General features: G+C 54.1%; 58 protein-coding genes and 1 pseudogene (2 of these 59 running past the window's edge). 9 read left to right on the top strand and 50 right to left on the bottom strand.

The genetic code is table 11. The features are described from left to right. From rpsA to ansB, 5 genes are all read right to left on the bottom strand, one after another. On the bottom strand, positions 1–127 hold the start of the coding sequence (gene rpsA, locus BEI65_RS01175; protein WP_099061742.1) for a 30S ribosomal protein S1. Its footprint begins 1,553 nt before the window's first position; only the first 127 of its 1,680 coding nucleotides appear in the window; the start codon lies at positions 125–127; its stop codon lies beyond the left edge, outside the window. A gap of 181 nt (positions 128–308) precedes the next feature. After that, the gene (cmk, locus tag BEI65_RS01180; RefSeq protein WP_085116071.1) at positions 309–998 is read right to left on the bottom strand and encodes a (d)CMP kinase; all 690 of its coding nucleotides are present in this window, start codon (positions 996–998) and stop codon (positions 309–311) included. Between the two features lie 276 nt (positions 999–1,274). Beyond that, positions 1,275–2,561, bottom strand: a complete 1,287-nt coding sequence (aroA, locus tag BEI65_RS01185; protein WP_099061743.1) for a 3-phosphoshikimate 1-carboxyvinyltransferase — start codon at positions 2,559–2,561, stop codon at positions 1,275–1,277. Between the two features lie 115 nt (positions 2,562–2,676). Beyond that, entirely contained in the window at positions 2,677–3,762 is a 1,086-nt protein-coding gene (serC, locus tag BEI65_RS01190) for a 3-phosphoserine/phosphohydroxythreonine transaminase (protein ID WP_099061744.1), read from the bottom strand. A 282-nt stretch (positions 3,763–4,044) separates the two neighbouring features. Then, a complete protein-coding gene (gene ansB, locus BEI65_RS01195; protein WP_099061745.1) occupies positions 4,045–5,091 on the bottom strand; it encodes an L-asparaginase 2 in 1,047 nt (348 codons plus the stop codon). Positions 5,092–5,239: 148 nt separating this feature from the next. Here ansB and ycaO point away from each other — a divergent pair, with 148 nt between their 5' ends. The 3 genes from ycaO (at position 5,240) to pflB (ending at position 10,672) form a co-directional block, all read left to right on the top strand. Next, positions 5,240–7,003, top strand: a complete 1,764-nt coding sequence (ycaO, locus tag BEI65_RS01200; RefSeq protein ID WP_099061746.1) for a 30S ribosomal protein S12 methylthiotransferase accessory factor YcaO — start codon at positions 5,240–5,242, stop codon at positions 7,001–7,003. 471 nt (positions 7,004–7,474) lie between these two features. Next, complete coding sequence (gene focA, locus BEI65_RS01205) at positions 7,475–8,335, top strand: formate transporter FocA (RefSeq protein ID WP_099061747.1); 861 nt, start codon at positions 7,475–7,477, stop codon at positions 8,333–8,335. A 54-nt stretch (positions 8,336–8,389) separates the two neighbouring features. Then, positions 8,390–10,672 (top strand): formate C-acetyltransferase, encoded by a 2,283-nt coding sequence (gene pflB, locus BEI65_RS01210; protein ID WP_099061748.1) that lies wholly within the window; start codon positions 8,390–8,392, stop codon positions 10,670–10,672. Positions 10,673–11,094: 422 nt separating this feature from the next. On the opposite strand, the gene BEI65_RS01215 is transcribed toward pflB, so the two are convergent. The 25 genes and pseudogenes from BEI65_RS01215 to BEI65_RS01330 all read right to left on the bottom strand — a co-directional run bounded on the left by BEI65_RS01215 (position 11,095) and on the right by BEI65_RS01330 (position 28,430). Further along, the gene (locus tag BEI65_RS01215) at positions 11,095–11,313 is read right to left on the bottom strand and encodes a DNA-binding transcriptional regulator (protein ID WP_099061749.1); all 219 of its coding nucleotides are present in this window, start codon (positions 11,311–11,313) and stop codon (positions 11,095–11,097) included. Between the two features lie 85 nt (positions 11,314–11,398). After that, positions 11,399–12,562, bottom strand: a complete 1,164-nt coding sequence (locus tag BEI65_RS01220) for a phage late control D family protein (RefSeq protein ID WP_099061750.1) — start codon at positions 12,560–12,562, stop codon at positions 11,399–11,401. After that, positions 12,559–13,044 carry a phage tail protein gene (locus tag BEI65_RS01225; protein WP_099061751.1) on the bottom strand — a complete coding sequence of 162 codons (486 nt, stop codon included), beginning with the start codon at positions 13,042–13,044 and terminating at the stop codon, positions 12,559–12,561. Before BEI65_RS01225 ends, BEI65_RS01220 begins: the two co-directional genes overlap by 4 nt. A 13-nt stretch (positions 13,045–13,057) precedes the next feature. Beyond that, the gene (locus BEI65_RS01230; RefSeq protein ID WP_099061752.1) at positions 13,058–15,505 is read right to left on the bottom strand and encodes a phage tail tape measure protein; all 2,448 of its coding nucleotides are present in this window, start codon (positions 15,503–15,505) and stop codon (positions 13,058–13,060) included. Further along, positions 15,498–15,617 (bottom strand): GpE family phage tail protein, encoded by a 120-nt coding sequence (locus tag BEI65_RS01235; protein ID WP_099061753.1) that lies wholly within the window; start codon positions 15,615–15,617, stop codon positions 15,498–15,500. The genes BEI65_RS01230 and BEI65_RS01235 overlap by 8 nt, the downstream gene beginning before the upstream one ends. A gap of 32 nt (positions 15,618–15,649) precedes the next feature. Next, entirely contained in the window at positions 15,650–15,952 is a 303-nt protein-coding gene (locus BEI65_RS01240) for a phage tail assembly protein (protein WP_099061754.1), read from the bottom strand. Between the two features lie 57 nt (positions 15,953–16,009). Continuing rightward, positions 16,010–16,528, bottom strand: coding sequence for a phage major tail tube protein (locus BEI65_RS01245; protein ID WP_099061755.1), 519 nt, complete (start codon positions 16,526–16,528; stop codon positions 16,010–16,012). Between the two features lie 16 nt (positions 16,529–16,544). Then, the gene (locus BEI65_RS01250; RefSeq protein WP_099061756.1) at positions 16,545–17,714 is read right to left on the bottom strand and encodes a phage tail sheath protein; all 1,170 of its coding nucleotides are present in this window, start codon (positions 17,712–17,714) and stop codon (positions 16,545–16,547) included. A 282-nt stretch (positions 17,715–17,996) separates the two neighbouring features. Then, complete coding sequence (locus tag BEI65_RS01255; RefSeq protein ID WP_099061757.1) at positions 17,997–18,617, bottom strand: tail fiber assembly protein; 621 nt, start codon at positions 18,615–18,617, stop codon at positions 17,997–17,999. Next, positions 18,617–20,065, bottom strand: coding sequence for a phage tail protein (locus BEI65_RS01260; protein ID WP_099061758.1), 1,449 nt, complete (start codon positions 20,063–20,065; stop codon positions 18,617–18,619). Before BEI65_RS01260 ends, BEI65_RS01255 begins: the two co-directional genes overlap by 1 nt. Continuing rightward, entirely contained in the window at positions 20,062–20,673 is a 612-nt protein-coding gene (locus tag BEI65_RS01265) for a phage tail protein I (RefSeq protein WP_099061759.1), read from the bottom strand. The genes BEI65_RS01260 and BEI65_RS01265 overlap by 4 nt, the downstream gene beginning before the upstream one ends. After that, positions 20,666–21,574 carry a baseplate assembly protein gene (locus tag BEI65_RS01270; protein ID WP_099061760.1) on the bottom strand — a complete coding sequence of 303 codons (909 nt, stop codon included), beginning with the start codon at positions 21,572–21,574 and terminating at the stop codon, positions 20,666–20,668. Before BEI65_RS01270 ends, BEI65_RS01265 begins: the two co-directional genes overlap by 8 nt. 4 nt (positions 21,575–21,578) lie before the next feature. Then, on the bottom strand, positions 21,579–21,929 hold the full coding sequence (locus BEI65_RS01275; protein WP_099061761.1) for a GPW/gp25 family protein: 351 nt from the start codon (positions 21,927–21,929) through the stop codon (positions 21,579–21,581). Then, positions 21,926–22,567 carry a phage baseplate assembly protein V gene (locus BEI65_RS01280; RefSeq protein ID WP_099061762.1) on the bottom strand — a complete coding sequence of 214 codons (642 nt, stop codon included), beginning with the start codon at positions 22,565–22,567 and terminating at the stop codon, positions 21,926–21,928. The genes BEI65_RS01275 and BEI65_RS01280 overlap by 4 nt, the downstream gene beginning before the upstream one ends. 68 nt (positions 22,568–22,635) lie before the next feature. Then, a complete protein-coding gene (locus BEI65_RS01285; protein ID WP_099061763.1) occupies positions 22,636–23,085 on the bottom strand; it encodes a phage virion morphogenesis protein in 450 nt (149 codons plus the stop codon). After that, positions 23,078–23,545 carry a phage tail protein gene (locus BEI65_RS01290; protein ID WP_099061764.1) on the bottom strand — a complete coding sequence of 156 codons (468 nt, stop codon included), beginning with the start codon at positions 23,543–23,545 and terminating at the stop codon, positions 23,078–23,080. The genes BEI65_RS01285 and BEI65_RS01290 overlap by 8 nt, the downstream gene beginning before the upstream one ends. After that, positions 23,520–23,798 (bottom strand): Rz1-like lysis system protein LysC, encoded by a 279-nt coding sequence (gene lysC, locus BEI65_RS27065; RefSeq protein WP_232518947.1) that lies wholly within the window; start codon positions 23,796–23,798, stop codon positions 23,520–23,522. Before lysC ends, BEI65_RS01290 begins: the two co-directional genes overlap by 26 nt. Then, a pseudogene (lysB, locus tag BEI65_RS01295) lies at positions 23,722–24,084 on the bottom strand (Rz-like lysis system protein LysB); the annotation flags it as partial. The gene lysC and the pseudogene lysB, both read right to left, overlap by 77 nt. Further along, positions 24,063–24,572 (bottom strand): lysozyme, encoded by a 510-nt coding sequence (locus tag BEI65_RS01300; protein ID WP_099061766.1) that lies wholly within the window; start codon positions 24,570–24,572, stop codon positions 24,063–24,065. The pseudogene lysB and the gene BEI65_RS01300, both read right to left, overlap by 22 nt. Next, the gene (locus BEI65_RS01305) at positions 24,556–24,765 is read right to left on the bottom strand and encodes an HP1 family phage holin (protein ID WP_099061767.1); all 210 of its coding nucleotides are present in this window, start codon (positions 24,763–24,765) and stop codon (positions 24,556–24,558) included. Before BEI65_RS01305 ends, BEI65_RS01300 begins: the two co-directional genes overlap by 17 nt. A 2-nt stretch (positions 24,766–24,767) precedes the next feature. Continuing rightward, the gene (locus tag BEI65_RS01310; protein WP_099061768.1) at positions 24,768–24,971 is read right to left on the bottom strand and encodes a tail protein X; all 204 of its coding nucleotides are present in this window, start codon (positions 24,969–24,971) and stop codon (positions 24,768–24,770) included. Beyond that, positions 24,971–25,477: a head completion/stabilization protein gene (locus BEI65_RS01315; RefSeq protein ID WP_099061769.1), complete on the bottom strand. Its 507-nt coding sequence runs from the start codon at positions 25,475–25,477 to the stop codon at positions 24,971–24,973. The genes BEI65_RS01310 and BEI65_RS01315 overlap by 1 nt, the downstream gene beginning before the upstream one ends. A gap of 93 nt (positions 25,478–25,570) precedes the next feature. Next, entirely contained in the window at positions 25,571–26,317 is a 747-nt protein-coding gene (gene gpM, locus BEI65_RS01320) for a phage terminase small subunit (RefSeq protein ID WP_099061770.1), read from the bottom strand. Between the two features lie 3 nt (positions 26,318–26,320). Beyond that, positions 26,321–27,514 carry a phage major capsid protein, P2 family gene (locus BEI65_RS01325; RefSeq protein ID WP_099061771.1) on the bottom strand — a complete coding sequence of 398 codons (1,194 nt, stop codon included), beginning with the start codon at positions 27,512–27,514 and terminating at the stop codon, positions 26,321–26,323. A gap of 70 nt (positions 27,515–27,584) precedes the next feature. Then, on the bottom strand, positions 27,585–28,430 hold the full coding sequence (locus tag BEI65_RS01330) for a GPO family capsid scaffolding protein (RefSeq protein WP_099061772.1): 846 nt from the start codon (positions 28,428–28,430) through the stop codon (positions 27,585–27,587). A 160-nt stretch (positions 28,431–28,590) separates the two neighbouring features. Here BEI65_RS01330 and BEI65_RS01335 point away from each other — a divergent pair, with 160 nt between their 5' ends. Together BEI65_RS01335 and BEI65_RS01340 are read left to right on the top strand one after the other, a co-directional pair. Further along, complete coding sequence (locus BEI65_RS01335; RefSeq protein WP_099061773.1) at positions 28,591–30,363, top strand: terminase ATPase subunit family protein; 1,773 nt, start codon at positions 28,591–28,593, stop codon at positions 30,361–30,363. Next, complete coding sequence (locus tag BEI65_RS01340) at positions 30,360–31,397, top strand: phage portal protein (RefSeq protein ID WP_099061774.1); 1,038 nt, start codon at positions 30,360–30,362, stop codon at positions 31,395–31,397. Before BEI65_RS01335 ends, BEI65_RS01340 begins: the two co-directional genes overlap by 4 nt. Positions 31,398–31,778: 381 nt before the next feature. Here the strand turns inward: BEI65_RS01340 and BEI65_RS01345 are convergent, their stop codons facing one another. The 10 genes from BEI65_RS01345 to BEI65_RS01395 form a co-directional block, all read right to left on the bottom strand. Next, positions 31,779–33,980 carry a S8 family peptidase gene (locus tag BEI65_RS01345; RefSeq protein WP_099061775.1) on the bottom strand — a complete coding sequence of 734 codons (2,202 nt, stop codon included), beginning with the start codon at positions 33,978–33,980 and terminating at the stop codon, positions 31,779–31,781. Beyond that, positions 33,980–35,065 (bottom strand): AAA family ATPase, encoded by a 1,086-nt coding sequence (locus tag BEI65_RS01350; protein WP_099061776.1) that lies wholly within the window; start codon positions 35,063–35,065, stop codon positions 33,980–33,982. The genes BEI65_RS01345 and BEI65_RS01350 overlap by 1 nt, the downstream gene beginning before the upstream one ends. A 185-nt stretch (positions 35,066–35,250) precedes the next feature. Beyond that, complete coding sequence (locus BEI65_RS01355; protein ID WP_099061777.1) at positions 35,251–37,554, bottom strand: replication endonuclease; 2,304 nt, start codon at positions 37,552–37,554, stop codon at positions 35,251–35,253. After that, positions 37,551–37,763 (bottom strand): hypothetical protein, encoded by a 213-nt coding sequence (locus BEI65_RS01360; RefSeq protein WP_099061778.1) that lies wholly within the window; start codon positions 37,761–37,763, stop codon positions 37,551–37,553. The genes BEI65_RS01355 and BEI65_RS01360 overlap by 4 nt, the downstream gene beginning before the upstream one ends. Then, on the bottom strand, positions 37,753–38,043 hold the full coding sequence (locus tag BEI65_RS01365; RefSeq protein ID WP_099061779.1) for a DUF5405 family protein: 291 nt from the start codon (positions 38,041–38,043) through the stop codon (positions 37,753–37,755). The genes BEI65_RS01360 and BEI65_RS01365 overlap by 11 nt, the downstream gene beginning before the upstream one ends. 2 nt (positions 38,044–38,045) lie before the next feature. Further along, positions 38,046–38,264 carry a TraR/DksA family transcriptional regulator gene (locus BEI65_RS01370; protein ID WP_099061780.1) on the bottom strand — a complete coding sequence of 73 codons (219 nt, stop codon included), beginning with the start codon at positions 38,262–38,264 and terminating at the stop codon, positions 38,046–38,048. Positions 38,265–38,266: 2 nt separating this feature from the next. Then, positions 38,267–38,566, bottom strand: a complete 300-nt coding sequence (locus BEI65_RS01375; RefSeq protein ID WP_099061781.1) for a DUF5405 family protein — start codon at positions 38,564–38,566, stop codon at positions 38,267–38,269. Further along, entirely contained in the window at positions 38,559–38,810 is a 252-nt protein-coding gene (locus tag BEI65_RS01380) for a DUF2732 family protein (RefSeq protein WP_369804727.1), read from the bottom strand. The genes BEI65_RS01375 and BEI65_RS01380 overlap by 8 nt, the downstream gene beginning before the upstream one ends. Positions 38,811–38,879: 69 nt before the next feature. Next, complete coding sequence (locus BEI65_RS01385) at positions 38,880–39,380, bottom strand: replication protein B (RefSeq protein WP_099061783.1); 501 nt, start codon at positions 39,378–39,380, stop codon at positions 38,880–38,882. A gap of 174 nt (positions 39,381–39,554) precedes the next feature. Continuing rightward, positions 39,555–39,917: a Cox family DNA-binding protein gene (locus BEI65_RS01395; RefSeq protein ID WP_099061785.1), complete on the bottom strand. Its 363-nt coding sequence runs from the start codon at positions 39,915–39,917 to the stop codon at positions 39,555–39,557. A 111-nt stretch (positions 39,918–40,028) separates the two neighbouring features. On the opposite strand from BEI65_RS01395, the gene BEI65_RS01400 reads away from it, so the two are divergent. The 3 genes from BEI65_RS01400 (at position 40,029) to pflA (ending at position 42,216) form a co-directional block, all read left to right on the top strand. Next, positions 40,029–40,328 carry a helix-turn-helix domain-containing protein gene (locus BEI65_RS01400; RefSeq protein WP_099061820.1) on the top strand — a complete coding sequence of 100 codons (300 nt, stop codon included), beginning with the start codon at positions 40,029–40,031 and terminating at the stop codon, positions 40,326–40,328. A gap of 63 nt (positions 40,329–40,391) precedes the next feature. Beyond that, complete coding sequence (locus tag BEI65_RS01405) at positions 40,392–41,378, top strand: tyrosine-type recombinase/integrase (protein ID WP_099061786.1); 987 nt, start codon at positions 40,392–40,394, stop codon at positions 41,376–41,378. 97 nt (positions 41,379–41,475) lie between these two features. Further along, a complete protein-coding gene (pflA, locus tag BEI65_RS01410) occupies positions 41,476–42,216 on the top strand; it encodes a pyruvate formate lyase 1-activating protein (protein WP_085116064.1) in 741 nt (246 codons plus the stop codon). 51 nt (positions 42,217–42,267) lie between these two features. Here pflA and BEI65_RS01415 read toward each other — a convergent pair whose 3' ends face one another. From BEI65_RS01415 to lrp, 10 genes are all read right to left on the bottom strand, one after another. Next, a complete protein-coding gene (locus tag BEI65_RS01415) occupies positions 42,268–43,413 on the bottom strand; it encodes an MFS transporter (protein WP_099061787.1) in 1,146 nt (381 codons plus the stop codon). Between the two features lie 372 nt (positions 43,414–43,785). Continuing rightward, complete coding sequence (gene dmsD / locus BEI65_RS01420; protein ID WP_085116062.1) at positions 43,786–44,403, bottom strand: Tat proofreading chaperone DmsD; 618 nt, start codon at positions 44,401–44,403, stop codon at positions 43,786–43,788. Between the two features lie 49 nt (positions 44,404–44,452). Then, complete coding sequence (locus BEI65_RS01425; RefSeq protein WP_099061788.1) at positions 44,453–45,313, bottom strand: DmsC/YnfH family molybdoenzyme membrane anchor subunit; 861 nt, start codon at positions 45,311–45,313, stop codon at positions 44,453–44,455. 1 nt (position 45,314) lies between these two features. Continuing rightward, positions 45,315–45,932, bottom strand: a complete 618-nt coding sequence (locus tag BEI65_RS01430) for a DMSO/selenate family reductase complex B subunit (RefSeq protein ID WP_085116061.1) — start codon at positions 45,930–45,932, stop codon at positions 45,315–45,317. 10 nt (positions 45,933–45,942) lie between these two features. Further along, complete coding sequence (ynfE, locus tag BEI65_RS01435) at positions 45,943–48,396, bottom strand: selenate/tellurate reductase subunit YnfE (RefSeq protein WP_099061789.1); 2,454 nt, start codon at positions 48,394–48,396, stop codon at positions 45,943–45,945. A 269-nt stretch (positions 48,397–48,665) separates the two neighbouring features. After that, positions 48,666–49,958 carry a serine--tRNA ligase gene (gene serS / locus BEI65_RS01440; RefSeq protein WP_099061790.1) on the bottom strand — a complete coding sequence of 431 codons (1,293 nt, stop codon included), beginning with the start codon at positions 49,956–49,958 and terminating at the stop codon, positions 48,666–48,668. A 110-nt stretch (positions 49,959–50,068) separates the two neighbouring features. Further along, positions 50,069–51,412, bottom strand: a complete 1,344-nt coding sequence (locus BEI65_RS01445; RefSeq protein WP_099061791.1) for a replication-associated recombination protein A — start codon at positions 51,410–51,412, stop codon at positions 50,069–50,071. A 7-nt stretch (positions 51,413–51,419) separates the two neighbouring features. Further along, positions 51,420–52,031: an outer membrane lipoprotein chaperone LolA gene (lolA, locus tag BEI65_RS01450; RefSeq protein ID WP_085116057.1), complete on the bottom strand. Its 612-nt coding sequence runs from the start codon at positions 52,029–52,031 to the stop codon at positions 51,420–51,422. A 198-nt stretch (positions 52,032–52,229) separates the two neighbouring features. Then, a complete protein-coding gene (locus tag BEI65_RS01455) occupies positions 52,230–55,787 on the bottom strand; it encodes a DNA translocase FtsK 4TM domain-containing protein (RefSeq protein WP_099061792.1) in 3,558 nt (1,185 codons plus the stop codon). 120 nt (positions 55,788–55,907) lie between these two features. Next, positions 55,908–56,402 carry a leucine-responsive transcriptional regulator Lrp gene (gene lrp / locus BEI65_RS01460; protein WP_004928318.1) on the bottom strand — a complete coding sequence of 165 codons (495 nt, stop codon included), beginning with the start codon at positions 56,400–56,402 and terminating at the stop codon, positions 55,908–55,910. A 669-nt stretch (positions 56,403–57,071) separates the two neighbouring features. Here lrp and trxB point away from each other — a divergent pair. After that, positions 57,072–57,244, top strand: the 5' portion of a protein-coding gene (gene trxB, locus BEI65_RS01465) for a thioredoxin-disulfide reductase (protein ID WP_099061793.1). It continues 799 nt past the right edge of the window; only the first 173 of its 972 coding nucleotides appear in the window; it begins with the start codon at positions 57,072–57,074; its stop codon lies beyond the right edge, outside the window.

Genomic DNA, 57,244 nt, shown 5'->3' on the forward strand with positions numbered 1-57,244 from the left:
TCAGACCGGCGTCAACCAGTACTACGTCTTTGTCGATAGCAACTACAACGCCACGAACGATGGAACCCGGACGGGTTTCGATTGTTTTCAGGGATTCTTCAAAGAGTTGAGCGAAAGATTCAGTCATGTTTAATCTTCAGGGTTCTATAGTTTAACGTCCATTTAGCATCCCGCCGAATGGGGTTGTTTCACATACCCCGCCATTGGCTCCATGCCGACAGGGTTTAGGTTACAGGGGTAAAATTTTACCCGATATAGTTCGATACTACCATGACAAATATGACAAAAAGCCAATAACGCCGCCGCGCTTACTGCTGCGGCAACGCTAAAACTTCATGTGCATAAGTCAGCGCACGCTGGATGACTTCGTCGATCGACATGCTGGTTGAATCCAGCACGAGGGCGTCGGAAGCCGGCACCAGGGGCGCGATAGGCCGATTACGGTCACGGTCATCCCGTTCCTTTATCTCGGCTAAAAGACGTTCAAAGTTAACATTAAAGCCCTTTTCCTGCAACTGTAGCATGCGGCGGTGTGCACGCTCCTCCGAACTGGCGTCCAGGAAAATCTTGACCGGTGCATCGGGAAACACCACCGTGCCCATATCGCGGCCATCGGCAATCAGCCCAGGAGCCTCACGAAACGCCCGCTGGCGGCGCAACAGGGCTTCACGCACGCGCGGAAAAGCAGCTGCCTGCGAAGCGGTATTGCCAACGGTTTCGGTGCGGATTTCATTGCTGACATCCTCACCTTCCAAAATAACCTGCAGTTTGCCATCCAGGGCAATAAAGCGAACATCGAGATGTGCGGCCAGTGGAACCAGCGCCTCCTCAGACGTGATATCGACCTGATGATGCAACGCTGCCAAAGCCAGCACGCGATAAATCGCACCGGAATCCAGCAAACGCCAACCAAGTGATTCGGCCAACGCTTTACACAGCGTGCCTTTGCCTGCGCCACTTGGTCCATCAACGGTTATCACCGGGGCTGTAGCCGTCATTTCTCTCTCCTTCAGGTAGAAAACCTCACAGGGACATAACCTGCCGCCAGCACAATGCGAAAGCATAATTAAAAACATCCCTGCCGCCCGCCCAATCGGGGCAGTCACGGTGGCGCATTATACGCTGCCAAACGGCGAACTGTTACCCTGGAACTGTCTGGTTGTTGAAAATAAGCGTATGACCGCGCAAAAGTATAGCGGACAGCACCGGGCTACAGGCGTTAAAAACAATAAAGGCCCAATTAAGGGCCTTAAAAGAAAGTATCTGACTGCGGATCACGCCAATTGACTGATGCGTGCCAGTTGTTCGAAGTAGTCCGGGAAGGTTTTCGCGGTACATTTCGGATCGAGAATGGTCACTGGAGTATCCGACAGCGCCACCAGCGAGAAACACATCGCCATACGGTGGTCATTGTAGGTACCGATATCGGCAAATTTCAGCTTGGCCGGCGGTACGACGTGAATATAGTCTTCCCCTTCATCCACTTCCGCGCCCACTTTACGCAACTCTGTCGCCATCGCAGCCAGACGGTCGGTTTCTTTCACCCGCCAGTTATAGATATTACGAATGGTCGTTGGGCCTTCGGCAAACAGGGCCGCAGTCGCAATGGTCATCGCCGCATCAGGAATGTGGTTCATATCCATGTCGATGCCACGCAATTCACCGCGGCTGCATTCAATATAGTCATCGCCCCAGGTAATGCGTGCACCCATTTTTTCCAATACATCGGCAAATTTGGTGTCGCCCTGAACGCTTTTCTTACCGATGCCGGTGACACGCACGGTGCCACCTTTAATTGCGGCGGCCGCCAGGAAGTAAGAAGCCGAAGAAGCATCACCCTCCACCAGGTAGTCGCCCGGAGAACGGTAGGTTTGGCGGCCACTGATGTGGAACACGCGATAGTTGTCGTGGCTGACCTCAACGCCAAAGGTACGCATCAGGTGCAGCGTGATATCAATGTACGGCTTGGAAACCAGCTCACCCTTGATATGGATATTGGTGTTCTGTTCGGCCAAAGGTGCCGCCATCAGCAATGCGGTCAGGAATTGACTGGAAACGCTGCCGTCGACGGTCACATCACCGCCGCGGAAACCCCCACGCAGGCGCAATGGCGGATAATCGGTCTGCTCCAGGTAATCAATCTGGGCGCCGCCCTGACGCAGGGCATCCACCAGATGACCAATTGGACGCTCTTTCATGCGTGGCTCACCGGTCAACACCACATCATTGCTGCCCAGGCACAACGCGGCCGCCAAGGGACGCATCGCGGTACCGGCATTGCCGAGGAACAGTTCAAGCGGTTGGCTGGCCACCAGCGGGCCGGCAACACCTTCAACTTTACAGGTGGTGCGATCGTCTGACAGTTGATAGTTCACGCCCAGCGCCTGCAGCGCATTCAACATATGGCGCACGTCGTCGCTGTCCAGCAGGTTGGTCAGCGTCGTCGTTCCCTCCGCCAGCGCAGCCAGCAGCAGAGCACGGTTGGACACGCTCTTGGAGCCGGGTAAGTTGACGGTGCCATTGACCAAGGCAACCGGTTGTAACGTCAGGGAATCCACCATGTGAACTAAAATCTCCAAAATCTGATAAACGAAACGGCCCCGGGAAAAATGCCGGAGCCGCTTTAACTCAAAAGGACAACAGCGAAGGCGGCCCGCTCAAGGCAGGCAACCTGGCTTAACCGTGACGACGTTCGAAGTCGACCATAAAGTCGGTTAATGTCTTCACACCGGCCAGCGGCATTGCATTGTAAATAGAAGCGCGCATGCCGCCAACCACTCGGTGGCCTTTCAGCGCTTGCAGGCCAATGGCTTCTGCTTCGCTGAGGAACACCTTATCAAGTGCAGGATCCGCCAACTGGAACGGCACGTTCATCCAGGAACGGTTGGCAAGCGCCACCCGGCTGCGGTAGAAATCAGAATTATCGATGGTCGCGTACAGCAACTCGGCCTTGGCTTGGTTACGTTTATGCATTTCCACCAGGCCACCCTGCTCTTTCAGCCATTTGAACACCAGGCCGGACAGGTACCAGGCAAAGGTCGGCGGCGTGTTGAACATGGAGTCGTTCTCGGCCAGCACGGTGTAATCGAGGATCGACGGCACTTCACGACGCGCCTTACCCAGCAGATCTTCACGTACAATCACCAGCGTCAGACCGGCCGGACCAATATTTTTCTGCGCCCCGGCGTAAATCACGCCGAAACGGCTAACGTCCAGCGGACCGGACAGAATGGTGGAGGAGTAATCGCCAATCACCACTTTATCGCCGAAGTCAGGCACCTCATCGATAGCCACGCCGTCGATGGTTTCATTCGGACAGTAATGCACGTAGGCCGCGTCATCGCTCAACAGCCACTCTTTCATCGGTTTGATGCCGAGCAGGCCGTCGACGTTAGTTTTCACGTCGATGGTGTTTGGCGTGCAGTATTTTTTCGCTTCGGTGATGGCGCTATGTGCCCAATAACCGCCGTCGATATAGTCTGCGGTGGTTTTGTCACCCAACAGGTTCAGCGGTAACGCGGCAAACTGCGCGCGGGCACCACCGTGACAGAACAGAACTTTATAGTTGGAGGGGATTTTCAGCAGATCGCGCAGGTCCTGTTCGGACTGCTGAGCGACTTCGATAAACTCTTTACTGCGATGGCTGATTTCCATCACCGAGGTGCCAAGACCGTGCCAGTTGCACAGCTCCTGTTCCGCACGACGCAAAACTTCAACCGGCAGCATGGCCGGACCAGAGCTAAAATTATAAACCTGAGTCATTTCCCCTCACCACATTCACTATTCGCCAATGATACTGGCCTACCGAAATACGCCCGAATTAATCCTTCGGTTTTATCACTCGCGCCCCCCTCCTGCAACGGTTATTCGCCCGATGCCGGGAAACGCCCAAACCCTGCGCTAACAGGCTCTGCCAAATCACCGGTATTTTTTGCAATAAAACGCTGTGACAACGGCCAATTCAGTGGGTTAACGCGGTTTTTTATGCTGTATACAGCCGACATGGCTAGGGGGCACGCAGGCCCCCGAATGAAGGAAAGACACTCAGTATTGATTAAACATCTGCTGAATTTGTTTGGCGTCTTTAGTCTGAGTCAGCGCCAGTTGCAGCAGGATCCGCGCTTTTTGCGGATTCAGCGTACCGGCGGCAACAAAGCCGAATTTGGTATCATCCACTTCGGCATCTTCGGTGGTCGCGCCAGTGGGCACTCTGGAGGAACGCACCACGGCGACCCCGTTATGGGCGGCTGTCGCCAGGGTATCGAATACCGTTTTATACAGATTACCGTTACCGACTCCGGCGCTGACGATGCCCTGATAACCTTCGGCAATCAGCGCTTTGGCCGGGACATCGGAGGCGTTGGCATAGTTATAGATAATGCCGACCTTGGGCAATGCGGTCAGACTGGTGACATCAAACGGGGTATCGGTGGTGTGTTTGCGTTGCGGCGAGCGCTGGTAATCAACCTTGCCGTTATGGATATAGCCGAGCGGGCCAAAATTGGGCGACTGGAAAGTCTGTACGGAAGTGGTATTGGTTTTAGTCACGTCGCGCCCATCCAGCACGATGTCGTTCATCGCCACCAGCACACCGCGTTTAGCCGATTGCGGATCTGCTGCCGTTACCACGGCGTTATACAAATTAAACGGACCGTCGGCGCTCATCGCGGTGGCCGGGCGCATCGCCCCGACAATCACTACCGGCTTGTCGCATTTAACCGTCAGATCAAGAAAGTACGCGGTTTCTTCCAACGTGTCGGTGCCATGGGTGATGACAAAACCATCGGTTTTAGCGCAGTCGGCATTGATTTTATTCGCCAGTTTCAGCCAAACCTCATCATTCATATCCTGTGAACCGATGTTCACTACCTGTTCGCCCTGCACGTTAGCGACGTTTTTCAGCTCCGGCACGGCATTCACCAGGGCATCAACGCCCAGCTTACCCGCCGTGTAGTTGGATTTTGTCGCCGATTCGCCCCCACCGGCGATGGTGCCACCGGTCGCCAACAGCGTAATGGTGGGCAAGGCCAGAGCAGAACCGCTTGCGCCCGCCAGCAGGAGCGCCACAGCGCTGAGTTTCACTGATTTCATTGGGTTTCTCCATGATAGATAACCCGCTGAATTATGGCCCTTATCCCCAAAAAAACTGTGACTTTGCCACCGATTTAGGAATACATGGAGCTTGGGCGTAAAACCCCGTATCATTGCGCGTTTTTAGTACGCTCAAAAAGTGAAGACAATGACGCAAACTTTTATCCCTGGCAAAGACGCCGCGCTGGAAGACTCTATCGCCCGTTTCCAACAGAAATTAAGCGATCTGGGTTTTAATATCGAAGAGGCCTCCTGGCTGAACCCGGTGCCACACGTATGGTCGGTTCACATCCGCGATCGCGATTGCCCGCTGTGCTTCACCAACGGTAAAGGCGCCAGCAAAAAAGCTGCGCTGGCCTCCGCTTTGGGCGAATACTTCGAACGTCTCTCTACCAACTATTTCTTTGCCGACTTCTATCTGGGCAAACAGATTGCCGAAGGCGATTTCGTGCACTACCCGAACGAGAAATGGTTCCCGATCCCAGCCGATGATTCGCTGCCGGCCGGCATTCTCGATGATCGTCTGCATGCATTCTATAATCCGGATCGGGAAGTTAACGCCAGCGATCTGATCGACCTGCAGTCCGGTAATGGCGATCGTGGCATTTGCGCCCTGCCATTCTCCCGTCAGTCCGACCAGCAGACGGTTTACATCCCGATGAACATCATCGGTAACCTTTATGTGTCCAATGGCATGTCCGCCGGTAACACCGCCAACGAAGCTCGCGTACAGGGCCTGTCTGAAGTGTTCGAGCGCTATGTGAAAAACCGCATCATCGCCGAATCCATCAGCTTGCCGGAGATCCCGGCCGAAGTATTGAACCGCTATCCGGGCGTGGTGGAAGCTATCGCCAAGCTGGAAGAAGAAGGTTTCCCGATCCTCTCTTACGATGCCTCACTGGGCGGCAACTACCCGGTGATCTGCGTTGTGCTGTTCAACCCGGCTAACGGCACCTGTTTCGCCTCGTTCGGCGCCCATCCTGATTTTGGCGTGGCACTTGAGCGTACCGTGACTGAACTGCTGCAGGGCCGTAGCCTGAAGGATCTGGATGTGTTCACCGCACCAACCTTCGACGACGAAGAAGTCGCAGAGCATACCAACCTGGAAACCCACTTTATCGATTCCAGCGGTTTGATCTCCTGGGATATGTTCAAGCAGGATGCGGATTACCCGTTTGTCGACTGGAGCTTCAGCGGCAGCACGCAGGAAGAGTTCGCCACGTTGATGAGCATCTTCGATAAAGAAGGCGCGGAAGTGTACATCGCCGACTACGAACATTTGGACGTGTATGCCTGCCGCATCATAGTGCCGGGCATGTCCGATATTTACCCTGCGGAAGACCTGCTGCTGGCCAACAACAGCATGGGTGCGCACCTGCGTGATCTTCTGTTGGCTCTGCCGGGCAGTGAGTGGGAGCCGCAAGAATATCTGGCGCTGATTGAACGCTTTGACGACGAAGGCCTGGACGATTTCACCCGCGTGCGCGAACTGCTGGGTATTGCTTCCGGTAAAGACAACGCCTGGAACACCCTGCGCGTTGGCGAGTTGAAATCAATGCTGGCATTGGCCGGTGGCGATATGGACCAGGCGCTGATCTGGGCCGAGTGGACGCAAGACTTCAACGCTTCGGTGTTGAGCCCGGCACGCAGCAACTATTACCGTTGCCTGCAAACGCTGCTGTTACTGACACAAGAACCTGACCGCGATCCGGCGCAGTACTACACTGCCTTCGTGAAGATGTACGGTCAGGAAGCGGTAGATGCTGCCTCTGCGGCCATCAGCGGCGAAGTGCGCTTTAACGGCCTGTTCGCAGTCGATAACGATCTGAAAGCCTTGCCGGCTCATCAGGCGCTGTTAGCGGCCTACGAAAAACTGCAGAACGCCAAACGCCGTTATTGGGCGCAAGCGTAATCTCAGTCCCTTTGCGCCGGCGGTCCGCTGCCGGCGCAATACTCAAATTGCCCCCTGTCGCCTCTCTCCAAATTATCAACATCTTATTTTGACGGTTAAATAAGCGGTTTTTCTGCTTATTTTTTTCGCTTAATTACGCACTTATCAGCAAACAAGACAAATAAAACGGCAATTGTTACCAGTCGGTAAAATAATAATTAACCGATAATTAAACGCTGACCGTCGGAAAGTGACAAAATGCATGAAAATTTAACCTTTCCGAGAAGGTTCGGATGGTTTATTCAAAATTATTTGCAAACATTAAAAAATAGTTTTACAATAAAATTCAATTAGTTAACTCAATAAACCTTGCAATTTATCTGGTTTTTGGCCGCTTTAGTTTCTCGCCTTATGATCCAAATCAATTTTTACCCTATACTGCTTTGCTAGTATCTCATTGCGTTGTTTTAACCCTTAAAAGCGAGAGTTAGTGTGAAAGCTGACAACCCCTTCGATCTGATATTACCTGCAGCAACGGCGAAAATCGCTGAGGATGCAGGTGTGTACAAAGCCACCAAGCATCCGCTGAAAACGTTTTATTTGGCGATCACTGCCGGTGTCTTTATTTCAATCGCATTCGTGTTTTATATCACGGCGACTACCGGCACTGCCGGTGTGCCTTTCGGCCTGGCAAAATTGGTCGGCGGCATCTGTTTCTCCCTGGGGTTAATGCTGGTCGTCGTTTCGGGCGCCGACCTGTTCACTTCTACCGTACTGATTGTCATCGCCAAGGCCAGCGGCCGTATCAGCTGGTGCCAGCTGGGTGCCAACTGGCTGAATGTCTATATCGGTAACCTGATTGGCGCACTGTTCTTTGTGGCACTCATCTGGTTCTCTGGCGAACACATGGTGGCCAACGGCCAATGGGGCCTGAACGTCCTGCAAACCGCTGACCACAAGCTGCATCACACTTTTGTTGAGGCCGTCTGCCTCGGCATTCTGGCTAACCTGATGGTCTGCCTGGCGGTGTGGATGAGCTACTCAGGCCGCAGCCTGATGGACAAAATGTTCGCCATGATCCTGCCGGTCGGCATGTTTGTCGCCAGCGGTTTCGAACACAGCATCGCCAACATGTTTATGATCCCTATGGGTATCGTGGTTAAAAACTTCGCCACGCCAGAATTCTGGCAAGCCATAGGGGCAACACCTGAGCAGTTTGCTCATCTGACCGTAAGCAACTTTATCATCGACAACCTGATCCCAGTCACCATTGGCAACATCATTGGTGGCGGTTTGCTGGTTGGGTTGACTTACTGGGTAATTTATCTGCGTGGTGGTGAACAACAGCACTAAGCTGTTAGTTACCGCGCGCCGAGTTAGAACTCCACAATTAAAGGTAGGTGTATAATGACCGAACTTAACGAGAAGTTAGCCAAAGCTTGGGCAGGTTTCAGTAAAGGTGACTGGCAGAACGAGGTCAACGTTCGTGACTTCATCCAGAAAAACTACACTCCTTACGAGGGTGATGAATCCTTCCTGGCCGGCGCAACTCAGGCCACTTCCACCCTGTGGGACAAGGTTATGGAAGGGATCAAACTGGAAAACCGCACCCATGCGCCAGTTGATTTCGACACCAACGTTGCAGCTACCATCACTTCCCACGACGCTGGCTACATTGCCAAAGAGCTGGAAACCATCGTTGGCTTGCAGACTGATGCACCATTGAAACGTGCGCTGATCCCATTCGGCGGCATCAAAATGGTAGAAGGTTCTTGTAAGGTCTATGGCCGTGAACTGGATCCACAGCTGAAAAAAGTGTTCACCGAATACCGCAAAACCCACAACCAGGGCGTATTCGATGTTTACACCAAAGACATTCTGAACTGCCGTAAATCCGGCGTGCTGACCGGTCTGCCAGATGCTTATGGCCGTGGCCGCATCATCGGTGACTACCGTCGCGTAGCCCTGTACGGCATCGATTTCCTGATGGCCGACAAACTGAATCAGTTCAAGTCACTGCAGACCAAGCTGGAAAACGGCGAAGATCTGGAAATGACCATCCAGCTGCGTGAAGAAATTGCTGAACAGCATCGCGCTCTGGGCCAGATTAAAGAAATGGCGGCCAAATACGGCTGCGATATCTCTAAGCCGGCTACCAACGCACAAGAAGCCGTACAGTGGACCTACTTCGGCTACCTGGCCGCAGTGAAATCCCAGAACGGTGCAGCCATGTCCTTCGGCCGCGTGTCTACCTTCCTTGACGTGTTCATCCAACGCGATATCGAAGCAGGCAAACTGAACGAAGAACAGGCGCAGGAACTGATTGACCACCTGGTGATGAAACTGCGTATGGTGCGCTTCCTGCGTACTCCTGAGTATGATGAGCTGTTCTCCGGCGACCCAATCTGGGCGACTGAGTCCCTGGCAGGTATGGGCGTTGACGGCCGTACTCTGGTCACCAAAAACAGCTTCCGTTTCCTGAACACCCTGTACACCATGGGGCCGTCTCCGGAACCGAACATGACCATCCTGTGGTCTGAAAAACTGCCGTTGAACTTCAAAAAATACGCAGCGAAAGTGTCTATCGACACCTCCTCCGTACAGTATGAAAACGACGACCTGATGCGTCCTGACTTCAACAACGATGACTACGCCATCGCCTGTTGCGTTAGCCCGATGATTGTCGGCAAACAAATGCAGTTCTTCGGTGCCCGTGCCAACCTGGCGAAAACCATGTTGTACGCCATCAACGGCGGCGTTGATGAAAAAATGAAAATCCAGGTTGGCCCGAAAGAAGCGCCAATGATGGATACCGTGCTGGACTATGACAAAGTCATGGAACGTATGGACCACTTTATGGATTGGCTGGCCAAGCAGTACGTGACCGCGCTGAACATCATTCACTACATGCACGACAAGTACAGCTATGAAGCTGCACTGATGGCACTGCATGACCGTGACGTTTACCGCACCATGGCTTGCGGCATCGCAGGTCTGTCCGTTGCGGCTGACTCCCTGTCTGCTATCAAGTACGCTAAAGTATCCACCATCCGTGATGAAGACGGCCTGGCCGTAGACTTCAAAATCGAAGGTGAATACCCGCAGTTCGGTAACAACGATGCTCGTGTTGATGACATCGCCTGTGACCTGGTAGAACGTTTCATGAAGAAAATTCAGAAACTGCGTACCTACCGTAATGCTGTAGCGACTCAGTCCGTACTGACCATCACTTCCAACGTGGTTTACGGCAAGAAAACCGGTAACACCCCAGATGGTCGCCGTGCTGGCGCTCCATTCGGTCCAGGTGCTAACCCAATGCACGGCCGTGACCAGAAAGGTGCCGTAGCCTCTCTGACTTCCGTAGCCAAACTGCCGTTTGCCTATGCGAAGGATGGGATCTCCTACACCTTCTCCATCGTGCCAAACGCACTGGGTAAAGACGACGACGTGCGTAAAGCCAACCTGGCGGGTCTGATGGACGGTTACTTCCACCACGAAGCTTCTATCGAAGGCGGTCAGCACCTGAACGTCAACGTGATGAACCGTGAAATGCTGCTGGACGCGATGCAAGATCCTGAGAAATATCCTCAGCTGACCATCCGCGTATCCGGTTATGCCGTTCGCTTCAACTCGCTGACCAAAGAACAACAGCAAGACGTAATTACCCGTACTTTCACTCAGTCGATGTAATTGCCCCATCCGGGCGGGGTTTCCCGCTCGGTGGTTAAGCTGAACCCCGGGGCCGGATCTTTCCGGCCTTTTTAATAAATGCTAGTTCCCTGACTCAGCACGAGTCTGTTTTGCCAGATAGCTATACTTGATGGATATCCGGCAAAACAGTTATCCGGCGTAATAACCGGCCAACAGGAATCGTTCCACCCCAGTCGTCGGGCCCTGCCCGCTTACTGCATCGCTGATCCCTGGCTGGCGGTTATGAGCCTACTTTTAGACTGCGTTTGACAGTCAATATTGGAGAAAACCCCGCAATGTCAGTGACAGGTGACATTTAATTGTGTTTATAACATTGAAATAAAAGGATTTATTTCATGTCACGTCCACACATTGACCACATCGAAAAAAAGCCCCGGATTTCCGGGGCTTCTTCGTTTTGGCTACATCAGCATGCTTTGTTGGCCGTAATGGGTCGGGTGAGGCATCACCGGCACCACATGGCCGGGTTTCATAATTGTGCGCTCGATGGTTTCCATTGTGACAAAGGTATGGCTGCAATTTATATTCTGACACTGGTGATAGCGCTCTTTGGTGTTCTCGCTGAGATAACGGCTTGAACGAGCATGTGCAGCAGTTCCGCAGATATTGCAATGAAACATAATTTATCACCTCGACCGGTCAACATTGATAAGGTGATTTTAGCCATTTATCCTTTAATATCAATTAATTATTAATCACTCAACCTTATTTACTCTCCTCTTCGTACTCCACATCTAAAAGCTTAATCTCAAGCTCTAGCGCCGTCGTATAGCCGCTATTACTGAGTGAGTGGGTCACCTTAGTGATTGTCCACGCCTGCTCATCTATGACGCGCTTAAACCCTTTAACTGCAACCGGTGTTTCTGGGTATAAATCTGCACGGCCCATCGCGAGACTGATTGAAAACTCCGCAACACCGCGCTGCAACTTATCCCACTTGGCCAGTGCGGCGCGCATCGCCTGCGCCTTGCTGGCGTAGACCGTAGTGATAGCAAACACATTATCGGCTTCGCCGGTCATGTACTCCCCTTCACGCTCCTCTTTCGGCTTTGTCGCTGATTTCTGGGCGGTAACCGGTTTAGCTTTGGGGTGTTGCAGCGCGCGCAGGTGCTGCGGCTTCGGTTTGCGCTTGAGCTTCACCTGCTGTTTTTGCGGCTTCGGGTCTTTGGTGTGCAGCCATTTGGCCGTAACGCCGGTATATGCCGCCCGGTCTGCAATGGCAAACTGATGCCCGTCACCGTCACGACGCTCAATCGTCATCTGCGGGATAGGCTTGCCACTCGCAGTCACGCCATTCCCGGCCCTGATAAATAACAGCCGCCCGGCTTTTATCGAGACCTCCGCGCCGTTACGGGTGGCGAGGCGCGTCAGGAACTTGGCGTCAGACTCCTGCGACTGGTCGATATGCGGGACTTTAATCTCGGCCAATCCTTTCGCGACGCTGGCTGTCAGCTTGTTCCTCTCGGCAATCTTGCTAATCACCGCGCTTAGCGTGGTGTCGTGATACGACTCTTCCCGGCGGGAGTTGAGCGAGCCGCGAAAATCAGCGGAGCGAGCGCGAATCGTCAGCGTGTCCGGCGCGCCCCGGTGCTCTATTTCGTCAACGGTAAAATTGCCCTTATTGAACAGTGGCGCACCCTGCCAGCCGAGGTGGAGCGTCAGCACTGCACCCCGGTTAGGCATCATGACCTGACCGTCGGCGTCATCCAGCTCGATATCCAACTGGTCGGCGTCAAATCCGCGATTGTCCGACAGCGTCAGGGATAGCAGGCGGTCACTAATATTGTGAGTGATATCTTTATCACCCATTTTGAGCATGAACGCCGGGGCGATGGTTGCCCCGGCATCCAATGTCATCCCGGTAATCATTGGAATAACCCTCCAGCCACGTTCCCCACTCTGGCTGTCAGTTCGCTCAACTGGCCGAGCATCCCCTCGGCCTGCGCCTGCAAATCACCGTACATCGCCGTAAAGGACTCATCCACGCGAGTGAGTGTGAGCGTGAACTCGATGCGCCGGGCGTTGCCGGTGGAGAAAAACTCCGTGCGGGTTTCACTGACACTGTTCACGACAAACATACCGTAAATGGTGCCAGTGCCTTCCAGTAGCGGCCACGCCTTGCCCTCGGCGGCCATGGCATCAAGCAGTTGCATCGAGATTTTACCGCCGGTAATTTCCGGCAGCAGGACGCCGGATAGCGTGATTTTCTCCTCATTGACGCCGAGAAATTGCAGAGCTGGCCGCTGGCCGACGCGGCTGTTTGACGGCCAGCGATAATCCACCGAGCGTGCCAGAGTTTGATAGGGCACGGTCTGCAACTGGAATACAAATAGCCCGAGAATTAACATCATCAGCACACCCTCCTTAATCCGTCGCCATATTTGAGCGCTGTGCCGCACGGCGTTTGCGCTCCCGTTCTTCCACCACTTCCAGCAACATCCGTTTGGTTTCGGCTGCGCTGGTGCCGCCGGGGTGCTGGCTGCCGACGTGGAAGTTGTTGACGCTGTTATCGACAAAGGCTTTCCCACCCCCGGGCGTAACCGGCACATAGCCGCCCGTCAACAGACCACCAGAGGGGGAATATCCGCGCCCGTTCGCACCGTTGGCGTAGTCATTAGCCTTCTGCGCTTTCTTGTCGAGGTCACTGGATTCGGAGTTGATAACCCCGAGCTTTTCCAGCACCCAATCAATGCCCTGTCGCAGTTTATTGAATGCTTTTAGTGGTAGGCCAAGCACATTAGCCAGCCCCCGACCAAAAGCCAGCCCCGCGTTTTTGCAGCTATCGAGGGTCTCTTTGGTGGACTCCACCGGCTTGATTAAATCCTTGAACCACTGCCAGACCGCCTTTAGCTTATCGCCGAGCCAGTCAAAAACCGGTTTCAAGGGTTTGAACAGTTCACCCACCGGCGCAAACGCCTCCATAACCCCCTGAATCACACCACTGAAAAAGGCGCTAATAGGTTGCCAATATTTGCGAATCAACAGCACCCCGGCCACAATAGCCAAGCCAATCGCGACTATCGGCCACGTCAGTGCGCCAAGTGCTGTCATGATTGCGGTGCCAGCCACGCTAAAGGCCGTCCCCATCACGCCAGCAATCGCAACGATACCGTTAATCCCCATGATGACCGGCCACGATGCCAAACCAATCGCCCCCAAAATGCCGACAATAGCGAGTCCACCAAGGGCAATTTTCCCCAACGTCCCGGCCAGCTCTTTGTTGTCTTTGATCCAAAGGTCAATTTTCAGCAGGAACTTTGTCGCCCGATTTGTCAGCTCACGGAATGGCGTTTCCAGTTGGTCATACAGGTCGATACCGATGGCCTCATAGGCGGATTGAAGCTCTTTCAAATCCCCGCCGAGATTGTCCTGCATGATTTTGACCAGTTCGGCGGTCTTGCCGTCAGACTCCCTGAGCAATTTGGTCAGGCGGTCAAGCTTGCCGGATGCAGCATCCCCCATCAGCACGGCAGCGGCCGACGATGCCTCCTCACCGAAGATGACCTTCATGTACTCCGCGCGCTGAGCAGTACCGAGCTTGTTTTTGTCGAAGCTGTTTTGCATTTCTTTCAGGATGCTGAACAGCGGCCGCATATTGCCTTTGCGGTCAGCGGTCTTGACGCCCAGCTCCCCCAGCGCATCCTTGGCTTTACCCATGGGTGCCTGTAACCGGGTAATCACCGCCCGGCTCCCCGTACCGGCCATAGAGCCAGTGATTTTGGCATCGGCCAGCGCACCGGCAATGGCGGCTGTCTCCTCGACGCTGATACCGGCATTTTTCGCCACCGGCGCAGCATAGGTCAGGGTATCGCTGAGGCCCTCAAAGTTAGCGGCGCTCTTGTTCATGGTCTGAGAAATCACGTCACCAATGTGCGCGACCTTGTCGTTTGTCAGCCCGAAAGCCGACTTTACCCCCATCAGCAGGGTGGCGTTTTCCTCCATGGTTTTACGGTTGGCCAGCGCCATATTGAGCGTAACCGGCGTTGCAGCGGTAATGGCGTCTTTGTCGCCGCCCGCTTTGGCAATGATGATTTGCGCCCCGGCCGCATCATCGGCGGATGCGGCGGTGTTATCACCAAGCTGTCGCGCCTGCGTGCGCAGCGCCACCATATCAGCCGAGTCTTTTGCCACACCGAGCACGGCCTGCAACTCAGAGTTTTTTTGCGCGAAATCATACCCCGGCGTCAGGAGTTTTTTTGCTGCAAAGCCGCCGACTGTCGCCGCACCCACCCCGGCCGCACCGGCACCGGCCACGCTGCCCGCCAATTGCTTCCCGGCCTGATGACGCTGGCTCACCGCACTGAGTTTGGCCTGCTGTTGGCTGACGCGCGATAACGCCTCACGCTGCCGGTTAAGCTGGTTAGTGGTTTCACTCAGGGACGATTTAAGGCGGCGCTCGTCGGCGGCCAGGGTGCGGGTATTAATCCCGGCCTGTGCCAGCTCTTGGCGCTGACGCTGCACCGACTGCCGCAACCCGTTGTATTTGAGTTGCAGCTCGGCAGCCGAGCGTTTGGCCGCATCCATCAGTTGCGCCTGTGCTCGGGTCGGCTTCTCGGTGTTTTTGAACTGCACCGCCAACGCGGCGGCTTCCTGCTTAGCCTTTGCCAGCGCCTGACCGGTGACGGCAAGCTGCGCGCTCGATTTGCGGAATCCTTCGACGCGCCCGGCCTGCGCGTTTAATTCTTTCAGGTTCTGCCGGGTGTCGCGGATTTCCGCAGACAGCGATTTACTCGCTGTCTGGATGCTTTTAAACGGGCGGGTCGCTTGGTCAACGGCTTTGAGTAGCACCTGCAACTTGACGTTGTTACTCATTCGTTTGTCCGCTTCGTTGGAGCGCTTTATCGCGCCAGTTGAGGAGTTCTTGCGGTGTCATCAGGTAAAGCTCTGACGGCGGCCAGTGGAAAATCGTCGCGATATCCGCCATCAAGTCATCAACCGACAAGCCTGCCGGGAAATCTAGAGTGCCGAACTCGGTGCCAAAAAACCGATAACCTTCCCGGCCAGTGCCACAAGGTCAGGCAGCTCCAGCGCAGTGACTTCGCTCTCGGTCAATGCCGGGTACGTCATGCGCGGCAGCACCTTAATCAGCGCATCAACGTCAGAGTTTGCCAGCGAGGCCAGCCCGACACCGCGCAATGTACCTGTGTTGGGTTTAATCAGCGTGACGGTGGTGATGGTGGTATCGCCGCGTTTTACCGGGGTATCCAACTGCACGACGTTTGGGTTATCGGTAGCGATGACGGTAGTTTCGTTTTTCATGATGTTCTCTCAATTCAGTATGGGGAATGGCGGCCAGCGTCGCTGACCGCCCGGTGATTACAGCCCGATATTGCGGCGGTGCTGTTCCAGCATGTCGACGCCGTTCACGCGCTCAATCATGTTGACGGTGTCAACTTCGATGCGCTCTTTGCCGTCGACAGTCAGTTTGAAATAGGTGCATTGGGTCGAGATTTTTGTCTCGGTGTCCTCGCCCTGTTTCTGGTCGCCAAAATCAAACTCTTTGTGACGGCCACGCATCACGATTTCCACGGCCACCATGTCGCCAGTGTCATCGCGCTGGTAGGAGCCACAGAATCGCAGCGGTACCGATGCCGCACTGGCAGCGGCGTACTGTTCCCAGAGCTGGTCATCCGGGAAGCCGCCGACAGTCCATTCCATGCTCAGCGCGTCATCGTCCAGCCCCATATCCACCGGGGCCGCACCGTTCATGCCGCCGCCGCGGTAGTTCTCCAGCTTGCGGGTCAATTTCGGCAGGGTCACAGAGCTGACCACGCCCATATAGCTCAGGCCGTCGTTAAACAGGTTGAGATACTTCAGTTTGCGCGGGAGTGCCATGGTTTAACGCGTCCTCTTAGCTGTTGACGCCTGCGGCCAGATTCACCAGATACTTATCGGTGATGCGCTGGCGCAGGGTCAGGTCTTCCAGTGGGGGAACCGGGGTATAGTCGTAATCGATATACAGCTTCCCGGCTTTCAGGGTCTCTTTGTCATTGGCCGACTCGTCGTACCAACAATCCGCGTCGATGATGTAGCCATTGGATTTCAGCTCACGGAATTTGGCCTTGATGCCTTCGACAATGTCGCGAATAAGCGTGGCGGTGACTGGCTTATCCACCGCCCACATGTGCGCTTCGGCCATGGTGTCAGCCAACACCTGCGCGGTGCGGGTGTAGTTCTCAAACAAAAACAGCGGGTCATCAGAACAGGAACGGTTACCCCAGAAGCGGAAACCGTCTTTACGCACCAGCGTCGTGACCCCGGCCTCATTGAGCAGGTCGGCATCGGTGCCGGGCGTTTGCAAGTCCCAGAACACGCTGGCGGAAATACCGGTCACGCCATTGACGCCGACGTTAGACAGGGTTTTATGCCAACCGGTTTCCGTGTCGATTTTGGCGCGCAGGCCCAGCGCACGAGCGGTGGCATAAGCCGTGGCGCTCACGTTGCCGGTAGTATCCCATGCGAGGAAATCCGGCCAGATGAGCATCAGCTCGCGCTGGCTAAAATTGTCACGGTAGGTAATGGCCTCGGAAATGGTTTTGCAGCCATACGCGCTGATATAACCAAAGGCGCGCAACTGCTGACAGATACCGGCCAGCGCCGTCGCCACCTCCAGCGTATCCAGTCCCGGCACGCCCAGAATGCGCGGTTTTACACCGGTGACGGCCTGCGCAGTAAGCAGGGCTTTCATGCCGGTATAGCGGCCATTTTCATCCGCGCCGCCGATGATGTTCGACGTGGTTTCCGCCGCGTCTTTGCCCTCGTCGACACGCACGACAACCGTCACCGGTTTGCACTGGTCGCCAATGGCGGCCAAGGCGTTCGCCAACGTGCCGGATTTCCCCGCCTTACCGGCAGCGGCAATCACGTCGGTAATCAATACCGGGGTGTTGAGGGGGAAAACCTTCGGGTCAGCATCTTTGCCGGTGCAGACCATACCGACGATAGCCGTCGAAACGGTGGAAATGACGCGCGTACCCTCGTTGATTTCGACGACACGCACGCCGTGGTGATAATCACCCATATTGTGACTCCGGTTGTTGATGGTGTGCCTAGCTTGCCGCCGGGCTTGCGCAGGCGCACGCAATGGCCGGTGGATAGCCGACCAGACAACGGAGCAAGGAGACAGGAGGAGGAGAAAAAGCATGACGATCGATTTAGCCGATCAATCTTGACGCATTGATCTATACAACCAATTGGACGGATTTTAATCAGGTGGGTTACTGTCACTGGACAAGACGCGGCAACATCAGGGAAAGACCGCGCAACAGAGAACAGCCCGTAACATGCGTTACGGGCTGTTTTTTTAAGCATCAGGCGATTGCGGCCACGCGACATCGGGTGCAGTTGTCGTATCAACACGATTCAACAGTACGCTGTAGGTTTCCCATGCGGTAAGCGCCGCTTTTTCTGCCTCCGTTGCCATATTCAGTCTGATGGCCGTCTCCAGTGGCGCGATTGCGCTTTCTGCTTTTTGCTGACGTAACATCAGTTCTTGCTGCGCGGCATCAACTGCTGCTTGCTGTTGCTCACGGGTATCCGTTACCCATTTCTTACCGTTCCACTTATCAAACTGCGTTGATGGCACTTGCAGCGTAACATCTTGCGGTAAATCACCGATGGCCGTCACGGTCTGCGGTTCGCCAGTAACCGTACTGTAAGCTGTCTGCCCACGGTAATCAGAGAGCGCTTCCCACGCGGTACCGTCAACGCTGCGCACCAGCGCCAATCCGGCTTTAGGCAATACCGGCTTATCCATGAAACTCAACGCAGGCAGGCCAACACCTTCCGGCAGATATTCCAATACGGCTTGCTGATACTCACGCTGTACCGGCTCAATGCTGTAAACCGTCAGCCAACCGGCCGTCACGGCCAGACCGGCATCATTCAAAGTTGCAGTGGGTAAATCTGTGCTGTATTTGCTCATTATGCGGCCCTCACGATGTAGTTAAATGCGATGTTACGCGGACGGATATACCAACGGTTACGAGGCCCATTATTGCCGGTGTCAGGTAAGCTGGTGACTGCACCAAGCGCCCCCGAATTAAACTCCCCCTCCCCGTTACCCAACATAATGCTGGTAGTTGTAGGGTTATTTTCAATATTCGGTTGTATCCATGTCGCGGCCTGCCCCGTAAGCACCCCGCGTCCGTTGTCTACCCCTCGGCTATCATCCCAGCCCCGGAGGAATTCTCCGCGCAGGTCGGGCAGGCGACCATTTGAGTAGGCTTGTGCCAGCAATGGGTACTGTGCTTTGTCAAATGCGGCCCCGTTGCATTTCAGCCAGCCCGTCGGCGCAGCGCTAAGCGGCCAGGGTTGCGGAATGCCTACAGGGAAATCTTTACGGCTAAGCGCCCCAACATCATCAGCGGTGGGCTTGCGCGATTCAGAATAAAACTCAATCCAATTGCTCCAGACGCTGCCCGTCCACGTGCGCCGCCAAACCCTGCCGCCTGTGCTACCAGACTGACCATAGCCGCTAGCCTCTTGAACCGTACGGTAACCTATGACACCCGTACCTGATTGCCACGTCCTCACCTGTAAGAAAATAGTCCCGGTATCGCCACTAATGGGCCCATTAACTGGAGCCGTCACAACACAATCACTCCACGTCAAAACCGTATTTAAATCCGTCCCCGTTGTCGCCTTAACCGCCGGGCAAATACCGTATTCAGCAAGCCCGATATTCTCCTGTGCGGCCAACTGTGCATTGCGTCCGGCGACTCGGATCTCGCTCAGGTTATTGGCCGTTGATAATCGGGTGTTCGCATTATCATTCGCCGCCTTCACCGCTTTAGAAGTTGCCGCCCGCGTCTCACTGTTGCTGTCAGTGGCGCTATTCAGTTGCACAAAGCCCTTGTCCGTTAATGTGGCATCGGGGTGATTGCGTGATTTCTCATGCTGACCGATTTGTTCATCAACATATTGCCGCGTTGCCAACACAACAGCCGGGTCAATTTTGAGTGTCACTGCCTCGGTGCTGGAGACAATCAGCACCATGCGAATGGTTTGCGTGCGGCCGCTGCCTTCCTGCAACTGCGGCTTGTAGGTCTCCGGGCAGTTAGCGACCGCAATCAGCGTGCCGTCAGCAGAAAACAGACCAATCTCTCTAATCCACCAACCGCCCTCATTTTCCGGGATGATTTGCTCGGCGATAATCTGGCTATCGTTGCCGGGGTCAATGGTCAGCATATTGATGGCTGCGCGGCGCTTTTCCCCCTTAAGGGCCGTTTGCGCCGCGTCAGGTGTCGGCAGGCTGCCACCGCCGTCACCGACGGCGATATGCGTCATATCAACTCGGGTGCCAAGTGCGGCCGCATTCGCCAGTTTCGCCGCGCCCTGATTGGTCAGAATGGCAAAGAATTTTGCTGTCATGCGTTTACTCTCAGGTTGTCAATAAGATGAATCGCCACGCCGGTGTAACCGGTGCTGCCGACAGAAATGGTTTCGGGTAAATAGGGATAAACGGTCAGTGCATCGCCGCTGTAACTGGCTGCCCCCATATAGCCAGCGCCAGCACTGGAGAGACTAATCGCAAGGCCGATAAGGTGGCGACTCGCTGGTTTCGCGTCGGCTATCATGCGTTCCAGCTCCCGATACATTTCATCGGTGATGCCCGTTTCCAGTACGCCGACAACCAACCGAAACGTGCCGGGGGTCTCGTTGAGCTGCCACCACTCGCGCACCTCAATCAGATAACCGAGCGGCTCAACGACGCGCCGCAGTGCGCTGATGGTACCTTTATGCCGGTGAACAAAATGCGCGCTTTCGACAACGCTGCGTTTTGTCGCCTCCGGCCAGCGCTCATCCCATCGGTCGACAGAAAATGCCCACGCCAGATACGGCAACAGATTGAGCGGGCAGGCTTGCGGGTTCCAGAGCTGGCGCAGCGGTACCGGCACCCGTGCAAATTCAGCGCAGGCCGTGGCTGCTGCCACTTCTAACGGTGACGAGCCGACCGGCAGCAGGCGACCATCACTCATCGGATCCCCCAACAGTCAGTTGGTAGCGTGAACAGCTTGATGCCTGTGTCTCGTCTAAAACAATATCGGCCGCTGGGCTCTTTAACTCTATCCGCTGCACCCCTTCCACATGCAGCGCGGCATAGATGGCCGACAGGCGGATATCCCGGCCGAGGCGATGCTGCGTGCCGATATAGGCCTTTAGCTTTTGCTCCGATGCCTGCCGGACAGGTTCAGCCTCCGGCCCCGGATACAGGTAGAGCGCGGCGTCAATCACATAAGGCACAATCTTTGCCGACTGCACTGTCACTCGGTCAGCAACCGGCCGCACATCCTCGGCATTGAGTGCCGCCTCAACAATCGCAATCAGCTCCGGGCTGGCCGTGCCGGCACCCTCGCGAGACAACACCGACACCGTGACGCTCGCCGGTGTTGGGCTGGTGACAGACACGTCGGCAACGCGGCCGTCAGCACTGCGACCATGGAATTGATACGCGCCGACCGACCCGGCCACGCTCAACCCTTCAAAGGCCTGCTGGATACGCACACGGAAATCGCTGTCACTTTCCATGACGGCGGCCACAGGGGGTAATGTGCTGTCGTCGGCCGGGGTAATCACCAGTCGGGCAACGTTATAATTGCCGCCGAGCTGGTCGAGGTCACTGCCTGCGGCATACCCCAGCATGACCGCCTGCGCCGCCTCATTTACGCGCTGGCGCAGCAACACCTCGCGATAGGCGTTTTCCTGCAGCAACTTGACGATAGGCTCGGACTCCAGCGCTAAGGTGCGAGCAATGGCTTCCTGCTGGTCTGCCGGATAAAGCGAAATCAGCGTCACCTTTCGCTCAGCAAGTAGGGTTTCATAGTCCAGCGGTTCAACCACGTTCGGCGCGGGTAGCTGGCTTAAATCGATAGTTGGCATGGTGTCAGCTCAGAGGAACGGTTAACGAAAATGTGCCGCCGGTGGTGTCTTGGCGCACGCCGGTAATATCAACGAACATCTGACCGCTGAAGGTTTTCTCAAAGGTGATCGACGTCAGCCTGACGCGCGGCTCCCATTTGAGAATGGCCATGTAGCAGGCGGCCATCACTTGCCCGTTGACCGCCGGGTTTTGTGGCTGGTCAATCAGGGCCGACAACAGCGAACCATACTCTCGACGCATCACCCGCGAGCCGACAGGTGTGATGAGGATATCGCGCACGCTCTGGCTGATATGTTGGCTGTCTGTCAGGCTCCGGCCGGTTTCCCGGCTCATTCCGGTATAGCGCACTGTCATGAGGGTTTATCCGTTTTGCCGCCGCCGGTCTGAACGCCGCCGTGCGTGTGGGTATGCACGGCAACGCCATTAGACGTGATGCTGCCGCCGGAGTGACTCAGGTCGCCGGTCATCTCGCCCCCTTCTTTAATCTGAATGGTGCCGGTCACTAACTGATTACTGCATTCCACGACGGGGGCGTTGAGGTTGATTTTTTTGCTGGCGTTAACGGTCACCGTGGGGGCGGTCACCTTGACGGACGTCGAGGCGCTCACATCGGCGGTGACAATGCCGGAGACACTCAGCGCGCCGGTTTGTGGCTCGTATTCAATGACCGCACCATCGGGAAAGCTGACGTGATAGGCCTCGGCCGACGCCGACGGGGCCGGGAAGTCGTCGGAATAGATGCCCGGCAGTACAAAAGCGGTATCAAGCTCGCCACCCAACGCCAGCAGCAATACCTGTTCGCCAATGGACGGTGCCCACCATGTGCGTGCACCACCGGCGCGACAGGTCAGCCATTGCAACCAGTCCGACGTATTGCCGCCCAATTGAACGCGGCAACGTGCCTGCACGGTGTCAACGTCTACAATGACACCAATACGGATGAGGTTGCGCACTGCGCGCGCGAGTTCTGAAATCGATTCGAGTGTGTTCATAGGGAAAGGATGCCGCTGAAGGGATCCAGCGGCAATTTGCGGGCGTAGGATAGCCCGTCAGACAACGGCTATTCGCTCAGGCGAGCAATTATCACATCTTCCACAATCTGCCGGTCAGCCTCACTGAAGCCCAATAACGGCCGCGCGTCATACTGCACATCCCGGCTGTGACGGTTCGGGCGGTCACGCAAACCCTCCTGATGCACGCGGGCGATACGTTGCACACGCCCGGCAAATTCGACCAGTGCCTCATCAGCCGACCCCTTTGCCTTCATGTAGCGATTAGTGCGCAGCTTGGCGAACATCTGCCGCTTAACCCGCCCTTTTTTGCTGCGGATCGGCTGGCGTTTACGGTCAGCATAGGGCGTGCCGTCCGGGGCCTGTTGGCGTTTAATCCGGCCCTGCTGACTGGTGCGCAGACGTTTCGCAATCTCGGTGGCCATCTGGCGACGGCTGGAGGCGGACAGACCAGCAATCAGCCCGGCGAGCTTGTCATCAAAGGGCTTTAACTCATTCATCCCATTTACTCACTAACTCACCGTTAACATAAAGCTGCATCGGCCTTTCCACCGGTATCGGCAAGGGTGGCTCCGGCGCGTGCGAGACGTGCAGTGCCCGGTCAACCTCTTTCACCAGCGTGCGCTCGGTCAGTCTCAGGTAGATACTGACATCAATGCTGTCGTCGCTGTTGATATCGACCTCGTAGGTAAAGCCCTTTTTCTTGCCCTCGTCCGTGGTCATGATATCGGGCTGATTCTCCCGCAACCATGCTCCGATGGGCACCAGCAGAAAATCGATATCATCCGGGTAATCGGTGACCATGACGTTGAGCATATAGCGATTTTCAAAGGACAGGGACGCGGCCAGCGTTGCACCGATGACACCGCTATCGATAAAAATGCGCAGCATATCCGGGTTCGCCTTGAGTTTCGGCACTGCGTCATATAGCGCCTTACGCAGACTTTTCGGTTTTAACATCGTGTTCCTCCTGACATTTTTTCACGGTCTCAACCTGTAGCGCACAGCTCACCAGCGCACGTTCAAGATTGAAAATATCCGCGCTTAAATCACCGTTGGTTTTCGGGCTGCTGCCGGGCAGCTGGCAACTGCTGACCCTCGGACAACCAGCGTAAATAATCGTCGGGGGTGGCAAAGTCGGGGCGGGTGTGCAGCCCGATAACGTCATCAGGCAAAGCAGACTGATACCAGCGGCGCAGAACTTCATTTTCATTGAGCAGCCTCGTAATGGTGTGGTTTCGACGGTTCGCCAACAGGTCAGCGTCGGCGATGCGCTGGCGCAAAATGACCTGTTCTCGTTCATTACGCCGCGCGCTGGCCTGCACCTCACTCAACTGGAGCCGCACCCCGGCAAGGTCATTTTTTTGCGTGCTGATGGTCTGATTGGCCGTACTCAGCGAACGGCTCAACCGGAGGTTGTCCCATTTCACCCAGCCCGCTACGGCCAGCGCAAGCGCAAGAAAAGCGGCCAATATTTTCATTGTGCCCCCGTCATGCATAGCGCCACTTCCCGCCCCCGGCGGTTTTCCAGCCCGGCAGACCTAACGCCGTTCACGAACACCCAGCGGGGAAGCTGATTGCATGCGGCCGACCACTGTTTTTTATTGATGAAATGCGCCAGCGTCGACGCGCACGCTGCGCCGGTACCGACATTAAACGCAAAGCTGACCACAGCGTCATAGACCGGTTGCGGCATGGTCACCGGAATGCACTGCGCGAGGCGTTTCTCGACCTGCATGACGTCAGCCACCAGATTGACCGCCGCTTCCCGCTCGGTAATGGGCCGCCCTGGGTTAACCCCGGCCGTGTGACCAATGCCACTTGTCCAGACGCCCGCACTGCACTGATACGGACTCAGGCGGCACCCTTCCAGATTCGCAATCAGCTCAAGGCCCGCCATCGACGTATGCAGCCGGGTAAAGTCCGGCAACAGGGCCGCCAGCGCCAGCACGACGGCGACGCTGCAACGTTTAACGATTGATTTCATCGAAAACCTCCCGGGGGATGCCGACATTTTTCAGCAGCAAATAGCTTTTGCGGCGGTAATACCAGTTAGTAAAAAAAGTGCCGACGCCGACCACCGCGCCAACAATCAGCGCGATATCCTGCGCGGAATACTTCCCAGCCCACGCCAGCAGCACCGCAACGGCGTAGGCAATAAACGAGGTGACTTTCTCCATTTTTAATCCCATAGCTGAACGGTTTCGGATGCCGGAGCAGTGTCAATCACTGGCAGCGTGACCACCGTGCCATGCGGCAAGATGACACCCAGCTCAGCCAACCCCGGATTAGCCAGCAGCACCGCCTCGACCACGCCCTCTGTGCGGCCGTAGGCGCGATAACACAGCGCATCGAGCGTGTCCCCTTGAAGCGCGATGACGTTCATCAGATTTGCCCGACAATGCAGCGCGGCTTGCCCTGCAACCGAGCGATTGACCAGCGCATATCCCGCCAGTGCTCATCAATGGACACCTCGACGCTGTCGGCTTTTTTGTCCCCCTTGGCGCTGGCATCCGCACCCCGGTAACGTTCGTACAGCGTTGCTGTGGTCATGGCACAGACCGCGCTCAGGTAGTGAAAACACTTCTCGCTTTCGCCGTCGATTTCATCGGCAGGAACGTCGGCCAGCGTCTTGAACCCGGCCGCGATTTGCTTCTCGCGATAGAGATACAGCTCCGCATTCGCCTCCGCGATACCGCTGCGAATGGCAAAACGCAAACGCTCAGGCGTGACCGTGTACTCCAGCCGCATCAATTCGCGGATACGCTTCGGGTCAACGTCCGGGAAAAAGAACGTGTTTTTAATCACCGGTTCTGGCGCATCCGGCTGCGGGATAATGGCCGTCGGCTCGTCCTGCGGTTCGACCGGGTTACGCATAATCACTGTCGTCATGACAACCTCAAAATGGGTGGGCGGTGGACGATGGCGTTGATAAGTCAAAAGACACTCGCGGCCATCGTGCCGCCCGGCACGGGGTGCGTTCTGTTAACCGGCGGTTTTTACCGCCTTGCGTGGTCGTCCGCGTTTGGCCGGGGTAGCGGCGGCCTTACGCGTGCGCGTGGTTGTTCTTTTTGCGGCGGGCGCGGGCTTCGGCTTGAGGGCGCTCTCGCATTTTTGGATCTCTTTTTTCACCCCGGCATTGCTGTCGAGCTGCATTGCGCGGACGAGGTACTCCAGCGCCTGCGCTGGGTCACCGCTGTCACTCAACATAAGACCGGCCACCTTGTAGAGCTTGGCCTTGACCATGTCAGGCATATCCTCGGCGGCGGTCATTTCGATGGCGGTGCGCAGGTCATCGATGCTGGCCGGGCTTCCCGCCTTGCGGCTGCGTTCTGCCGACAGTGCCACCTCTTCGGCAAACAGATACGCGACCGGCCGTTTGTTGTTCGGCACCTTAAGACGGTATTTCAGGGCATAAGGCGCAATGTCCAGCGCGCCGGGAATGTCATCGGCGTCGAGTTTCCACTGCATGACCGTCATCAGAATGTCATCCTGCGCCCCCCGACCCTCGGCCAGCACACCCGCCACCCATGGCGCGTATAACGGCAACATGGCGCGCTTGTGGTCGGCCTTTCTCTCAACAGAATGGATAAGTTTCAGCTTGGTGCGGTCTGCGGCCAGCTTGACGAGCATTTGCTCGTAGGCGGTGGCATGGCGCAGCGGATTATCCACCCGCTGCGCGGCCTCCACGGCCGAGACCCGCATCATGTGACGCTGTGCGGGACTCGTCATGGTTTACTCGCCGCCTTCTGGTTGAGTTTCCGGGGTTGCTGTCGGTTGAGCCGCAGCGCCTTGAACTGCCAGCACGATAGCGTCAGCCAGCGCATTGATATCCGCGCCGGATGACTGCTGGATCACATTCGGTGCCATAGCGGCCGATTTTTCAGTCGGGGCGGGCAGCAGCTCGATGTTTTCAATCAGGCAACCGGCCGGATAGTCTTCGACCACATAGTCAATTTTCATCGACTCGTAGTTCTCGACGCGGTCACGCTTGGCGTTCTCTTCAATGTGACGACGGTGACTGTCATCCATGATGTAAATCGACAGATTGGCGAGCGTGGTGATAAAGATGGCGTTAGCCGGGAAGAACGGCACGCGCACCGCAGGCAGGTTACCGATGCGCTTCTGACTGACAATCACGTCGGCGGCCAGTGCCTCGGTGTTGGGTTGCGCTTGGTTAACCAACGGGAAGTATTTGTCGGCCAGCAATTTACGGCCACAAATCACCACAAGGTCGGGCGATTCCTGATGCCATGGTGCAATCAGGTTGTTAGTCGCATCCATCACCACCGCGTCGAGGTTGGCATAATCGCCGCCCTTGCCAATGCGAATGACCGTCGAAATTACCGCGCCATCCTCACCGGTGATGTTACTCATCACACGCGACGGGGCTTCGTTACGGTATTTCTGCAACCAACCCACCGCCACATCCTGCAGCATCGGATTTTTGGCACGGTCAGAGGTCGCCGCGCGATGGGTGCCGTTGAACCCTGCCATGATGAAATCCAGTGCCTGACGCTTGGCGATGGCGTTGCGAATGCGTAACTGGAAATCCTGATAGCGCGCCCACAAATCAAGCTGGTTATAGCGCAGATGGAAATCAAAGTTCACCTGCTGGCACTCGTATTTATTGGACTCCAGCGAGGTGAAATCCGCGGTCTGACGCTCTTTGCCGCCGTCGGTGTCGGTGGTGCTGGCAATCGAGCCGTTAACACCCACGCCGACCTTCTCACCTTTCAGCTCGTCAACCGGGGTCATGTTGATGCGGGTCAGGAACTCGGAGGACTCCTGTACGATGTTCATCAGCGATTGCGTCACTGACGGCTCTACGCTGAATTTTTTGCCGACATCGGCGACATCTGTGATGCCATTCAGCTTGGCAACCTGTTGCAGATAGGCGTTAAATTGAAAGCGGGTCTTTGTCTTCATTGCATTATCCTGATTCGATTAATTCGGGTTACTTCACAGCGGCACGCCACGCGCACCGCCCTGGCTGTTATCAGCAGTTGGTCAACAGACTGTCTTCACCGTTGCCGCCGGAGGCTTTCGGGCGTCGCTGTTGGCTCAAGCTCTCGGTGGTGTCGAGGGTGATTTGAAGCTCGGAAAACTGTTCCTGACCGGCCGTTACCTCACCTTTCAGCCCTGCTATTTCCTGCTCAAGCTGGGCAAACCGCGTTTCGGCGCTGTCGCCGTTGGTTTGCACCTGCTCGGCGATAACGGTGACCGCGTCATGCACATCGCTGAATCGCGCGTCATCGCTGATTTGTTTACGGCTGAACATGCCTTTTACACGGTCGGTCAGATTGGTCAGCAGACTGTCAGGCAGCTCCTCAAATTCCAGCAGCACCTCAGTCGCCACCGAGAACACATCACCCGGCTCGGCTTTTTTACCGGCCAGCGGGTTAGTCTTGGCGCGGGAACAGAATTCGAGGTATTCGGTGCCGAGGCTGGCCGGGTCATCAGTGACCGCCAGACCGACGAGGTAGCATTTGCCGGTGTTGGCAAAGTTCGGGCGGATTTCCATGGAGGTGTAAACTTTCTGGCTGGCCTTGACCATGCCGACCAGTTCGTCGGTCGGGGTCATTTTGGCGAACAGCGCCCACTTGCCATTGAGGATAGAGTCGTCATCAATCTTCTCGGCCTTCAACTCGACCACGTCGCCGAGGCGCTTAAAATCGCCGTTGGGAAACAGCCCTTTGATGTGCTCCAGATTGATACGGCAACCATAAACACGCGGGTCAAAACCGCCTGCCATTTCCTGAATATCATTACCGTCAATCACGCGGCCGTCACAGGTGTCGCCCTCGACACCAATGCGGAACCATTTCGATACTTTCTTTGCCATGAGCCATTGTCCTGAGTGGTTAAGGTCGGGGCTAGTTTCCCGACTGACCACCCTCACGGCCAGCGACTGCCGACGGACTATCCCCCAGACAACAGCACATTAGCGCGCGGCCGTCGTGGCTTGCGTAGCCTTGCCCTCGTCATCCACATGAGGGCATATCATGCAAATCCAGACCGACACCTCGCTACTCAGCGACCCGCGCCGACAGGCCGCGTTGCTGTACTGGCAAGGTTTCTCCGTGAAGCAAATCGCGGAAATGTTGAAGCAGAAAGCACCCACGGTGCAGAGCTGGAAACAGCGGGAAAAATGGGACGATATCGCGCCGATTTCCCGCGTGGAGTCCAGCATCGAGGCGCGAATGGTGCAGCTCGTTCTCAAGACCAAAAAAGAGGGCAGCGACTACAAAGAAATTGACCTGTTAGGCCGCCAGATTGAGCGACTTGCGCGCGTCAGTCGCTACATGAATTCCGGCAACGAAGCCGACCTCAACCCCAACGTTGCCAACCGCAACAAAGGTGAGCGCAAAAAGCCCACAAAGAACTATTTCAGCGATGAGGCTATCGCAAAGCTTGAGGATATTTTTTACGACGAGTCTTTCGATTATCAGCTCGGCTGGCACAAGGCCGGACTGGCGCACCGCATCCGCGATATTCTGAAATCACGCCAGATTGGAGCGACCTTCTATTTTTCCCGAGAGTCACTGCTGCACGCGCTTAAAACCGGCCATAACCAGATATTCCTGTCAGCAAGCAAAACGCAGGCCTATGTATTCCGCGAATACATTATTCAGTTTGCCCGGCGGGTTGACGTTGAGCTGACCGGTGACCCGATTGTGCTCGGCAATAACGGCGCTAAGCTGATTTTTCTCGGCACCAACTCCAACACCGCGCAGAGCCATAACGGCGACCTGCTGGTCGATGAAATCTTTTGGATCCCCAACTTCCAAAAGCTGCGCAAAGTGGCCTCCGGCATGGCCTCGCAAAAGCACCTCCGGTCGACCTACTTTTCCACCCCGTCAACGCTGGCACATGGCGCGTTTCCGTTCTGGTCTGGTGAGCTGTTTAACAAGGGCCGCAAAAACGCCAGCGAACACGTCGAGATCGATATCAGCCACCGCGCGTTAGCGGCCGGTAAGCTGTGCGACGACGGTCAATGGCGGCAAATCGTTACCATTGAAGACGCCCTGCGTGGCGGCTGTAACCTGTTTGACCTCGACGTGCTGAAACGCGAGAACAGCGCCGAGGATTTCCGCAACCTGTTCATGTGTGAATTTGTCGACGATAGCGCGTCAGTGTTCCCGTTTGAAGAGTTACAGGGCTGCATGGTCGACAGTCTTGTCGAATGGACGGACGTTAACCCCTACGCTGACCGGCCATTCGGTGACCGTCCGGTGTGGGTCGGCTATGACCCGGCGCACTCCGGCGATAGCGCCGGTTGCGTGGTGCTGGCTCCGCCGATGGTGACGGGCGGTAAGTTCCGCATACTGGAGCGCCACCAGTGGAAAGGTATGGACTTTGCCACGCAGGCCGAATCTATCCGCAAACTGACCGCGAAATACAACGTGGAATATATCGGCATCGATGCCACCGGCATCGGGCAAGGCGTTTTCCAGTTGGTGCGCGCCTTCTACCCGGCCGCCCGTGAAATCCGCTACAACGCCGAGGTGAAAACAGCCATGGTGCTCAAGGCAAAAGACACTATCGGCAGCGGCCGGCTGGAATACGACACCGCCTACACCGATATCACCAAATCGTTTATGGCCATCCGCAAAACCATGACCGCCAGCGGCCGAGGCATGACCTACGAGGCTAGTCGCAGCGAGGAAGCCAGTCACGCCGACGTCGCGTGGGCAACCATGCACGCGCTGTTAAATGAACCCCTGACCGCCGCCAACGGCCAGCCCTCTAAATCTATTCTGGACTTCAACCGATGAGCAAACGTAATCGCAACCGCAACAAGGGAAAAGAGACTCTGACTGTTGCAGAGCCTGACCAGAAAATGCAGGCGTTTACCTTTGGTGAGCCGTCGGCCGTTCTGGATCGCCGCGAGATTCTGGATTACACCGAGTGCGTCGGTAACGGCAAATGGATTGAACCGCCTATCAGCTTCTCCGGGCTGGCGAAAAGCCTGCGCGCAGCCGTTCACCACAGCTCGCCGATTTATGTGAAGCGCAACATTTTAGCAAGCACCTACATCACGCATCCCCTGCTATCACAGCAAGATTTCAGCCGGTTTGTGTTGGATTATTTGGTGTTCGGCAACGCTTTTTTAGAGAAGCGCCAGAGCGTGAGCGGCAAGCTGTTGAAGCTGGAGACCTCCCCGGCCAAATACACCCGGCGCGGTGTTGAACCCGGCGTTTATTGGTTTGTGCAATCGTTCGTTGAGCCGCACCCGTTCGCCGCGAACAGCGTTTTCCACCTGTTGGAGCCGGATATCAACCAAGAGCTGTACGGGATGCCGGAATATCTGTCGGCGCTCAATTCTGCCTGGCTGAATGAATCCGCCACGCTGTTCCGCCGCAAGTATTACCAGAACGGCGCGCACGCGGGCTATATCATGTACGTGACGGACGCTGCGCAGAACAATACCGATGTGGAAGCGCTGCGCGATGCGATGAGCGACTCGAAAGGCATGGGGAATTTTAAAAACCTGTTTTTCTACGCGCCGAACGGAAAGCCCGACGGTATCAAGATTGTGCCGCTCAGCGAGGTGGCGACGAAGGATGATTTTTTTAACATCAAAAAGGTCAGCGCCGCCGACCTGCTGGACGCCCACCGCATCCCCTATCAACTGATGGGCGGTAAGCCGGAGAACGTCGGGTCAGTGGGCGACGTGGAGAAGGCCGCAAGGGTGTTTGTCCGCAATGAGCTGACGCCGCTACAGCAACGCATCACTGAGGTGAATGACTGGATCGGCGAGGAGGTCATCCGCTTTAAAAAATACACCCTCGACAACGACGACGAATGATAAACCGGCCGCCTGATTGGCGGCTTTTTCATACCCACCCGCAAACGCCCTCTGACGCCCACCACCGCCCGCGCCACTGCACGCACCCACGAATCAAACCGGAACACCAAAACGGCATCACGACGCGCTGACGCCGTCAATTCTGATAATTAAATACGTGCCTGCGCGCAATGCTATCCCCGCCACGCCTGCCCGCTTCATGGGTCGGTTTTAATGCAGTTGCCTGAAACGACGAAAGCCGCGCCAGTATTGGCGCGGTGTAGGAAAATACATAATCTGAACAAAATGCAAAAACATGCAGCATAGATGAAAAAAATGCTGAGTTAGCCACTTTATTTTTAGTAATATAATCAAGGCCCTCTCAAAGATGGCCTTACTATATTAGGACTGGATATTAATTTGAGTTCTGAGTTGAATTGGGTTCAAAACATCATATCGCTGCCTGATTATATTATACATATCCAAACCAGCCACTTTTACGCTGATAACCATAGCATATTGCATATCTGGAGCCGACTTACCACTAACATTACGTGACGAGTCTCTGGCGTGATATTTAATGTCAAAGGCAGGATCGCTAAGCACTGTGTCAACATTGAATTTCTTGCTTCTATGGAGACAAGTTTCCCATTTATGCCCTTCACTTCTGCACTCTCTTTCTGTTTGATACTGGCTGTTTTTACCAAAAAAATCGACGGTATCTGTATCTGCCAACCCCAAACGAGGCCTAAATGTGACCTGCATTCCAGCTCTTGTGTAATTGATAGAATGCTCCGGATCTACAGGGGTCTGGATACACAACGTCGCAGTTAATTCAAAAGACTCACTGAAAGGCACATCAGGAAATGGTATTGGTGCCCTAAGGTATTTACCTTTAGCCAATGAGCCATAATAAATAATAGTTGCAGTATCATCCTTACAATCTATTAAAATATTTGGGTCTTCACTTAAACGCCCCCAACCTATATGTTCCCTCGGGCATTTTTTTGATTTTTCGGCATGATGAACCAATAGTGCCTTTAATGCTATTGTATTCAATGGACTACCAGATAACGCTGCAACCCCAGCGACAGTTCTTAAAGCTAATGGAGATGCATAACTTGTCCCCTGAACTCCTACAATCGAACCGAGCAAGGGATTATAGGTATAAAATAACTCGTCATCGCTACCCCCAAATATAATCCCATCAGGCTTGACGAATCCGGGACTTCTTCCAGGCCCAATACAGCTATATGGAGCACGTCCCCACTTGTCACCACTGCGGTCTGCCGCACCAATTGACAGGGCGTTAACCATATCGGAAGGAGGCTGAATTCTTGCTGCATCCCCCTCCTCATTACCATCATTACCAACCGCCACAGTTAAAAGAATGCCATGCTTAACACAAAGCTGGTCTAAAACAGCCGTCCAGACATGAATTTCATCATCACCAATTGGTAAGTGCGGACCAATGCTTAAATTCGCAAATTTATAATCACCAGTATCCAGAACCGATTGTATTTTCTTTAGGACATCGAACAAATCCCAATCACCATTACTGCCTGAAGTAGGCGAAAGCACACGATAATGGTCAACATTCATAAATGGTTGATTAAAAGATGGGGATTTTTCATCCACCCTACCAAATAAGAACGTTGATGTTACTTCATTCCCATGCTGCAACAAATAACCCACCGTATCCTGTGTATCTGGATAGGCGTATTCTGTCACCCATTGATTAAGGTCTGTCGTCCCCAAGCCCCCATCGAAAATCGCAATTCTCTCGGTACCTAAAATTGCGTTTTCTGTAGGTAACTCTGGTGTAACAATACCTGATATTTTTCTTACAATATTAGGTTGAGTACACCTTAAAGCAGGCATTGGCCTTACAACTCTAATCAATGAGAAATCAAGCACCTTTCTCATATTGTGAGGGGTCGAATGAGCAACCAAAAAAGTTAGACCGCCAACTTGTATTCTACTTTTATAATCAACAGCGATGTCAAATTCGGATGCATATGTCATGAACGCTTTGACAATGTCATCATCCTCAGCGCCAGCATGCAGAACAACCTCAAACTTACCTACATTTTCGTTTGCATATTGGAAGTTCCTCTCCCTATCTGCAATATCAAAAAAATCAATACGTTCAATCTCGATAAACTCGTCCTTTAAATACTTTGGCGAAGAGTTATCATTCAATATTTGTTTGAATTTACCAATCGAATCTTCATTACCACTCACAAAAAGCTGAGCGGTCACCAGTGGTTTATTTACATCACACTTTCTGGCTGCCTTCTTTGGTGTAATGATTAGCTGTCGGCTGCCTACATCCCTCAACCCAGAGACTCTCAAAATATCCTCTGGAAAATAGCTCTTCCCAAGGAACGCTGGGTGCAAAGTTAAATTAAAAACACTTTCCCCGCGCGGCTTAGCCAACTTGCTAAGAGATTCGAATTTTCTTACCACCTCATCCAACTCGGGGTTAATTTTTTCCCTAACCTCGGCTAAAGTATAAGGTAGTCTTTTTCCATCACGCCCTTTAGGAAGGGGCTCAGTTGATGTTAATACATTACCGTTACCAAGTAATAAATTTCGTTCCATTATTTAACCCCCCATTCCTTCAAAATTTTAGAAACTGTTGGATGAGAAACACCAACTAATTCAGCAATTTTTCTATTAGATCCGCCCTCTAAAAAATACTGTAATATTCTAAGCTCGTTATGCCCTATATCTTTAGAGTGGCCACACTCACTGATAGATGCATCTATCAGTGAACTTTCAAAAGGCACTGCTGATAGCACTTCATTTTTCTTAGAGAAGTTTATCAACCTACTTATTATTGCAAAAGAAACACCATCAAGAATAAGTGATAAACGTTCTGACAGGAGTTCACTTACGCCATGATTTTCAAGATATAATTTTATAAGCTTAACTGATGGATTACCAAAGTTCAATACATGTTCAAATCTACGCCATACAGCCGGATCAAGAATGTCCGGGTGATTTGTGGCAGCCACTAACAGAGATGTTGCGGGCCACTCATCAATAGTTTGCAGTAAAACAGTAACCAAGCGTTTTAATTCACCTACATCCCTATCATCATCACGACGCTTAGCCACAGCATCGAATTCATCTAATAATAATATGCATGGTGATTCTTTAGCGTAATCCATAACGGATTTTATATTACTTCCTGTCTTACCTAGCAACGAACTCATTACCGTTGATAAATCTAACGTGAGAAGTGGCAAGTTCAGTTTCGATGCCAACCAGTGCGCAGACATTGTTTTCCCCACTCCCGGAGGCCCAGAAAGCAATACTGTTTTAACTGGCTCCAACCCTGCCTTTAGGAGAGGCTCAACATTCTCTCTCTCTTTAACAATTGCATGGAGTTTTCGTGCAATATCGTCATTCCAAACAGGTTCTTCCGCTAAAGCTACGAGAGACGCTTCTTGAAGCAAAGAACGGCGAGAGTCGCCATCTACAGGCATAGGCTTTGGAGGATTTGAAACACCACGCACAACGTTAGTATCAGAAATTAATTTGGCCAGTCTTGAGGCTAGCTCTTCATCATTCTTCTTTAGATTGCTAATCATTCTGCGGCAAAGCAACATGAAGGCATTGGCGTTACCCTTGATACCTTGCTCCACAAGCTTGAGAAGCTCCTCCTCTCTCACATTTACCATAAAAACCTCTTATAATTCAATTTCGTAACCACAATGGTAACTGGAATCACTATCCACACGCAGAATATTACCACTTTACACAAGCATTTTTGAAGCCAAATCTTTAGTTTTTACTGTACAAATAATCATGAAATCTGATTGACCTATACCTTTGAATTAGTTTGGCTCTCCTTCTAGGTGGTTTGTTAATCAGAGAACCCCTGCCAGCCTTGTAGCACTGGGTATGATATTTCTTTGTCGCCAAAAATCACCCTAGCTCCCCGCGTCAGGGCTCTCAACTCCCAACGCTCGGCAATAATGTCCTGCTGCGCGAGCTCAAGCCGGACTTGCGGAATCCTTGCCCGTTCTGCCGGAGTCAGACGTGCCGATGGCGCATCATTTCGCGATTTCCTACGGTTCCGGGCGATTTCTTGGTGGTTGCCCTTCGGTGATTGCTGCCTTAGAGCCTCTCTCATCGTCTTGGCAACGTCGGCGTCATTCCAGCTAACATCCCCGCCCTCAATCAAATTCATCACCGCCGTGACATATTCAGGCGTTGCTACCTGCATATCTGGATCAGGTTCTCGCTGAACCTCCCCACAGTTATTGACAGGACTCCGAGGCGCGCCGGAGGCGCTTTTTAAAGTCAAAGGATTAACGTCAACATCAACAGCCTTGCGAACAATGCGCCATTCTGTTGACCGGGTTTCGTGGATATGACCTGCGCCAAGGTGCGGGGCAAAAATGCCGACAACCTTTTGCACCTCTTCGTCATAAGCGTTCGGCTCATCTGCCACCTTGCGGGCTACGCGAACGGTCTGCACATCACGTGGAACATTTGCGCCGCCCTGCCCGGCTATATAGGCGGAAAAGTCTCCAGCATCAGCCGCCGCACGTACTGCCTCGACTCGCTCATCAAAGGAATCAGACAGGCTCACGCCACGAAGGCAAGCGGCCCGGCACTCACGGTAAGCGCCCATGGTGGGAACGCCAATAGGCTGAAACTGCGGGATGCGCCACGTTGACGCCCAGGACGTCACCGCCGCGGCCATATCGCGCAGCGGCTTGCCGGTGTCGTGGTCAATCTGGCCATCGAGCGCATAACCGTCGATATTTTTGGCGATGTATTTGGCGATATACCCCGCCGCACCGCCCTTGTTCATGTGCTTGGCTTCAAATCGGTTCTTTGCCGCACCTCGCTCGTCGCCGTCCTCTTTCAAGGCATAGCGGCGCATGATATCGATGACGTCCTGACGCTGCTTGCGCTGGCAAAAAAGCATCATATGCCAGTGCGGTGTACCGTCATGATGCGGCTCAACGACACGCATACCGTAAACGCTCAAATCGTTGTCTTTAAACGCGGTGCGCATCTTGCTCCAGATGTGCACAAGATAACGCTGGCCGTCTTTCGGTGAAAAAGCCTCTAAATCCCAGTTGTGGTTAAACTGGACTTTTTCAGCCCCTTCTTTGCCGACGACGCGGGTCGGGTGGTATTTCGACGGGGTGGTGATAGTGATAAACATGCCGACATGCTGCTCGCTGGCGGCATATTTCTCGATCCCTGCGATGGTGCTCATCAGCTCCATACGTCGAATTTCCGGGTTAGAAATGCTCGCCATCACTTTATCAATCAGGTCAACGCGCTCGCCGGTGGCGACGTTCTCCAGTTCGCACCCTTTCAGGTAATCCATATTGGCAAGCCGCCGAGCCTGCACCTCACGGATAGCCTGCTTACTCGCGTAAGGGTGTTTTTTGAGGTTCACTTCACCGGCCGCAATGAGCAACGCCTCACGCCAGCGCATGCGCTGGGCTTTCAACTGGCGCTCCCACCACTCGGAGTTAACAAGGCGTGACAAACTGGCAACCGCTGATGTAGCGTCCAGCCTACCTTTGAGGTATTTGCGCCAGTGCATCGGAGTAATGTTAAACGCCCGTGCCATAAGCGCGATACGTCCATAGAATTCAGCCTGAACACTGTTGCTGATTAGCTGAGAATTATCCCCGTTATTCTCAGCGATAAACTCCTCGCAATAGCGGTCATAATTTTGCAGCAACTGACCGGCAACGCGGTCAGCAAAGCGGCGCAACTCCTTGTCATCCATACCCGGTAGGCGCGCATAGTTGTCTACCTCCGCCATAAAGCGCAGCGACGAGTAAAGTCTCATCGCATTTTTACCGTTAACGATTTCAATGCGCGGCCAGATGCGGCGCTCAAACTGGAGAACAAGCCACTTATTAGCGGCGTGCAGGCCCTGCTCTTTCAGCAAGAATGAATGACGCCCCAAAAAGATACTGCTGAGGAAATGCGGTAAGGAGTGGATTTTACGCAAAACAGCTTGCCCCTGAGCGTGTTGCTCACGGGTAAGCGGTCTTTCTTTTCTAATGGCTGATTTTGGGGCGTTCCATGAGTGAACACCGACGAACGGCTCGCCGGAGGTTGTAGCGAATGGCGGCGGCGGTGAGGGGGCTATACGCCCCCTTGCCTCTCTTTGTTCGCTGGCGTTGTTCATTTCTGCTTCCGGTTAGCCTGCCACTCAAACGACACAACCATTAAGAACAGAATCAGCGGAACACCCCACGCCGGGGACGTAACCTGCAACCATGAACCATAGGGAACAAAACCCATGACTTTTAGGGTTGATAAAATAATCGCGGCGGCATAAGCGCCCCACGAAAAATGAGATGTTACGGCCATTACAAATTGCTGTTTAGTTGTCATTTTTTTCTACCGTGTAGTGAGTTGAAAAAGCCTCTTGGCAAAGCTCGCCAATACGACCAATCTCAGCGGCCAGACTGGCAATGCTGGTGACGGTTGAGTCACGAACGTGGTGATGCAACAGCCCAGAAACCAACTGCGTGACCGTCGGGTAATAACCAACTGCGTCGAGCCACACCTCGCCCGCCTTACCGCCGGTTTTAACCAGCTTCTTTTGGTTCAAAATAAACTGATGGGCGTCGCTGGTGACGACCCAGTCCTTGCCGATAGGAATGCGCAGCATGATTACCCCCTGAAATGCTTGGTTTGTTGTTCGTGGATGGTCTGGCAGGACACGCAACGGGTCACACCGGGAAAAGCTGCACGACGTGCGGCCGGGATAGCTTGGTCGCACTCCTCGCAAATTGACGCAGACACTCCGCCTCCTTTAATCCGTGCCGCTTTAATTTGTGCGGTGAGCGTCTCCTGCTGGCGCTGTTGCACCAAATCCATTAAATCCGGCATCGTTATAGCTCCGATTCGTTATTCAGTTGATTGAGTGCCTGCTGGCCCAACTCCGCAATACGGTGCGATTCTTTCATCACGTCACTAATGCTGGTAATCGTTTTAAGATAAACACCACGTTTCACAGAAAGATTAATAAGGTCAGCAACCAGTTTTAACTCGCTCGCGTAAATAGCTCTAGTTGGGTAGTGTTTTTCTTTTGTCTCTTTATCCGTTTTCACTTCGGCCAGAATTAAACTACCCGCCTTCATTTTCATGATGGCGAACACGTTATTTATTTCCACATAATGACGTTCAGCCATGATTAAAGCCCTGCCTATTGACGCGGCCTTCATGGTCAAATTTCTCCGACTCTTGACGCAGTAGTTCAATAATCTCAATGCTAGACAGGTGATTGACGGCGGCATGTGTTGCGAGGCGGTCAAGGTGAGATGAGAAGCTAACAGCGGCATCGGCCCTTGCTTCAACGCGTGCGTTGTTCAACATAAAATTACGTGAGTCCGCATCAGCCTTATTTCGCATTTCTTGGCCCACGGTTTTATACATGTGCATAGAGAACTCCAGATAAAAGAATGCCCGACGCAATAAAGCGCCTTTAAATTTAGAACAAGTTAATTAATGGAAATATGCTTCGGGTTTAACCGAGGTTAATATAGTGGGCGCATGGTCAAATAAATTAAATAGCTCACGCAACGCTCTAAATAAAGCCTCGCGCCATGTGCAAGCCTCGTCATCAATACGCCAGTACGGCTGATTATATTCAGCCTCAGTTAGCCCAGCATGCAGAAATAAAGTGCGCCTTTGGCTGATAGTCAGTCGGCCAATAAAACCAGACTTACTAATGCCGTGTTTACGATAGGTAGCGAAGGCACTGCGAAGCTCATCAATGGCGCAAACAACGCGCTCACGTTCGCAGTCACCCATTTCCTCCAGTCGCATAACAGCATGGCGCTGCTTTAAGTCCGCGTGAAAACAGACCGTCAGGCGCTCACGCTCCATCATCTGATTGTAAAAATTACAGGTGCTTTTCCAGCGAGGAGCAGCAAGGCGTTCCCCGACTAAAGCACGCAGCCCGGCGGGCTGGTTGCGAACAATACCGGCTGTGATAGCTGTCATTTTGAAAAGCCCCGCAGTGCTGATTTGATGGAGGAGATCCAACGGGTAGCCCGACAGGTACGAATGACGATACCTTTCCGGCCCTTGCCATGGGTGATAGTGATATCAAGCACGCGGCCGGTCTGATGGTTCCAGAGCATCGGAGCGATTGAGATAGGTCGCTGGCTCATTGTATTAAGCTGCATTGTGACTGCGCCCCCGGCCCGGTTTGCTGGTGCTGATGCGGTCTTTCCATCCGTGCCACTCTTCAGCGGCTTCCTCAACCAGTTGGTCGGCGTACTTGTCCCATTCTTTCCTGTTAATCCACAGCTCCGCATTGCTTCCCGGCTTCAATGGGTCTGCCATATAAAACGCTGGGAGTTTTCCAGCCTTGGCCATAGCAACGATGGCCGCCGGAGTCTTACCGACATAAAGAGCAAAACCCTCTTTCGACAACAGTGTGGAAGGTTGCATTGAGAGGCTGATAGCGCGCTTCTTCGCGCTTTCATCCATGTCGGCCGCATCTTCCTGAGTAATGGTTTTAGCTTCGTTACGCATTTGCTATCCTCCGCGTAGGTTTACATACTTTCTATGTAGAACCACTTAGAACCAGCCTAGCTATACATGGCTGCATTGAATTTACACACAAGATAGTGAGATTAAATGCAAGTGTCAATATCGATAGCAGAGAAGATAAAACTCATCCGTGAATCAGAGCGTCTAACTCAGCGTCAAATGGCTGAATTAACTGGAATTCCTCATGGTTCATTCTTCCAATATGAACAAGGTCGCAGCAAGCCTGGCTTAGAAGCCACTATCAAAATTTTCCAACATCCTCAATTCCGTAAGTATCGGGATTGGTTCATGTTCGATGAGATCAATCCCGAGGCCGGTCAAATTGCACCGGTTCTCGCACACTTTGGGCAAGACTCAACAACATCACCCCAATCCGGCCAAAAGAATGGCTAACTGTTTATAAAGAATACATTTTCACAATTTGTTTCCAAGACGAATGCGTCGGAGGGCTGTCTTATGTCGATTAAGAAGCTCGATGATGGTCGTTATGAAGTGGACGTCAGACCGCAGGGAGCCGAGGGAAAACGGATCCGGCGGAAGTTTGAAACCAAAGGCGAGGCGTCAATTTTTGAACGTCACATATTGGTTAATTTTCACAACAAAGAATGGGTCGAAAAGCCAGCAGATCGCCGTAAATTGACGGCGTTATTAGACCGTTGGTGGGTGTATCACGGCAAGAGTCACATCAGAGGGGAGATAGAGCACGGCCGGTTAAAGGCAATCATTGCGAAACTAGCTGAAATGGGAGTATCCAGAGCGGATCAGTTAACGAGGAAAGCTATCTTAGATTACCGAGTCCATATGCTGAATCAAGGGCTGAAAGCTTCTAGCGTTAATCGCCACCATGCGATTTTAAGCGGAATGTTTACTAAGCTAATTGATGCTGAGGAGTATCACTCACAGCATCCGTTTAAGGACATAAAGCAGTTTAAAGAACCTGAATCAGAAATGGCTTTCCTTGCAAAAGAGGAAATCTGCACTCTTCTTGATCTGCTCGATGGTGATGACCGTAAAGCTGTATTAATTTGTTTGGCGACTGGTGGGCGCTGGGGCGAGGTTGCTAGTTTGAAGGGTGAGCACATCATCAACAACATGTTAACGTTCATGAAGACGAAGAACGGTAAACGCCGCACAATTCCTCTGTCGGCCGAGTTGGTTAGTCAGGTGAAAATCAAGGCTACTGGCCTGTTGTATAGCCCAGATTATAAGAACGTTCGAAATGTGCTCCGCCGGATGAAGCCAGACCTCCCCGATGGTCAGGCAGTACATGTGTTTAGGCACACATTCGCCACACATTTTATGATGAATGGGGGTAACATTATTACATTGCAGAGGATACTCGGGCACTCAACGATACAGCAGACCATGATTTACGCGCATTTTGCGCCAGACTTTTTACATGATGCTGTAGCGTTAAATCCGCTCAATGGAATGTCCATATAATGTCCACCAAGCAGCACTATTTAGCACTATTTGAGACCATATAAATATGACAAACGATTGTATTATAAAGGAAACCCCTGATGCAGCAGGGGCCGCGATGTCAGTGACAGGTCGCATCCACTCCTTCGAATCCTGTGGCACCGTAGATGGCCCAGGGATCCGCTTTATCGTTTTCTTCCAGGGCTGCCTGATGCGCTGCCTGTATTGCCACAACCGTGATACCTGGGATACCCACGGTGGGAAAGAAGTCACCGTTGAAGAACTGATGAAAGACACCGTCTCTTATCGCCACTTTATGAATGCCTCCGGTGGTGGTGTTACGGCTTCCGGTGGCGAGGCTATCCTGCAGGCCGAATTCGTCCGTGATTGGTTCCGGGCTTGTCATGAAGAAGGTATCAACACCTGTCTGGACACCAACGGTTTTGTACGACGTTACGATCCGGTGATCGACGAACTGCTGGATGCCACCGACCTGGTGATGCTGGATCTCAAACAGATGAACGACGACATTCACCAGAATCTGGTCGGCGTTTCTAACCACCGCACGCTGGAATTCGCCCGCTATTTGGCGAAGCGCAATCAGCGCACCTGGATCCGTTATGTGGTAGTGCCGGGTTGGTCAGATGATGACAAGTCAACGCACCTGCTGGGTGAGTTCACCAAGGACATGACCAACATCGAGAAAATCGAACTGCTGCCTTACCACGAACTGGGCAAGCACAAGTGGGTAGCGATGGGGGAAGAGTACAAGCTGGACGGGGTTCATCCGCCGAAAGCGGACACTATGGAGCGCGTCAAAGGTATTCTGGAAAGCTACGGCCACAAAGTGATGTACTGATCCGCTAGCAACAACAAAAAACCCGGCACGGTATGGCCGGGTTTTTTATGCTCAGGCGGCAGCAAACGGAGTGTGTTGCGGGTCCGGCTTTTTCAATAGCATCATCAGATAAACCAGAGCCACCGCGGCGATCATCACAAACAGCGATTGGTCGGAATAATTTTGCATCAGTAGCGCCGTCATCGACGGGCCGATCAGGCTGCCGATGGTGTAACTCATCAATAGCGCCTGGTTCATTGCCACCAGCTCATGCGGCAACGTCTTCTCACAAGCCCAGGACATCGCCACCGGATACAGGGTAAAGCCGGCACAGCCGAGAATAAACAGCGATGGTGCCATGGCAGAGTGACTGAGCATCGCCACGCTGGCGAGGATCACCACAAACACCTGAATGCGCAGTACCAGCAGGCGGCCATAGCGGTCAGCCAGTCGCCCCACCGGCCATTGACCAACAATGCCGGAGCTGACCAGCAGCGCCATCCAGTAACCGACGTTGGCATCACTCATCCCCTGATGGGATAAATACAGCGGCATCAGACCATACAGTGAACCAAGCACAATCCCGGAGATGATGCAGCCATTGATACCCAACCGGGCACTGCGGCGTTTCAGCATCGGCCATACCGCGGCCTGTTGGGGTTCATCGTGCTGGCTGTTCACCCGGGCAAACAACATCGGCAACATGGCGCTGATCACAATGGCAGTCACCCAAGGCACCACGTTCAACAGTTCGGTAGACACCATACTCAACAGCAGTTGGCCGACCACCGTACCGAGGTAGTAAACCATCATATAGGCCGCCAGCAGTTGGCCACGGTTGGAAAGATTACCGCTGCGCAGTAAGGCGCTCTCAACAATCACCCAAATCCAGGCACAGCCGATACCGGCAAAGAAACGCCACCCCATCCAACTCCAGAAATCAAGCGACAACGCCATACCGGCGGTCGCCACGGCGAACACCACGCAGGCAAGATGATAGCTGCGGGTAAAGCCAATGCGCTGGATCAGTTTGCCCGCAATCAGCGTGCCGAACAGATTGCCGGTAAAGTAAGAAGAACTTACCATTCCCACCTGCCCGGTTGACAACTGAGCATGGGTTAACCAAAGAGGAACTAACGTATTCAATACGGCAATAGAAACCGTGAGCAACAACAGGCCACAGAGCAGCAGGAGCACTGGGCGGGAATATGCGGACATAGTGAGATTAAAACCGAACGCGCAATGAGAGTGCGCGCATCATGCCACTGGCGATAAAAAAGTCAATCAGCTCTTATCAGTACACCGCACAATTTGTATTACACAGGCTGGCAGACGCAAAAACCTTTATGCTGAGTGCTGATAAATCTCGCGGGGAGGAAGGACATGATGGAAAGCAAAACAGAGACTGCCGTCACTACACTGTTGAGTGATATTGCCAGCACCCACGCTGAGCTTTTACCGGTGATTCAGCGCGTTCGCCAACTGGCCACCGCCTTGGGTGACAATGTCTGCGAATCGGTACGTTTCGCCGTATGCCGAACCGATGAACAGCCGCCGGCGTTTGTACGCCTGACGGCCGTTCATTTTTTATCAGAAATGCAGGTCCAAAGACTCAACTTCGGCAGTGCATTCTTCACCCCAGGCGCTCAGGGTAATTTGCGCCAATTGCGCCAGCCCCTGATAGAAAGGATGCTGCGCATTTGCCTGCAACAATTCCAGATAGCGCGGAGCCCAAGGCAGCACATGTTTGGTCAGCAGCTGTTCAACCAGCCCACCCTGACGTTCTTCAGCTAACCATGCCACCATCATCAACAAGGTGCCGATGTGATCTTCCGGCTCATTGCGATCGTGTTGCGCATCAATGCCATTCGAACGTAACCACCGGCGCAGACGCAGGGTGGAATTGCCAAACAGCACGTTCTCTTTGTCCAGATACACCGAACCCCATAACGGAGCCGGTAAGGTGTCAGGCCCGACAAACAGACGTTGGTAAGCCTCTGCCAACGACTCCTCTTGCTCATCTTCAATCCCGGTAGCGATCAGTGCTGCCGCAGTCTGCAACTGCTCGGCGTCGCCATACGGCCATTCTTTGACCCACTCAGATTCAGACAAGGTTGCCAACAACTGTTGACCGTCTTCACTTTCTGGCGGTGCATACAACAACACACCCAGCACCCGGCCCGTTAAAGCGATATTTTCAAGCGTCATAAATCAAGGATCCTATTAAGGGCACAGCGAACTGTGCCTGACTACAATATTAACCGGCTACCGCCATGCCAACGGTCATATGCAGGCCGTAGAACACACCACGCCCTACCAGCTCACCAGCGATAACCAAAATCAAACCTAAAACCATCCCCATCACGCTCGCGTTACCCCGGCGCAACAGTGGGCAAATCCAACAACCTAAACCTAACACCACCAATACCAGCCGCCCAACCATTAACTGGCCGTATTGAGGGATCAACGTTGATGCCTGCTGTACCGAGCTGGTGATACTGGCCAACTCATAGCCTTGCATCATCACCGCACCCAGGCTTACCAACAGCGCCACTACGCTCAGAATAGCCAGCGAGTAGCGGGCCGATACCGCTAATCCAGCCGCACGCAGTAACAGAACGCCCAGCAATGGCCCGCCGATCAGCGTCGTCAGGAAAAAGTTCAGCGTAGTGTAACCGTTATGCCAGGTTGGCACAGTATCGATTTGATACACCCGCGTCATGGCGTAAACAAAGACTATGCCCAACGCCATAGTCACCCACAGCCACACTTTGCCCAACGCCGCTGGCATTTTGCCCAGCACCGCCAGTAACCAATAGACCCCCCCGACGGCGAAGAACAACGCGCCACCGGCAATTTCGTTGCTCAACGCCGACGCGCCGACGCGGTTTAAAGAGTTAAACGCCCGTAACGGTGAACCCAGGTGCAGGGTAGATGCGACAAAAGCGATGCCCATCAGCAACCATAAGAAGAACATTGAGCGATGCACCGCCCGGTCCTGCTGCTGGTTCAGATTGCCACCGATCACCGCAATTCCCATAACGATGATCGCCCCCACCACAGATTGCCCCAATACGGTAAACAGCATCAGCGGCCATTCATGCCATCCCATGCCCATATTAAACCTCCTTCGGATTGGCCAGATAACCCGTGGTATCACCACTCGGTCGGCTATTGGCATTGGGTTTCAGCACGATGCACGGCCGGGTAAAATGCGCCGCCGGCAGCGGGGCCACCTGTGCCAAAGTGCCATGCTGCTGACGTAGTTGCTCGATAGGACCAAAATCCAGGGCCCGCAGCGGGCAGGACTCCACGCAGATAGGCTTGTTGCCTTCTGCCACTCGCTCATGGCAACCATCGCATTTGGTCATGTGCCCTTTGGCCGCATTGTACTGCGGCGCGCCGTACGGACAGGCCATGTGGCAATAGCGACACCCAATACACACCTCTTCATTCACCACCACAAAGCCATCTTCCCGTTTGTGCATCGCACCGGTCGGGCACACTTTGGTACAGGCGGGATCTTCACAATGGTTGCAGGCGATCGACAAATAATAGGCAAACACGTTTTGTTGCCAGCCTTCGCCATCCTGTTGCCAATCGCCTCCGGCATATTCATAGATGCGGCGGAAGCTGACATCCGGCGTCAGGTTTTTATAGTCCTTGCAGGCCAGTTCGCAGGTTTTGCAGCCGGTGCAACGACTTGAATCGATAAAGAATCCATATTGCTGAGTCATTGGCTACCCCTTATACCTTTTCGATTTGAATCAGATTGGTATGCTGCGGATTCCCCTTCGCCAAAGGCGAGGGACGATGGCTGGTCAGGGTATTCATGCAGGCGCCATGATCGACCCGATCACCGCTCATATCCGCCTGATGCCAGGCTCCCTGGCCCATGGCTACCACACCCGGCATGATGCGCGGCGTTACCTTGGCTTCGACCCGTACTTCGCCACGGCCGTTGAACACCCGCACCTTGTCACCGGCGAGGATCCCACGCGATTGCGCATCCAGTGGGTTGATCCACACTTCCTGGCGGCAGGCCGCCTGCAAAATATCGATATTGCCGTACGAGGAGTGGGTGCGCGCCTTGTAGTGAAAGCCAAACATTTGCAGCGGGTAGGTTTTACGCAGCGGATCGTCCCAGCCTTCAAAGGTAGAGGCATAAACCGGTAACGGGCTGATGGTTTCGTCTTTCTCCAGTTGCCAGTCATTGGCAATCTCAGCCAGTCGGCTGGAATAGATTTCTATCTTGCCGGACGGCGTTTTTAACGGGTTCGCTTCCGGATCCTGACGGAAATTTTTGTAAGCCACGAAATGGCCATTGGGATCTTTACGCTTGTAGATCCCCATGCTGCGCAACGCTTCATAGCCCGGCAGCAGGGGATCCCGCGCCTGCATTTTGGCGTACAAATACTGTAGCCATTGCGCCTGGGTACGCCCTTCGGTGAATTTCTGATGCACCTCTGGCCCCAAACGACGCGCCACTTCACTCAGCACCTCATAGATGCCCTTACGTTCGAATTTGGCGGAAGTGGCGGGTTGAATAAAGATCAGATAGCCCATGTTACCGGCATAGTCGTTGGGAATAATGTCTTCCTGTTCGACGGTCATCAGATCCGGCAGCAGAATATCGGCATATTTTGCCGACGAGGTCATAAAGTTTTCCAGCACCACTATCATTTCGCATTGGGAATCGTCCTGCAAAATATCGTGGGTTTTATTGATGTCGGAGTGCTGGTTGGTGATGGTATTACCGGCATAGTTCCAGATGAACTTGATCGGTACGTTCAGTTTATCCTGGCCACGAACCCCATCGCGCCTGGCGGTCATTTCCGGGCCTCGTGCAATGGCATCAGTCCAGCTAAAACAGGAGATTTGCGCTTTGACCGGGTTGGTCAATACCGGCATACGCTCAATGGTGATGGTATAGGTGGATTCACGCGCCCCACTGTTGCCGCCATTAATGCCAACATTTCCGGTCAGAATCGGCAACATGGCGATGGCCCGAGAGGTCAATTCACCGTTGGCCTGCCGCTGCGGCCCCCAGCCCTGGCAAATATAGGCCGGTTTCGCGCTGCCTATTTCCCTTGCCAGTTTGATAATGCGATCTGTCGGAATGCCGGTAATTTTTGCCGCCCACTGCGGCGTTTTTTCAACGCCATCCTCGCCCAGCCCAAGAATATAGGCCTTGTAATGGCCATTTACCGGAGCATCGGCAGGTAAGGTTTTTTCGTCGTAGCCAACGCAATATTGGTCCAGGAAGGGTTGATCGACCAGATTCTCGCTGATCAACACGTGCGCCAGTCCAGCCACTAATGCCGCATCCGTACCTGGCCGAATCGGGATCCATTCATCCTCACGTCCGGCGGCAGTATCGGTATAACGTGGATCGATAACGATCATCCGTGCATTAGAGCGTTCACGCGCCTGCTCCAGATAATAGGTAATACCGCCACCACTCATCCGCGTTTCCGCCGGGTTATTACCGAACATCACCACCAATTTGCTGTTTTCAATATCCGAGGTGCTGTTACCTTCATTGCTGCCATAGGTGTAAGGCATGGCGCAGGCGATTTGCGCGGTGCTGTAAGTGCCATACTGGCTCAGGTAACCGCCATAGCAATTCATCAGACGGGCGACCAGTGAAGCATTCGGCGATGAGCGGGTAATATTGCCGCCGACAATGCCCGAGGTGTAATTGATATACACCGCCTCGTTGCCATATTGCCCGACAATCCGCTTCAGGTTGTTGGCGATGGCATCATAAGCTTCGTCCCAGCTGATACGTTTGAATTTGCCTTCACCCCGTTTACCGACGCGCTTCATGGGATAATTCAGGCGGTCAGGATGGTTCATTCGGCGACGAATAGAACGACCGCGTAAACAGGCTCGCACCTGGTGGTCGCCATATTCATCCAGGCCGGTATTATCGGTTTCGACCCAATAAACTTCGTCGTCGCGGACGTGTAAACGCAAGGCACAGCGACTGCCACAGTTAACCGAACAAGCGCCCCAGACGACTTTGTCCTGTGCGGTTTGTAGCACACTTTCACTGATTGAAACCGCTAAAGCACGCCGGCTAAAGGGCAATGCGATACCCCCGACGGCCAGCGCCAACCCGACTATGCCGCTGGATTTTACCAACGTACGACGGCTGAATCCCCCGGACTCCTGACGGTTTGTTTTGTTTTCCGACATAACTCACTCCACGTTTTACCCTGGTATTGATAAACGTCATGCCCTTGATTCAAGGCAGCGATCAGAGGAGACAGATCCGATGTCTGTTGATGAGCCTGAGAAAAGCCCTCCTCTATGAGTGGATATTACTCAGAAGTGAGTAGTGAACTTTGTCTGCTATCAATAAAGCGGGGGAAGTATCTGAAAGAAAAAGGGCTTTCGAACAAAGGGGTAACAATTTTCTTATAAAAAAAGCGCCCGTAGGCGCTTTTCGTGGAACAGCTAACTTATTAACCGATATATTCCAGGCCACCCATATATGGGCGTAATACTTCTGGTACCTGAATACGGCCATCGGCCTGCTGGTAGTTTTCCAGCACCGCCACCAGCGTACGACCTACTGCCAGACCAGAACCGTTCAGCGTATGCACCAGGCGCGGCTTCTTCTCGGTTTTGCTGCGGCAGCGGGCTTGCATACGGCGCGCCTGATAATCCCACATGTTGGAGCAAGACGAGATCTCACGGTAAGTGTCCTGCGCCGGCAGCCACACTTCCAGATCGTAGGTCTTGCATGAGCCTGCACCCATATCACCGGTACACAGCAACATTTTGCGGTATGGCAGGTTCAGCAACTGCAGCACTTTCTCTGCATGACCGGTCAGCTCTTCCAGCGTAGCCATAGAGTCTTCCGGACGGACGATCTGCACCATCTCAACTTTGTCGAACTGGTGCATGCGGATCAAACCACGTGTGTCACGGCCATAAGAACCGGCTTCGGCACGGAAACAAGGCGTATGCGCGGTCAACTTCAGCGGCAGAGATTCCTCTTCCAGGATCTCGTCGCGCACCAGGTTGGTCAATGGTACTTCTGCCGTTGGGATCAGCGCATAGTTGCTGCTGTCGGACTCTTCTTCCAGCGGTTTGGTGTGGAACAAGTCTTCACCAAACTTCGGCAACTGGCCAGTACCGTACAGCGTGGCATGGTTAACCAGATAAGGAACGTAGGTTTCCTGGTAGCCGTGCTGTTCGGTATGCAGATCCAGCATGAACTGGGATAACGCACGGTGCATGCGGGCGATTTGCCCTTTCATCACCACAAAGCGTGAACCCGTCAGTTTTACCGCCGCGGCAAAGTCCAGACCCCCGGCCATTTCGCCCAGGTCGACGTGATCGCGCACCTGGAAATCGTACTGGCGCGGTTCGCCCCAGCGGCTGACTTCCTGGTTATCGCTGTCGTCTTTGCCGTCTGGCACTTCATCGTCAGGCAGGTTCGGGATCGCCAACGCATAGTCACGGATTTCAGCCTGCAGCTGGTCCAGCGCGGCCTTGGCCGTGTCCAGCTTGTCACCCAGTTCGTTTACTTCGCGACGCAGCGGCTCAATGTCTTCCCCGCGCGCTTTAGCCGCGCCGATGGATTTCGATCGGGAGTTACGTTCTGCCTGCAGCGTTTCGGTTTCTACCTGCAGAACTTTGCGACGCTCTTCTTGAGAACGCAGCAGATCCAGATCGAGTTTAAAGCCTCGGCGAGCCAGTTTGACGGCGACTGCGTCTAGCTCATTACGCAGCAGATTGGGATCGAGCATGCTAATCCTGTGCTTATTGTTATTGAAAGAAAATTTGATGTTTTATTCGGCTGAATTTATAGCCGCATAAAGGAAGAGTGATACCCGCTAACCTTACCGCAACGGCAACGCTAGCGGTAGCGTTTTGTCTGGCTATTTTGATCCTGCTCAGCAAGCCATGCCAGCTTTTCACCGATTTTACCTTCCAGCCCGCGAGTGGTTGGATGATAGTAACGCGTCTTGGCCATTTCGGGCGGGAAATAATCTTCACCGGCGGCATAGGCATTGGGTTCGTCGTGGGCGTAGCGGTATTCTGCACCCAACCCCATTTCCTTCATCAGCTTGGTTGGCGCATTGCGCAAGTGCTCGGGTACGTCATAATCAGCCATCTCTTTGGCATCACGTATTGCCGCTTTGAAGGCGGTGTAAACCGCGTTGCTTTTTGGCGCACAGGCCAGATAGACGATAGCCTGGGCTATCGCCCGTTCACCCTCCGCCGGTCCTACCCGAGTGAAGCAGTCCCAGGCCGCAATAGCCACCTGCATACCACGCGGGTCAGCATTACCGACATCTTCAGAAGCAATCGCCAGCAACCGGCGTGCCACGTACAAGGGATCGCCCCCGGCGGTAATAATACGGGCATACCAGTACAGCGCAGCGTCCGGTGCTGAACCACGCACCGATTTATGCAGCGCCGAGATCAGATCGTAAAAGCGGTCGCCTTTATTATCGAAACGCGCACTGCGTTCCCCGGAGACTTCTTTCAGTAATTCCGGCGTCAATACGCGGATGCCTTTGGCGTTGATTTCCGCCATGTCCGCCATCATCTCCAGGCTGTTCAGCGCCCGACGGGCGTCGCCGCCCACCAGCTCCGACAACATGCGGCGCGTCTCTTCCGGCAGTTCGATATTCTGGCCACCCAAACCCCGGCTGTTGTCTTGCATCGCCTGATCCAGCACCTGACTGATATCTTCGGCAGTCAGTGCCTTCAGTAAATAGACGCGAGCACGCGACAACAACGCCGAGTTAAGCTCAAAGGACGGGTTTTCGGTGGTGGCGCCAATAAAGGTGATGGTGCCGTCTTCAATGTGCGGCAGGAAGGCATCCTGCTGGCTTTTGTTGAAGCGGTGCACCTCATCGACAAACAGGATAGTGCGGCGACCGGAGTCACGGTTTTGACGTGCGCGCTCAATCGCCTCACGGATCTCTTTAATCCCGGACGTGACGGCAGAAATACGTTCGACGTCCGCCTGGCCATAACGGCCGATCAATTCCGCCAGCGTGGTTTTCCCGGTACCCGGTGGCCCCCACAGAATCATCGAATGCAGTTGTCCCGCCTCGATAGCCCGCGGCAAAGGCTTACCGGCAGCCAACAGATGCTGCTGGCCGATGTATTGTGCCAGCGTAGTCGGCCGCATCCGCGCGGCCAACGGCTGGAATTCATTCTGGGAAAAATCGAGCGACATATTACTCACGCGGACCTCACTGGCGCTGGTCGTCCAGCGTCACCCCCTTCGGCGGGGTAAATTTGAATTTGCTGGCATCAGCCGCGACATTCTGCTGGCTTTTCAGCGCGTAAGAACTGCGTTGGCCGTCCTGCTCAACCGCGGCAAAACTGCGGATAGTGCCGCTGTTATCCACGGTAATAGCGAACTGTTTCAGGTTGCCGCTGCTGGATTTTGGCGTCAGCTCAAAATCATTGCCCTTCTGCTTAACGTTGTACTGTTTCCAGTCATTGGCGTTATTACGGGTGATCAGCATAAACGGCGTGTTGCCGGTGGCGTTTTTCAGCCAGGTGGCAGTGACCTGCTCTACAAAGGGATTGTAGAACCACAGGGTCTGACCGTCTGACACCAGTACGCTCTCGTCCGGCGAGGTCATGTGCCAGTTAAACAGATTCGGGCGCTTAACCCAGAGTTCGCCTTCACCCTGCTGTACCGCCGCGCCATCGCTGCTGGTCACCGTCTGGGAGAAGCTGGCGTGGAAACTGTTCACTTTCGCCAGACGACTTTGCAAATCCTGCGCGGCGTCGGCCAACACAGAGGTGGAAGCGAAACCCGAAAGCAGACAACAGGCAACTAACAGTTTTTTCATTATTCCAGATACCTTATGAAATGCGTTAACCGCAAGGCGGTGCCGTGCGGGTCAAATTAACCCTTAAACACCTTTACTCTACCCGAAGCCATTCGCCGGCAGATAGGCCAATGTTCCGAGAAGCCGTTGGGTTTACGCTTCTTTGCACAAGGGCCGCTAAGCGGCCCTTTTAATTAAATAACAACGATTAAAACTTCATCAGTCATGCCGTGGCGGTGCCAGCACCTCGCGGTTGCCGTTGTGCCCCTGCTCGCTGACGATGCCCTGCGCTTCCATCTGTTCGATGATACGCGCGGCGCGGTTATAACCGATGCGGAACTGACGCTGTACGCCGGAGATAGAGGCGCGGCGTTTATCCACCACAAACTCCACCGCCTGATCAAACAACGGATCCAGCTCTTCGTCACCGTCCAGACCACCGCCGGAACCCCCCTCACCGTCGTCACCGGCGTTGAGGATACCCTCTTTATATTGAGGTCGTTCACGCGCTTTCCAATCCTTAACCACTGCATGCACTTCCTGATCGCGCACAAATGCACCATGCACACGTACCGGAATGGAGGAGTTAGGGGCCAGATACAGCATGTCACCCATCCCCAGCAGGGATTCAGCACCGCCCTGATCGAGGATGGTGCGCGAGTCAATCTTGCTGGATACGGTAAAGGCAATACGGGTCGGGATGTTGGCCTTGATCAGGCCGGTGATCACATCCACCGACGGACGCTGAGTTGCCAGCACCAGGTGGATCCCCGCCGCACGCGCTTTTTGCGCCAGACGAGCGATCAGTTCCTCGACCTTTTTGCCGACCGTCATGATCAGATCGGCAAACTCATCGACCATCACCACGATGTAAGGCTCTTTCTCCAGTACCGGCGGCGTGATGTCCATGCTGTCGGTCGGTTTCCAGAACGGATCCGGGATCGGACGCCCCATGGCTTCAGCCTGATCGACGCGTTCGTTATAACCGGCCAGGTTACGCACACCGAGCGCAGACATCAGCTTGTAGCGACGCTCCATCTCGGCGACACACCAACGCAGGGCATTGGCGGCGTCTTTCATGTCGGTAACCACGTCGGTCAACAGATGCGGAATGCCCTCATAGACCGACAGTTCCAGCATTTTCGGGTCGATCATGATAAAGCGCACTTCTTTCGGCGTGGCCTTATACAGGATGCTCAGGATCATGGCATTGACCCCGACCGACTTACCGGAACCGGTGGTCCCCGCGACCAGCAGGTGTGGCATTTTCGCCAAATCGGCCACCACCGGTTCGCCGGAAATGTCTTTACCCAATACGATCGCCAGCGGCGACGGATTGTCGCGGAACGCCGGGCAGTCCAGCACTTCTCGCAGATAGACCGTCTGACGTTTGACGTTAGGCAGCTCCAACCCGACGTAAGGCTTGCCGGGGATCACTTCCACCACACGCACCGCGGAGGTCGACAGTGAACGCGCCAAATCGCGCGACAGGTTGGAAATACGTGCAGCCTTGACGCCCGGAGCCAAATCCAGCTCGAAGCGGGTGATGACCGGACCTGGTAAAATGTCCACCACGTCGGCTTTCACCCGGTAATCGGCCAGGCTGGCCTCCACCAAACGCGCCTTTTGTTCCAGTGCGAAGGAATCTACCGGTTCCACCTCTTTCGGGGCTTCGGTCAGCAGATCCAGCGTCGGCAACGGCGTGGTCGGTTTTTGCAACGGCATATCGTTGCGCATCAGGAACGGGTGTATCAGGCTGTCCATCGCCGGTTGCTGCACAGCGGCAGGTTCCGGTTGCGCCACAGGCTGCTGATAGGCTGGCGGCTGTTGCTGCACTGCCGGTTGCTGCTGCGGTTGTTGGTAAGCAGGCTGATAGGACTGTGCCGGCGGAATCTGAGGCTGAGCCGGCGCGGCGGGCTCAAACTGACCGAACGGCACATCGTCTTCACGCTCGCTTTGCTGCTCAATGCGTTCTTCCAACTGCGGCGACAAGGTGAATAGCGGCTCAACCGGGCCATCATCAACCAAATCATCCATCGGCGAGAAGCCGAACGCATTACGGGTATCGACCGGCGTAGTTGGCTGCACCGATGGCGCGACTTCTGGCTGGCCATAGCGCTGGCTTTGCTGGTTGGCAAACGCTTGACGCAGTGCGGCCTCCTGCAGAGCAGCTTCATCATCCAGATTATCCGACGCAGATTCCTCACCGTAACGCTGGCTTTGCTGCTCGGCAAATGCCTGGCGCAACGCCGCTTCCTGCAGGGCTTCATCATCTGGCGAAAGATTATCCGCATTCTGCAATGGCTCATCGTCCCCTCGGGTGCGCTGTTCCTGTTCGGCCATGCGCTGCGAAGGCAGTTTGATGCCATAAGAAGCCAGTTCACGACGAGTCGGAATGCGTACCGGATTAGGACGCGGTAATTCAGGGCCGAGGCCTTGTTTCACCTGCGAGTTAGCATCACTGGTAGCGCTAAAGGCCGGCATAAAGGTATTGGCGGCAACAGCACCGGCAATCGCCGCCGCTGCGGCAGGTGCCTGAGGTTTCACGCTGCCAAACGGGGTAACGGCAGGCTCAGCGGCACTGAAGCCGGCCGGAGCGCTGACGTCAACGCTATCACGCTGGGCGGCAGAAAAATCAAACGGGGAACGGTCTGGCGACGGCGATACGGCCGGTGCGTCCCAGTTCCCCATACGCGGTTCATCGTCGTCCCGGTAAGGATCGGCCTGGCGCGTCAACTTCGGCGTCGGCGTCTCTTCAGGGATTTCAAACGAATACAGCGGCGGTGCGGTGTTTTCTGCTACCGCACTCATCGGATGCTGGTTCACCGAGGCCGGAGCCACAGGTGCTGCAGTAACCGACGGTGCCTGAGCCACGACAGGTGCCGCAGTGACAGGGGCGCTGGCTACCGCTGACGCGACAGGCGCGACATCGGCCTCATCGTCATCATTAGCCCGCAGACCGCTGAGTAACGGATCTTCGGCATCTTCCGCCGCCATTTTGGCGGTTTCCGTTACCGAAGGCGCAGAGAACAACACGTCGTCTTCCGCCGCATTGGCCGCCGTTGCCGAGGTAGCCACAGCAAGCGCGGCATCCTTGTCAGCGGATTCAGGCTGATCTTCGACGTAGCGCTCATCATCGTCATGATAACGGTCTTCACGACGTGAGCGGTTGGTCATAAAGGTGGCCGTACCCAGCACCACGCCGCCGATGCGCTCGGCGATCACCAACCAGGACCAGCCGGTAAACAGCGTCAGCCCCGCAGCCCAAACGCACAACAGCCCCAGGGTGGCGCCGATACCGTTGAACCACGGCAACATGGCGTTGCTCAGCAAGCTGCCAATCACGCCGCCGGATGCGAAGTAATAGAGGTCGTCGACATTCAATGCCGCCAGGCCACACGAGGTGAGCACCAGCGCCAACGTGCCGATCAGGCGCAGTGAAAGCGCAAAATAGTCGATGTATTCGCCATTGCCGCGCTGACGGTAAGCCGCCCAGCACAACACCAGCATGATCGGCGGTATCGCATAGGCGAGTACCCCGAAGGTGAAGAACAATGTGTCGGCCATCCAGGCCCCGACGCCACCGCCCAGGTTATGAATAGGCTCATGCCACGCGGTCTGCGACCAGCTTGGGTCAGAGGGATTAAAACTGACCAAGGCAGCCATGAGGTAAATGGCAAAAATGGCTACCACAATCAACACAGCTTCGAGCAAACGGCGACCGCTGCTGAGTTTTCTCAAGGTAACTTCTTTATCTTCTGTATATTCCTGGCTCAAGAAAGGCTCTCCAGGTTCCTGTTAGCTGACATAGCAACAGCGCCGAGAAGCTTCCCCGGCGCCGAAACTGTATGAATAAACAGGAGTGTAACCAATTTAATCAGGTTTTGCACCTGCACCCTACCGTGTTTTGATAACCAGACGGTTACTCTGTTTCACTTCTTCCATTACCACGTACGTACGGGTGTCGTTAACCCCCGGCAGACGCAGCAAGGTTTCACCGAGCAACTTACGGTAAGCCGACATATCCGGCACGCGGGTTTTCAACAGATAGTCGAAATCACCGGACACCAGATGACACTCCTGAATTTCTTCAAGCTTCTGAACGGCTGAGTTGAATTGCTCAAACACATCCGGCGCACCGCGATTCAACGTGATTTCCACGAAAACCAACAGGGAAGCGTCCAGATAATGCGGGTTGAGCAAAGCGGTATAGCCATGAATAAAACCCTGGCGCTCGAGGCGGCGCACGCGTTCTAAACATGGAGTTGGAGATAGCCCCACGCGCTTCGAAAGCTCAACGTTCGAAATACGCCCATCCTTCTGCAGCTCGTTCAGGATATTGCGGTCGATACGGTCGAGATCTTTACCCGGGCGTTTCTTATTGTCTGCCATTATTATTGTCTCTCTTATTTTCTTCCCTGCACTTGCCACACCCTAACCAACATCAATGTGTAAGGGTTCGTTCCAAGCGAAGACCCAATGCCTGTCATATGCTTCACTACCATCATCACCCCTTGTGCAGTCTGTCTGTCAAACCCTGCACCGGGTAGTTAAATGACGTTATTGCAAGAAGAAATCCCCCTCGCTTGCGCGGTGTCCCCTCACCCGCCGCACGCGGCTTCAGCAACGGCGCAAAATTCTGCGCCAACGCCGTAAATACGTACGATTTACTGCAGGGACAGGGATAATTTCTTCTTCCTATGATGTTTTCGCAAATGCGCAGCGGATTGTCAAAGTAAAAGAAGCAAAATCAGAAGAACGTACCGTCATGAAAAGTTAGCACCCCGTTTTTAGTTATGAATCGCTGGCTTAAAAACCCCGCTGCCAAGGCGCTTAAACCCGCTTTACGGGCTGTTTCTGACCCATTGAGTACACCACAGTGTTGAGTGGCTTCCATAAGTTAAATTGCTGCGTTTTACGCTCGCTTTAGCAGCAAAATAATAATTAATAGGCCATGACTATCAAACAAATCGTTAACAACATCCCCTGACGCTTTTTTTAATGCCGCATTTTCCCTACAATCGAATCCATTGTCCGCCATTGTGGGAAAAGAGGTTATTCATGGGCACGGCTAAACACAGTAAATTATTGATCCTGGGCTCCGGCCCGGCTGGCTACACCGCCGCCGTTTACGCAGCGCGCGCCAACCTGAGCCCGGTATTGATTACCGGTATGGAACAAGGGGGTCAGTTGACCACCACCACCGAAGTGGAAAACTGGCCGGGTGATGCCGA

It is taken from the genome of Serratia sp. BW106 (assembly GCF_002607755.1).
In the GTDB taxonomy this organism is placed as follows: Bacteria; Pseudomonadota; Gammaproteobacteria; order Enterobacterales; family Enterobacteriaceae; genus Serratia; species Serratia proteamaculans.

Bases quoted from the DNA above. Each gene is read 5' to 3' on its own strand.
- BEI65_RS01365 (WP_099061779.1), bottom strand. From the start codon at position 38,043: ATGCTGCGCATTCCTATCGGCAAGGACTGGGTCGTCACCAGCGACGCC.
- BEI65_RS01425 (WP_099061788.1), bottom strand. From the start codon at position 45,313: ATGGGCATGGGATGGCATGAATGGCCGCTGATGCTGTTTACCGTATTG.
- BEI65_RS01235 (WP_099061753.1), bottom strand. From the start codon at position 15,617: ATGGCGGATATCGCGACGATTTTCCACTGGCCGCCGTCAGAGCTTTAC.
- BEI65_RS01310 (WP_099061768.1), bottom strand. From the start codon at position 24,971: ATGAACGTCATCGCGCTTCAAGGGGACACGCTCGATGCGCTGTGTTAT.
- BEI65_RS01360 (WP_099061778.1), bottom strand. From the start codon at position 37,763: ATGACAACTAAACAGCAATTTGTAATGGCCGTAACATCTCATTTTTCG.
- BEI65_RS01270 (WP_099061760.1), bottom strand. From the start codon at position 21,574: ATGCCAACTATCGATTTAAGCCAGCTACCCGCGCCGAACGTGGTTGAA.
- BEI65_RS01300 (WP_099061766.1), bottom strand. From the start codon at position 24,572: ATGAAATCAATCGTTAAACGTTGCAGCGTCGCCGTCGTGCTGGCGCTG.
- BEI65_RS01395 (WP_099061785.1), bottom strand. From the start codon at position 39,917: ATGCGTAACGAAGCTAAAACCATTACTCAGGAAGATGCGGCCGACATG.
- cmk (WP_085116071.1), bottom strand. From the start codon at position 998: ATGACGGCTACAGCCCCGGTGATAACCGTTGATGGACCAAGTGGCGCA.
- BEI65_RS01345 (WP_099061775.1), bottom strand. From the start codon at position 33,980: ATGGAACGAAATTTATTACTTGGTAACGGTAATGTATTAACATCAACT.
- pflA (WP_085116064.1), top strand. From the start codon at position 41,476: ATGTCAGTGACAGGTCGCATCCACTCCTTCGAATCCTGTGGCACCGTA.
- BEI65_RS01325 (WP_099061771.1), bottom strand. From the start codon at position 27,514: ATGAAGACAAAGACCCGCTTTCAATTTAACGCCTATCTGCAACAGGTT.
- BEI65_RS01350 (WP_099061776.1), bottom strand. From the start codon at position 35,065: ATGGTAAATGTGAGAGAGGAGGAGCTTCTCAAGCTTGTGGAGCAAGGT.
- BEI65_RS01330 (WP_099061772.1), bottom strand. From the start codon at position 28,430: ATGGCAAAGAAAGTATCGAAATGGTTCCGCATTGGTGTCGAGGGCGAC.
- gpM (WP_099061770.1), bottom strand. From the start codon at position 26,317: ATGACGAGTCCCGCACAGCGTCACATGATGCGGGTCTCGGCCGTGGAG.
- BEI65_RS01405 (WP_099061786.1), top strand. From the start codon at position 40,392: ATGTCGATTAAGAAGCTCGATGATGGTCGTTATGAAGTGGACGTCAGA.
- lysC (WP_232518947.1), bottom strand. From the start codon at position 23,798: ATGAAAATGAAGTTCTGCGCCGCTGGTATCAGTCTGCTTTGCCTGATG.
- BEI65_RS01380 (WP_369804727.1), bottom strand. From the start codon at position 38,810: ATGTATAAAACCGTGGGCCAAGAAATGCGAAATAAGGCTGATGCGGAC.
- BEI65_RS01255 (WP_099061757.1), bottom strand. From the start codon at position 18,617: ATGAGCAAATACAGCACAGATTTACCCACTGCAACTTTGAATGATGCC.
- BEI65_RS01250 (WP_099061756.1), bottom strand. From the start codon at position 17,714: ATGGGTGATTATCACCACGGCGTGCGTGTCGTCGAAATCAACGAGGGT.
- BEI65_RS01245 (WP_099061755.1), bottom strand. From the start codon at position 16,528: ATGGCACTCCCGCGCAAACTGAAGTATCTCAACCTGTTTAACGACGGC.
- BEI65_RS01335 (WP_099061773.1), top strand. From the start codon at position 28,591: ATGCAAATCCAGACCGACACCTCGCTACTCAGCGACCCGCGCCGACAG.
- BEI65_RS01370 (WP_099061780.1), bottom strand. From the start codon at position 38,264: ATGCCGGATTTAATGGATTTGGTGCAACAGCGCCAGCAGGAGACGCTC.
- BEI65_RS01220 (WP_099061750.1), bottom strand. From the start codon at position 12,562: ATGATTACCGGGATGACATTGGATGCCGGGGCAACCATCGCCCCGGCG.
- BEI65_RS01240 (WP_099061754.1), bottom strand. From the start codon at position 15,952: ATGAAAAACGAAACTACCGTCATCGCTACCGATAACCCAAACGTCGTG.
- BEI65_RS01385 (WP_099061783.1), bottom strand. From the start codon at position 39,380: ATGACAGCTATCACAGCCGGTATTGTTCGCAACCAGCCCGCCGGGCTG.
- BEI65_RS01280 (WP_099061762.1), bottom strand. From the start codon at position 22,567: ATGAACACACTCGAATCGATTTCAGAACTCGCGCGCGCAGTGCGCAAC.
- BEI65_RS01265 (WP_099061759.1), bottom strand. From the start codon at position 20,673: ATGAGTGATGGTCGCCTGCTGCCGGTCGGCTCGTCACCGTTAGAAGTG.
- BEI65_RS01415 (WP_099061787.1), bottom strand. From the start codon at position 43,413: ATGTCCGCATATTCCCGCCCAGTGCTCCTGCTGCTCTGTGGCCTGTTG.
- BEI65_RS01230 (WP_099061752.1), bottom strand. From the start codon at position 15,505: ATGAGTAACAACGTCAAGTTGCAGGTGCTACTCAAAGCCGTTGACCAA.
- BEI65_RS01285 (WP_099061763.1), bottom strand. From the start codon at position 23,085: ATGAATGAGTTAAAGCCCTTTGATGACAAGCTCGCCGGGCTGATTGCT.
- serS (WP_099061790.1), bottom strand. From the start codon at position 49,958: ATGCTCGATCCCAATCTGCTGCGTAATGAGCTAGACGCAGTCGCCGTC.
- BEI65_RS01225 (WP_099061751.1), bottom strand. From the start codon at position 13,044: ATGATGTTAATTCTCGGGCTATTTGTATTCCAGTTGCAGACCGTGCCC.
- BEI65_RS01215 (WP_099061749.1), bottom strand. From the start codon at position 11,313: ATGTTTCATTGCAATATCTGCGGAACTGCTGCACATGCTCGTTCAAGC.
- aroA (WP_099061743.1), bottom strand. From the start codon at position 2,561: ATGGTGGATTCCCTGACGTTACAACCGGTTGCCTTGGTCAATGGCACC.
- ynfE (WP_099061789.1), bottom strand. From the start codon at position 48,396: ATGTCGGAAAACAAAACAAACCGTCAGGAGTCCGGGGGATTCAGCCGT.
- lrp (WP_004928318.1), bottom strand. From the start codon at position 56,402: ATGGCAGACAATAAGAAACGCCCGGGTAAAGATCTCGACCGTATCGAC.
- BEI65_RS01260 (WP_099061758.1), bottom strand. From the start codon at position 20,065: ATGACAGCAAAATTCTTTGCCATTCTGACCAATCAGGGCGCGGCGAAA.
- BEI65_RS01375 (WP_099061781.1), bottom strand. From the start codon at position 38,566: ATGGCTGAACGTCATTATGTGGAAATAAATAACGTGTTCGCCATCATG.
- BEI65_RS01355 (WP_099061777.1), bottom strand. From the start codon at position 37,554: ATGAACAACGCCAGCGAACAAAGAGAGGCAAGGGGGCGTATAGCCCCC.
- ycaO (WP_099061746.1), top strand. From the start codon at position 5,240: ATGACGCAAACTTTTATCCCTGGCAAAGACGCCGCGCTGGAAGACTCT.
- BEI65_RS01275 (WP_099061761.1), bottom strand. From the start codon at position 21,929: ATGACAGTGCGCTATACCGGAATGAGCCGGGAAACCGGCCGGAGCCTG.
- serC (WP_099061744.1), bottom strand. From the start codon at position 3,762: ATGACTCAGGTTTATAATTTTAGCTCTGGTCCGGCCATGCTGCCGGTT.
- BEI65_RS01290 (WP_099061764.1), bottom strand. From the start codon at position 23,545: ATGTTAAAACCGAAAAGTCTGCGTAAGGCGCTATATGACGCAGTGCCG.
- BEI65_RS01305 (WP_099061767.1), bottom strand. From the start codon at position 24,765: ATGGAGAAAGTCACCTCGTTTATTGCCTACGCCGTTGCGGTGCTGCTG.
- BEI65_RS01315 (WP_099061769.1), bottom strand. From the start codon at position 25,477: ATGACGACAGTGATTATGCGTAACCCGGTCGAACCGCAGGACGAGCCG.
- lolA (WP_085116057.1), bottom strand. From the start codon at position 52,031: ATGAAAAAACTGTTAGTTGCCTGTTGTCTGCTTTCGGGTTTCGCTTCC.
- BEI65_RS01430 (WP_085116061.1), bottom strand. From the start codon at position 45,932: ATGACTCAGCAATATGGATTCTTTATCGATTCAAGTCGTTGCACCGGC.
- BEI65_RS01340 (WP_099061774.1), top strand. From the start codon at position 30,360: ATGAGCAAACGTAATCGCAACCGCAACAAGGGAAAAGAGACTCTGACT.
- pflB (WP_099061748.1), top strand. From the start codon at position 8,390: ATGACCGAACTTAACGAGAAGTTAGCCAAAGCTTGGGCAGGTTTCAGT.
- ansB (WP_099061745.1), bottom strand. From the start codon at position 5,091: ATGAAATCAGTGAAACTCAGCGCTGTGGCGCTCCTGCTGGCGGGCGCA.
- dmsD (WP_085116062.1), bottom strand. From the start codon at position 44,403: ATGACGCTTGAAAATATCGCTTTAACGGGCCGGGTGCTGGGTGTGTTG.